Genomic DNA, 56,473 nt, shown 5'->3' on the forward strand with positions numbered 1-56,473 from the left:
AAGCCTACATCCTGACCAAGGAAGAAGGCGGCCGTCACACCCCGTTCTTCACCAACTACCGTCCGCAGTTCTACTTCCGCACGACGGACGTGACGGGCATCATCAAGCTGCGCGAAGGCGTGGAAATGATCATGCCGGGCGACAACGCCGAGCTGGACGTCGAGCTGATCACCCCGATCGCCATGGAAGAGAAGCTGCGCTTCGCTATCCGTGAAGGCGGCCGCACCGTCGGCGCCGGCGTCGTCGCCAAGATCGTCGAGTAATCTCGACTTTTTAGCCACGGCTGAAGACTGCGAAGGCCCCGGAGAGCAATCTCCGGGGCCTTTTGCTTGGCCTGTGTCATGGTGCCTCAAGTCGGCTACCCGCTTGACGCCTATTCGGCTATCGCTCACCACAGAGCGCTTGGGGGGAAAGCTTGCCCATCAGCGCGCGCATTCGTGGAAAAGTCGGCGGCTATCTGTTCGCCATCTTGGCGACCCTGGTCGCCTGGGCGCTGCGCTATGCGCTGGACGACTGGTTCCCGCCCGGCTTCCCCTATCTGACCTTCTTCCCGGCGGTCGTCGTCACCGCCTATTTCGCCGGCCTGCGGCCGTCGATCCTGTGCGCCGTGCTGTCCGGGCTGATGGCTTGGTACTTCTTCATTCCTCCGTTCCACAGCCTGAGCCTCAATTTCCCTACGGCCGTGGCCTTGGTGTTCTACGCCTTTGTGGTGGCGGTCGACGTGTTCTTCATCGACGGCATGCGCAAAGCCTTGCGGCAGTTGGAGGAGGAGCGCACCCGCTACGCCGCGCTCGCCGAGAGCCGCGACCTGCTCTATCGCGAACTGCACCACCGGGTGAGCAACAACCTCCATGTCGTGGGCGCGCTGCTGCGGCTGCAAGGCGCGGGTGTTCAGGATGAGGACGCGCGCCACGCCCTGGCGGAGGCGGGCGGCCGTATCGAGCTGATCGCCAAGATCCAGCGCGAGCTCCACAACGCCGTGGGCCAGCCGGCGCCGTTCCGAAGTTTTGCTGAGGTTGTGCTGGCGGGCGCGGCCGCCGCGGCCGGCGCCAAGGTCTCCCTCGCGATCCACGGCGGCGGGCAACCGCTCCATCCGGACCAGGCGATGCCCGTGACGTTGGTGATGCTGGAGAGCTTCAACAACGCGCTTGAGCACGGGTTCGGCGAGGGAGGCTCCGGGCGTGTAGAGGTCCATCTGGACCAGTCAGGGCTGACCCACGTTCTGACCGTTCGTGACGACGGCGCCGGACCGCCAGCTGACTTCGACCCGGCCCAGTCCAAGAGCCTTGGCCTGCGTATAGTCCGCGCCATGGCCCAGCAACTGGGTGGACAGTTCGAGATGGCCAGCGAGGGCGGCTGGACGATCTGTAGGCTGAGCTACGCGCCCAAGCAGGACTAGGCCCTGGGGGGCGGCCGCCCTCGCGTGGGGCGGCCGCGCTCTTCCATAAGCCGGCTAGATGATGGACGCGCCTTTGGGCGCCTCGCGCGGCGTGATGATCCGCGCCAGCTTCGGCTTCAGCCACATCTCGAAGTCATCCACGATCTCGTAGACGACCGGCACCAGCACCAGCGACAGCACGGTTGAGGTGATCAGGCCGCCGATCACCGCCACGGCCATCGGCTGGCGGAACTCCGCGCCCGTGCCGATCCCCAAAGCGGTCGGCAGCATGCCGGCCATCATCGCCAGGGTGGTCATCACGATCGGGCGCGCCCGCTCGTGACAGGCGTCGAGAATGGCCTCGCGCTGGCTCATGCCGGCGCGCTCCTGCTCGATGGCGTACTCGACCAGCAGGATCGAGTTCTTCGCCGCCAGGCCCATCAGCATCAGGAAACCGATCAACGACGGCATCGACAGCGACTGGCCCATGACCAGCAGGCCAAAGAACGCGCCGCCGATCGCCAGCGGCAGGGCGGACAGAATGGTGATCGGCTTGAAGAAGCTGCGGAACAGCAGCACCAGCACGCCGAACACCAGGCCCACCGCCGACAGCAGGGCCACCGCAAACCCGGTGAAGAGCTCGACGAACGCCTCCTGGTCACCGGCCGAGGCGGGGGCGACGCCCGCGGGCAGGTTCTTCATGGTGGGCAGGCTGTCGACATCCGCCATGGCCTCGCCCAGCTGGGCGCCGTTGTTCAGGTCCGCCTCGACGGTCACCTGACGCTTGCGGCCAAAGCGATCGATCTTGGCCGGGCCGGCCTGGAAGGAGAGTTCCGCGACCGTGTCGAGGCGGGTGCTGCCGCCGTTGGCCGTCGGCACCCGCAGGGCGCCCAGCGCCTCCAGGTCCTGGCGGCTTTCTGCGGGCAGGCGTACGCGGATCGGGATCCGACGCTCGCCCTGGGTCATCTTGGCGACGTTGGCGTCGATGTCGCCGACCGTAGCCACGCGGGCGATGGCGGCGATGTCCGCCGAGCTGACGCCGAGGCGTGCGGCTTCGTCAGCCTTCGGACGGATCAGGATTTCCGGGCCGCTGGGCGGCGAGGATGGACGCGGGTCGGCCACGGTGGACAGGCCCTGCATCTCGCGCTCGATCTTCGCCGCCGTGCGCTCCAGCAGCGGACCGTCCTCGGAGACGAGGATGGTCTGCACCTCAGAGGAGCCCCAGTCGCCCTGCAGGTTGACCCGAGCGTCGGGGATGTCGCGGAGGCTGGCGCGGACCTCCTGCTTGATCTCGGTGACGCTCAGTTCGCGGTCGCCGCGGAGCACGATCGTGATCGTGGCGTCGCGGATGTCGGCGCTGCTCTGTCCGCCCCAGCCGCTGCCGATGTTGGAGCCGACCTGGGCGAAGACATTGGTCACCTCGGGGCGCTTGCGCATCAGGGTGGTCACCTGCTGCACCGTGCGGTCCATGTCGGCGACGGTCGCGCCCGGCGGCCCCTGGACCTTGAGATAGTAGTAGTTGTTGTTGGCGGGCGGCTGGAACGCGGTCGGCAGCAAGCCGGCCAGCATGATCGAGCCGACAAAGATCAGGCCGCCGATGATGCAGGCCAGGATCCGGTGATCCAGCGACCAGTCCAGGATGTTGCGATAGAAGCCCTCGAAGGGCTTGCGCGGATGCGGGGCCTTGGCCGGCTTGAGGAAATAGGCGGCCAGCAGCGGCGTCAGCAGGCGGGCCACGACCAGCGAGAACAGCACGGCGACGGCGACCGTCAGGCCGAACTCCTTGAAGAACTGGCCAGGCATGCCGGGCATGAAAGACACCGGGACGAACACGGCCACGATCGTGAAGGTGGTCGCCACCACGGCCAGGCCGATCGCGTCCGCGCCCTCCATCGCCGCCTGGAAGGGCCTCTGTCCGCGTGCGACGCGTTTTTCGATGTTCTCGATCTCGACGACCGCGTCGTCGACGAGGATGCCGATGACCAGAGTCAGGGCCAGCAGCGTCACGACGTTCAGCGAGAAGCCCATGAACGCCATGAAGGCGAAGGTCGGCACCAGCGAAACGGGCATGGCGAGGGCGGTGATCAGGGTCGCTCGCCATTCCCGCAGGAACAGGAACACCACCAGCGACGCCAGCAGCATGCCTTCCAGCAGGGTGTGTTCTGTGGCCTTGAAGCTGGCGCGGGTCTCGTCGACGGTCGAGAAGATCTTCACGAACGTCACGCCGGGGGTCTTTTCCGCCAGCTTGTCGATCGCCACCTTCACGCGATCTTCGACGGCGACATCGCTGGAATCCCGGGTCTTCATCACCTGGAAGGCCACGACGGGCTTGCCGTCCAGCCGCGCAAAGCCGCGCTCCTCTTCAGAGCCCTGGCCCACCTGGGCGACATCGGTCAGCTTCACATAGCGACCGCCGGCGACCGGGATGGTGATCTGACGCAGTTGCTCGATCGTCGTCGCCGCGCCCAGCACGCGCAGGGTCTGTTCGCGCCCCCCGATGCTGGCGCGTCCGCCCGGCGCATCGACGCTGAAGCTGGCCAGGGCCTGGTTCAGCTGCGGCGCGGTGACGCCGAACGAGGCCATGCGGTCGGGATCGATAATGACGTTGATCTCGCGATCGACGCCGCCGACGCGGGCCACCTGCGCCACGCCCTTCTCGCCTTGCAGGGCGCGGGTCACGGTGTCGTCGATGAACCACGACAGGTCCGTGGCGCTCATGCTCGGCGCCGAGACGGCGTAGGTGATGATCGGCGCGCTGGTGATCTCCAGGCGCTGGACGAGCGGCTCGTCCACCTCGCGGGGCAGGACGGCGCGAGCCTGGTCGACCTTGGAGCGGACCTCGTCGGTGACCTTCTGCAGGTCTTCGCCGAGGTTGAACTCGATCGTCGTGGTCGAGGCGCCCTGCACGACCGAGGAGCGGATGGTCTTGACGTTGGAGATGCTGGCCACCGCATCCTCGATCGGACGGGTGACCTGGGTCTCCATCTCGCCGGGCGCAGCGCCGCTCTGGGTGACCGTCACAGTGACGGCCGGGAACTCGACGTTGGGGAACTGCTTGATCGGCAGGCCAAGATAGGCGCCGACGCCGGCGATCATCAGGGCGATGAACACCACCGCCACCGGGATCGGGTTGCGGATCGCCCAGGCCGAGACCCGCAGCTGTCCGGTCGAGTGCTCGGCCGTGTTGTTCTGCTCGCTCATCAGCGCGCCGCCTGCTGGGCCGGACGAATGACGTCGCCGTCGGTGACGAACGCCGCGCCGCCGAGGACGATACGCGTGCCGGCGGACGGGCCTTGCACCACCTGCGCCCAGCCGCCGCCCTTCTGGCCGATCTTCACCGGGACCTGCTTGGCGCGGTTGTTGCTGTCGACGGTCATCAGGAACAGGCCATCGGCCTCATAGCGGATGGCGGATTCCGGAACCGCCGTCACGGGCGCGCCCGACGCGCCGAAGGTGGCGCGGCCAAAACCGCCGGGACGCAGGTCGGGGCGGACGGGCAGGCGAATGCGAACCTTGCCCAGGCGGCTGGTGCTGTCGACGCGCGGGCTGACCAGGCGCACAACGCCGGACAGAGCCTGACCGGCGGGCAGCGACACCGCCACCGACTGACCGGCGCGGATGCCGCCCAGGTCGGCTTCATTGACCTCCGCGTCCAGCTCCACAAGGCCGTCGCGGGCGATGGTGAACCATGGCGCGGTCCCGCCGCCGGCGATCTGCCCGGGTTGGACGCCGCGCGAGAGGACGCGGCCGCTGACCGGCGCGGTGATGGTCATGCGCGAGGCGCGCGTCCGCAGCTCCTTCAGCGCCGCCTCCTGGGCCTTGGCCTGGTAGCGGCGGGTCTCGATCTGTTCCTGGCTGAGCACGCCCTGGCCGTCGAGGCCGGACACCCGAGCGGCCTCGGCCTGGGCCTGGGCGGTCACCGCCGCCTGCTGCTCGATCTGGGCGCGCAGCAGGGTGTCGTCCAGCTGGACCAGCGGCTGACCGGCGCGGACCCAGTCACCCTCGTCGGCGTAGAGCCGTGCGACGCGATAGCCGGTCAGCTCCGAGCCGACGGCGGCCTCCTCGCGGGAGACCAGAAGGCCCGACGCCTCGATGCCGCCGCCCAGCGGGCGGGTCTCGACGCTGCCGACGCTGACCGCGCGCGCCGAAGCGCTGGCGGGCGCGGTTTCGGCGGGAGCGTCCTTCTTGCCGCCACAGGCGGTCAGGCCCACGCCGGCGCAGACCAGGGCGGTGGCGATCAGATAGCGGGTCGTCATCGGAGCGGGTCTCATTGCGCGGAAGCCTTGGTCGGGACGGCCTCGGGCGACCAACCGCCGCCAAGAGCCTTGTAGGTTTGCACGGCGCGCTGCAGCGCCTGGGTCTGAGCGGCCGTTGAGGCCGAGCGAACGGCGCGCCAGGCCTGTTCGGCCTGCAGGGCCGTCGTCAGGTCGGTGAGCCCGGCCGCAAAGCTCTTGCGGCTTGCTTCATAGGCCACGGCGGCGCGGCGTTCGCCCGCCGTCAACAGCGCCACGCGCCGCTCGTCTGCGGCCAGCTGGACAAGGGCGTTGTCAGCTTCGCCGAACGCGGTCTGGACCGTCTTTTCATAGGTGATCGCGGCCTGTTCGACCCTGGCGTTGCTGGCCTTGATGTCGGTCATCAGCTTGGGAATGTTCAGAACCGGGATCGAAAGATTGGCTCCGATCGTCCAGGCCGAACTGGTCGTCGAGGTTTGCGCGCCGGCGTCCAGGAAGCTGGGCGTGATGGCCTTGGAGATCCCGCCCCCCGGCGTCAGCGTCAGGGTAGGGAACAGCGCCAGTTCGCTGATGTTGAGATTGCCCGAGGCCGAGGCCAGGCGAGCGGCCGCCTCGCGCACATCGGGACGCCGCGCCAGCAGTTGGCCGGGCGTTGCAGCGGGAACCGGCGGCGGCTTGGCCAGCGACGCCGTGACGGGCAGGGTTTCGAGCGGATCGACGCCCTTGCCGACCAGGATCAGAAGCGTGCGGCGCGCGGCGCGGAGCTCCGCTTCCAAAGCCGCGGCCTGGGCTTCGGCCTGGGCAAGATCGGCGGCGGCGCGTTCGCCTTCGGAGGTGGCGATCAGGCCACGCCGACCCCGCTCAGCAGCGACATCGGCCAGCGACCTGGCGATCCGCACGCTTTCGCGGGCGTCATCCAGCTGGACCGCCAGTCCCCGCGCCTCGAAATAGGACTGGGCGACATTGGCGGCCAGGGCCGCACGCGCGCCCTCATAGGCGAAGCGCGCCGCGGCCATATCGTTCTTCACCACCCGCAGCGCAGCGAGGCGGCGGCCGATCAGGTCCAGCTCCCAGGAGACGTCGAAATTGGCGGAGTAGGTCTTGCTGACCCCGCCCTGGGTGAAGGCGCCGACGCCGCTTTGCTCGTTGATGTCGGTGTCGGTGCGTTGGGCCGAACCGACGAGCGGCGTCTGTGGAATGAAGATCTGGCGGATCTGGCCCTGGCGGATGGCGCGCGCTTCTTCAAGACGCGCCGCCGCAAGCCGCGCATCGGGGCTCTGAGCCAGCGCCGTAGTGACAAGCGCGTTCAGGGCGGGGTCGTTGAACTGCGTCCACCATTGATCCAGGGCCTGGGGCGCGAGGGCAGGACCGGCCGGGGCCTCATAGGCGCTCGGCAGCTGGACCTCCGCCTTGCGCGCCGGGGTCGTGCAGGCCGCCAGTCCCAGGCCGAGAACCATGAGCGTCATGATGGGAGCGGCGCGCGACAAGCCTACAGGCTGCTCTGGTCGCAATAGGGCGCCGGTCGTGGCGAGACGCATGAAATTCAACCCAGTTGTTGTGACGCGCGGCGCGCCCAGGCGACCAATGGTCTCCCACTTAGGGGGCCGGCCCCGGGAGGGAAACCCCCGTTCGAGAGGTTTAACGAAGCCATCCGCCGACTGGACGCAGTCTTGAGGGCTCTTGATCCCATACCTGTCAGCAGTGTGGTCGATTGACGCGGCGAGCAACCGTCTCTTCTGGCGAAGGTTGACGCGACGGCAGAACATACCGCATCATCGAAACAGGTGTTCGACATTGTTTGTCGAGGGCTTGGCTCGTCGCAGTTGGCGGGCCTGTAGCGTGGCTTTTCAAGCGTCCGGCCCCGGGGGACCACGGCTTGTCGGCTCTGTACGGCGCATCTCAAGGTTTCGAAAAAGAACCTGCCTATCGGCGCGGCTGCATCCGCGCCGGCGGGGTGGCGCGCGCCCGAGCTCTGTCAGGAACGCCGCCGCCCAGCTGAACGTGATTTGGCCCCGCGAAAAGACGATCGGCCAATCAAGAACGAACCGAGGGAGGGAATACGGATGAACAGAAGCAGCTTCCTGCGCGGGGGGTCATGCTTGGCGCTGGCCTTGGCGATGGCGGGCGCGGCTCAGGCCCAAGAGGCTCAGAAGCCGGACGCGTCGACCCAGGTCGAAGAAGTCGTGGTCACGGGCTCCTTCATCAGGGGCACGCCGGAGGACGCAGCCCTGCCGGTCGAGGTCATCGGCGCCGAGGAGCTGCAAAAGCGAGGGTCCCCTTCCACCGTCGAACTGCTGAAGGCCCTGTCGGTCTCCAACGGTGTGCTCGGCGACACCAATCAGTTCGACAGCCGCGCCCAGGGCTCCGAAGGCTCCGGCTCGGTCAATCTGCGGGGTCTGGGCTCGCAGCGCACCCTGGTGCTGCTGAACGGTCGGCGTCTGGCCATCAACCCGTTCGGCCAGGCGGGCGCGGGTATCGTCGACACCAACATCCTTCCCGCAGCGGCCATCGGCCGTCTGGAAGTGCTGAAGGACGGCGCGGCCGCCACCTATGGCTCGGACGCCATCGCCGGCGTCGTCAACTTCATCACCAAGAAGAGCTTCGAGGGGCTCGAGGTCGGCGCCGACTATCGTCACATCAACGGTTCCGACGGCGACTACGGCCTGAACTTCACCTGGGGCAAGGTCTGGGAGAACGGCAACGTCCTGGCCAGCCTGGGCTGGCAGCATCGCTCCAAACTGTCGGTCTCCGAGCGGGACTGGGCCAGTCGGTCCTATCTCAGCAATCCCGAGGCCGGCTGGTCGGCGGCGGGGAACCCGTCCACCTTCATCCCGCTGGCCAGCTCCACCAACGGCATGCGCGATCCGGCTTGCGCCGGTCTTGGCGGTTTCCCCGGCTTCAGCGGGCTGACGCCGGTCTGCTACTGGCAGTACACGCCATTCGACAACCTCGTGGAAAAGTCCAACGCCATTCAGGCCTATGCCGAGGCCAACGCCGATCTGTCGGCGACGACCAAGTTCCACGTCGAGGTGCTGTACGCCCATACCGACGTGCCGGACTGGAACACCTCGCCGTCCTACGCCGCCCTGGCGGTGCCGACCGCCGAAGCCTCGCCTATTCCAGGGCGGTACGTCGTGCCTGCGACGAACCCGGGCCTGATCGCCTTCATGGCGGCGAACCCGACGGTTCAACTGTCCAGCCTGGCGACCGGCGCGGTCAGCACGGTCCCCAGCTCGATCTTCGCGTTCGGCGCGCTCAATGTCGCCGCCCGGCCGTTCGGCATCGGCGGCAATCCCAAGTTCGGCTACGGCCCGTCGATCGGGGCCCGATCGTTCGACGCCTTCCGGGTGTCGGCGGACCTGTCGGGCGAGTTCGAGAACGGCATCGGCTGGGATATGGCGCTGACCTACTCCCAGGAGATCGGCATCCGCACCGGCTATGACACGCTGGTCAATCGCTTCGCCCTGGCGCTTCAGGGTCTTGGCGGTCCGCTCTGCGACAGCAATCCGTCGCTGCCGGGCGTCCAGGGCACGGCGGGCGTTGGCCAGTGCATGTATTTCAATCCCTTCGCCAGCGCGATTCCGGGCAACGCGATCACCGGCCAGGCCAACGCCGGCTACAATCCGGCCCTGGCCAACAACAAGGACCTGATCGACTGGTTCTTCAAGAAGCTCTCGACCAAGCAGGCCTCGCGGCTGTTCGTCGGCGAGGCGGTGCTGAACGGTAAGACCAACATCACGCTGCAGGGCGGCGACGTCGCCTGGGCTGCGGGTGTCCAGTATCGCCGCAGCTACTTCACGGCCGACTACAACGACATCAGCAACGCGGCGGTCAATCCGTGCGTGAACACGCCGGACTTCGGCGTCACCACCTGCACGGGCTCGGTCCGCAACGGCCCCTTCATGTTCCTGGGCGTCGGCAACGAAGCCGACAATCAGAGCGATGTCATGGCGGCCTTCGGCGAGCTGTCGGTGCCGATTACTGACGACTTCCAGGCTCAGCTCGCGGCGCGCTATGAGAAGTACGGTGGCGCGGTCGGCTCGACCTTCAATCCGAAGGTTTCGCTGCGCTGGCAGGCGATGCCCTGGCTGGCCCTGCGCGCCTCGGCCGGTTCGACCTTCCGGGGGCCGCCGGATCCGCTGACCACGACCACCTCGGTGACCTCGCTGCAGGGCATTCTCGGCGTGTTCCGCGCCGTCGACATCTACGGCAATCCGAACCTGAAGCCTGAAAAGGCCCAGACCTACAATTTCGGTCTGCTGTTCAATGCGGGCGGGTTCAAGGCCAGCGTCGACTACTTCTATTTCGACTTCAAGGATCCGATCGTCGCCGAGCCGGTGGCGGGCATGGTGGCCTCGCTGTATCCGAATGGCGCTGCGGGAGCCAACAACTGCGCCGATCCGGCCTATGCCGGCCTGGTGTCGCGCTTCACCTTCACCGGGGCGTGCGCCACGCCGACGACCAGCATCGCGCGCCTGCGCACCAACTACATCAACGGCGCGCCGGTGAAGAACGCCGGCTTCGACTTCTCGGCCGACTACCGGTTCCGGGACGTGATGGGCGGCGACATCTCGCTGGGCGGTTCGGCGACCTACATCCAGAAGTACGAGGTCGGCGCCACTCAGGTGGAGGGCATCACCGTCGAGAAGGCCTTCGACGCGGTGGGGCTGCTCAACTACCAGACCACCGTCGTGCCGATCCCCAAGTGGAAGGGTGACGTGCACGCCGAATGGAACTCGGGCCCGCACAACCTGCGTCTGTCGATCCACTATATCGGTTCCTACACCGACCAGCGCACCGCGCCGTTTGCGGCCAACGCCTACAAGGACACCACGGGCGCCGGCGTGACGGTCAGCGCGGGCAAGAAGATCGAAAAGCAGGTCCTGACCAACCTCGCCTATCGCGTCTTCCTGCCGTGGGACACGACCGCCACCCTGGCGATCACCAACCTGTTCGACAAGGATCCGTCCTACGCCCGCCTCGACCTGGGCTACGACCCGTTCACCGGCGATCCGCTGGGTCGCACCTACAAGGTGGGCCTGCGCAAGAAGTTCTAGTTCCTCGGAGCGTGTGGGAACTTGCGGCGCGTCCTTCCCCCAAAGGACGCGCCGTTTTCTTGTCCGGCGAGCGAGGAGGTTACAGCCAGTCCAGCAGGCTGGGCGGGCTCGCGAGCGAGCCGTCGGCGTTGAACATCTGCGCCAGCTTTTCGCGTGAAGCCTGGAGGTCGGTCATCCGGGCATAGATCTCGGGCGTCCAGCCGCCGGCTTGCCGTTCCTCAACAGTCATGGCCGCATAGCGGGTGATCATCGCCTTGCCAAAGCCGCCCGCCTCCTCGGCGGTGGACTGGTAGCTGGCCTTGATGGCGGCGCTGTCGCGGGCGCGGATCTCGGCCTTGGCCTCCGCGATCTCGTGGGTCGAGAACTGGTCGTCCTTGTTGAGCGCGATGGCCGATAGCGAGCGATCGTCGAACCGCCGGAAATCGATCTCGCCGCTGTCCCGATCCTTGGCCGCCTCAGGCGCGAAGGCCAGCTCGTACTGCTTGTCCAGGGCCACGCGGACGTCGCCGGCGACCTTGCCGAAGTCGCGGGTCTTGGCGCCGGCGACGGCGCTGCCGATCTCTTTCATATAGGCCGCGACGCTGTCGTTCTCGATCCCCGCAGGCGCCAGGCCCGGGCGGGCGAGGGCCTGTTTGCGCCCTTCGATCAGCGCGTCGTGCTCGCGGCTCCAGGCGGCCGAGCTCTTTTCCTCGGGGCCCGCCGTATCCAGGTGATCCAGCGCCGCCTGATAGAGGCCCGCATAGTCGCCGGTCAGCCGCGCCTGGGCAGCGGGACCCGCAAGGACGGTGTCCTGCCGGGACTTCAGAGCGAGCGCCGCGACGACCTGCTGGTCGATCGGAAACTGGTCGCCCTTGTTGCTGGCCACGGCGTGCAGTGTGCGCCGGTCCAGGGCCGACAGATCGATGGTGGCGTTTCCGTCCTTCAAGGCGCCGGTCGCCCCCGCCGCCTTGAGCCGCGCCGTGATCTGGGTCTTGGCCTCGGCGACCACGGCTTCGATCGCGCGGGAGTCGGTTTGCGCCTTCAGCGCGGCTTGCGCGGCGGGTGACAGGGTGACGTTCACCGCCGGGGTGTTGATCGTCTCGCTCTGGTCGCGGGTCTTGGCCTGGGCCGCCGCCTGACTGGCGCGCTGGGCCGCCGTCTGGCCTGCGGTGAGGCCTGGCGCATAGGTCGACGCATACGGATTGATCGTCGTCATGTCGCGCGACTTCTAGCGAATCAAGGACTTAAGGGTAGCAGTCCTCGCCTGGCTTGGGCGCCCTATGGTTAATGGGTCGCACGCGGCGCTTGAAAAGTCCTTAGCTCAGGACGCCGGTCAGCAGCGGCCGAGCGAACAGGTCCGCAGCCTCCTCCCGCTGCAAGCCAGGAACCCAGGCCTCCAGAGAGGCGGCGGCGTTCAGCATCGAGTTGATCATGTGCGCGGCGATGCTGGCGTCGATCGCGCGGATCGATCCGTCCGCGACGCCATCGGAGATGATCGACGCAAAGCGTTGCCAGCCGCGCATGTAGCCGTCCGCCATGTCGCTGCGCAGCGGTTCGGGCAGGGCGCCCAGCGATGAGGCGCGCAGCAATGGGCCGTGTTCGGACAATTGGTAGCTGGTCAGGCCGGCGGCCGTCGAGACAAGCTGGGTCCAGCTGTCGGTCGGCAGGGCGCGGGCGTCGAGCTGGGAGCGACGCGTGACGGTGAAGGTGCGCTCGAAGCACTCGGCGACCAGGGCGTCCTTGTCGTCGTGGTGATGGTAGAACGAGCCCTTGGTCACGTTGAGCGCCGCCGAGATGTCCTCGACCGAGGCCCCGCGATAGCCGCGCTGATTGATCAGGCGGGTCGCCGCCACCAGGAAGGTTTCGCGCCACTCCAGACCTTCGGGCGACAGCGGCGTCGGATCGGGCAGAGCGTGGGGATTCCAGTCGCGCTCCGCCGTCGGCAAGCCGTTCAGCAGGATGTCGCTCATCCGCTCGAGCACCCGCCCATAGTCCTCGACGTCATAGCGGCGCAGCCAGCGGCCGGACCAGAACACCTGCTCCATCAACAGATGGGTGCGCGCGTTGCGCTGACGCTTGTCGAGATGCGCCAGGGCGGGGTCGTCGAAGAAGCTGCGGACCCGCCGGAAGAGATCGTTGAACGCGCCGATGACCGAGCCCCGCAGAGGCTCCTTCAGCGCCTTGATCTCGGCGAAGCTGGTCAGCGGCGTAGCCTCGCCCAGCCGTACACGGCGGTTCAGGTCGAGATACAGATCCAGGAACTTGATGATCCGCGCGGCGGGCGTCGCCTCGCCGGCGGCCTGCTCCACCATCGCTTCGAAGCGCTCAAGACCGCGCATGAAGCAGGCGGCGGCCAGATCGTCCTTCTTGCGATAGTAGTAGGTGACGCTGGTGGTGTTGAGGCCAACACTGGCGGCGACATCGGCCAGGGTCATGCCGCGTACGCCCTGACGGTTCAGGATCGCCGTGGCCGCCGCCAGGATCGTCTCCTTCTTCCGTGCGTAGCGCGCCGTGGCCGCTCCCGCGATCCGACCGTCGTCCATCGCCTTCAAATCCCTGGGGTCCCATCATGACCGACGGTCGCGCCGGTCATCAGACTCTCGTGTCCAATCTAGGCGTCCATCGGGCCGGCTTAAAGGCCGATGACGTCCGTTGCAGGACGATAGCGCCTGCCTACAGCCCCGTTTTGTCAGGATTGTTGCAAGCCCGGCGTCTTTTGGGCGGGCTTAGGAGGCCTTGCGCTGGCGCGAAGGGTCCAGGGTCAGGGCGGCGGCGATGGCCTGGGTCAGGGCCAAGGGCGAAAGCGGCTTGGCGATCGCGCCATCCATCCCCGCGGCGAGGTAGCTCGCCTGCTGATGCGCCATGGCGTTGGCGGTCATGGCCAGGATCGGCGCGGCGCCTGCGGGGTTGTTGAACGCACGGATGCGATGGGTGGCCTCGACGCCGTCCATGACCGGCATCTGGATGTCCATGAGGATCAGGTCGAAGCCCTGTCGCGCCGCCGTAACGCCCTGTGCGCCATCCTCGGCGGTGGTCACGCGGGCGCCCAAGGCCTCGAGCATGCGTGTGGCGATCAGCCGGTTGGTCGCGTTGTCCTCGACCAGCAGGACGTGCAGCCCGTCGAACAGAGGGCCGTCGGCCAGCGTCTCCTGCGTGTCCGGGCGCGCACAGGCCTGGGTCTCAACCTCCAGCCAGAAGGTCGAACCCTTGCCCAGTTGGCTCTCGAAGCCGACCTCGCCGCCCATCAACTCGGCGAGCCGCCGGCAGATGGCCAGGCCCAGACCCGAGCCGCCGAAGCGGCGGGTCGTCGAACCGTCGCCCTGACGGAAGCGCTCGAACAGGCGCGCTCCGGCTTCCTCGCCGATGCCCACGCCGGTGTCGTCGATCTCGAAGCGCAGGCGCAAGCGCGCGCCATCAGGGCTGTCGATCCGTCGCCCCGAAAGCCGCGCGACGACGCCGCCCTCCAGGGTGAACTTCACCGCATTGCCGATCAGATTGAACAGCGCCTGGCGCAGCCGCAGCGGGTCGGTCGCCACCCAGCCGAGGTCGTCCGAGGCCTCCACCCGCAGATAAAGCCCCTTGGCCTCGGCCTGGGCGCGCAGCATGTCGGCCACGCCCCGAAGCAGCTCGGCGGGACAGATGGGCTCGGCGGACAGCTCGAGCTTGCCGGCCTCGATCTTGGAAAAGTCGATGATGTCGTTGAGAAGCTCGGACAACATCTCGCCGCAGCCCAGCGCCTCTGTCAGCAGGCGTCGTCCGTCGTCCGAGAGCTTCTCGGTCTTCAGCAGGTGCAGCACGCCCAGCACGCCGTTCATGGGCGTCCGGATCTCGTGGCTCATATTGGCCAGGAACTGGGACTTGGTCTCGGCGGCGGCCAGGGCGGCGTCGCGTGCGGCGACCAGCTCGGTGACGTTCTGCGTGATGCCGATGACGTCATAGGTGTCGGGGCTGGATCCGCGCACGCCGCGCCAGGCCACGTGCAGGTGGATCCAGTCGTCGGCGCCGGGGTCGAGATAGCGGTAGTCGATCTCCACATGCTCGCCGGTCTGCAGGGTTCGCGAGAACGCCTGCCAAACCCGGGCGCTGTCCTCGGGATGGATCGACTGGGTCATCTCGGCGACGGTCATGGTCCGCGCGCCGCCCTCCGGGGCGCTGGGCGTCGGGATGTCCTGATCGAACGCATAGACGCCCCTGCGGGGATTGAACCGCCAGACATAGACGCCGGCGGCGTTGCGCAGAAGTTCGTTTGAACGCTCGGCCTGCAGGCGGGCGGCCTCGCGGGCCCGGTCCTCGCTGATGTCCTGAAAGACGATCAACTGGCCGCCGCCTTCCAGGATGGTCGACTGGGTGCGAACCCACAGCCAGCCGCCGCCCTTTCGCGCCAGCCGATTTTCGCTGTGGGCGTGACCCACGGTCTTCAGCGTGTGACCGGCGGCGGTCAGAACCTCGGTGTCATGCAGATGAAAGAAGTCGCGGATTTCGCGGCCCAGCGTGTCCTCGGCGGCCCAGCCTGTCAGTTGGCTCCAGGCGGGATTGGCGCGGATGATCCGGCTGTCGCGCAGCACAACGAACATGTCGAGGCTGTTCTGGAAGAACCAGTCAGCCGCAGCGGCTTCGATTCTGGCGCCGGCCTTTGTATCCAAGCGCTTGCCCATCCCGCTTCGCTCGTCTTCAATCGATGATGCGCAGGGTTGGGTAAAGTTTACGTTGCGGCATATCGCCTCGGCGCGAGTCCTGGTCCGAGCCAATCAAGACGTCAATAAAGGGGAGAGCAGGACAATGAGCACGCCGGAAGCCGTAGGACTATCGTCCGAGCGCCTGAAGCGCATCGATAGCTTCATCCAGGCCAAGTACATCGATACCGGAAAACTGCCCTGCGCCCTGACCCAAGTCTGGCGGCGTGGACAGCTGGCCCATACCTCGGTGCTGGGCAGCGCCGATGTCGAGCGCGGCAAGCCGCTGAAGGCCGACAGCCTGTTCCGCATCTATTCGATGACCAAGCCTATCACCAGCGTCGCCTTCATGATGCTGGTCGAGGAGGGGCTGGCTTCGCTGGACGACCCGGTGCACCGCTTCATCCCGGCGTGGCGGGATATCGGCGTGTTTCAGGCCGGGGTGGCCGGTGCGTTCCAGACGACCCGCACCAAGGAGCCGATGCGCACCATCGACCTGCTGCGCCACACCTCGGGCCTGACCTACGGCTTCCAGCAGCGGACCAATGTCGACGCGGCCTATCGCAAGCTGAAGCTGGACGGCGTCGACAGCGAGGGCGGCTTGAAGACCTTCGTCGAGACCCTCGGGACGGTGCCGCTGGAGTTCTCGCCCGGCGAGGCCTGGAACTACTCGGTCGCGACGGATGTGCTCGGCTATCTGGTCGAGGTGATCTCGGGCATGCCGTTCGACGTGTTCCTGAAGACCCGGATCTTCGATCCGCTGAAGATGGTCGATACCGGCTTCTTCGTGCCGGAAGGCCAGCGTGAGCGCTTTACCGCCTGTTACGCCCTAACGCCCTCGGGCAAGGTGGTGTTGCAGGACGATCCCGAGAAGAGCCGGTACCTGTCCGACCCCTCGGTGAAGTCGGGCGGCGGCGGTCTGGTCTCGACGGCCGACGACTACATGCGCTTCTGCCGCATGCTGCTGAACGGCGGCGAGCTGGACGGCGTGCGCCTGCTCAGCCCCAAGACGATCAAGCTGATGACCATGAACCACATCCCGGGCGGTCAGGAACTGGTTCAGGCGTCCAAGTCGCTGTTCAGCGAGGCGGTGTTCGAGGGGCTGGGCTTTGGCCTGGGCTTCGCCATGACCATCGATCAGGCGCGGACCAAGAACCTGGGGTCTCTGGGAGAGTACTTCTGGGGTGGCATGGCCTCGACGGCGTTCTGGATCGATCCGGTCGAGGATCTGGCGGTGGTCTTCATGACCCAACTGATGCCCTCGACCTCGTACCCGATCCGCCGGGAGCTGCGGACGCTGGTCTATTCGAGCTTCACCGAAAGCGCTGGATAGGCGCTTTATCACGGATAAGAAAACGGCGCGGGAGAGGCTCCCGCGCCGAGTTGCGCTTTACCAAAGTCCGACGCATTGCGAGCAATACGTCACGCTCGCGAAATCCACCGACTTCGAAACGTCAGGACGCGTGCAAGGCGCATCCAAAGCCCATGAATTCCCGCGAACGTCCTCCCCGGCGCGGATCATTTTCTCTGCATTTCAGGTAGCTGCAGTGTCGGTCAGCCCACCGACGCCCCCTCCACCTCGCAGATGATCTCGGCCGAACTTCTGATTTCGAATTTGGAGTATGGCTTTGTGGCCGTCAACTGGCGGCGCCCGCGAAATGGGCGCCGTCGCGTAGGTCTGGACATCCGCGACGGAGCATGCACGCTGCTGTCAAACAACCGTTCAAACCAAGAAAACAAGGGTGGAAGCCGCCATGGCCGCGATCAACGCCGTCACCGATTTCTCTGTCGAAGGCGACATCGGCGTCGTCACGCTCAACTCGCCGCCGGTCAATGCGCTGTCGGCCGCTGTCCGCGAGGGTCTGCAGGGCGCGTTCGACGCCGCGATCGCCGACGCCGCCGTCAAGGCCATCGTGCTGATCTGCGACGGCAAGACCTTCATCGCCGGCGCCGACATCACTGAGTTCGGCAAGGCGATGACCGGACCCTCGCTGCAGGACGTCCAGAACACCATTGAGAACTCGCCCAAGCCGGTGATCGCCGCGATCCACGGCACGGCACTGGGCGGCGGCCTGGAAGTGGCGCTGGTCGCCAACTACCGCGTCGCCGTTCCCTCGGCCAAGGCCGGCCTGCCGGAAGTGAACATCGGCCTCTTGCCCGGCGCCGGCGGCACCCAGCGCCTGCCGCGCATCGTCGGCGTCGAGAAGGCGCTGGAGATGGTCACCACCGGCCAGCATGTGCCGGCCAAGGCCGCACACGCCATGGGCCTGTTCGACGAGCTGGTCGAGGAGGGCAAGCTGCGCGAGGGCGCCATCGCTTTCGCCAAGGCCGTCGTCGCCGAGAACCGTCCGCTCAAGAAGGTCCGTGACCTGAACGAGAAGGTCGAGGCCGCGCGTGGCAAGCCCGAGATCTTCGAAGCCTTCCGCAAAGCCAACGCCAAGAAGTTCCGCGGCTTTATGGCGCCGGAGAACAACATCAAGTGCATCGAGGCGGCGGTGAACCTGCCCTTCGACGAGGGCCTGAAGGCCGAGCGCAAACTGTTCATGGAGCTGATGACCGGCAGCCAGTCGGCCGCCCAGCGCTATGTGTTCTTCGCCGAGCGCCAGGCCGCCAAGATCCCGGACGTGCCGGACGACACCCCGACGATCCCCGTCAAGAAGGTCGGCGTCATCGGCGCCGGCACCATGGGCGGCGGTATCGCCATGAACTTCCTCAACGCCGGCATCCCGGTGACGATCATCGAGGCCAAGCAGGAGAACCTCGAACGCGGCGTCGGCATCATCCGCAAGAACTATGAGAACACCGCCAAGAAGGGCCGTCTGACCCAGGACGACGTCGAAAAGCGCATGGCGCTGCTGACCCCCTCCATGGAGATGGAGGCCCTGGCCGACTGCGACATGATCATCGAGGCCGTGTTCGAGCTGATGGAGATCAAGAAGGAGGTCTTCACCAAGCTGGACAAGATCGCCAAGCCCGGCGCGATCCTGGCCACCAACACCTCCTATCTCGACGTTGATGCGATCGCGGCCGTGACCAGCCGTCCCGAGAGCGTGATCGGCACCCACTTCTTCTCGCCGGCCAATGTCATGCGCCTCTTGGAACTGGTGCGCGGCGACAAGACCAGTAAGGACGTCATCGCCACCTGCATGAAGCTGTCCAAGACCATCGGTAAGGTCCCGGTGCTGGTCGGTGTCTGCTACGGCTTTGTCGGTAACCGCATGCTGGCCCAGCGCCAGCGCGAGGCCCAGAAGCTGATCCTGGAAGGCGCGATGCCCTGGGACGTCGACCGGGTGCTGTACGACTTCGGCCTGCCGATGGGACCGTTCGCGATGAGCGACCTGGCCGGCCTCGACATCGGCTGGGATCCAGCCAAGACCAGCTCCTCGACCGTGCGCGAGGTGCTCTGCGAGATGGACCGTCGCGGCCAGAAGAACGGAAAGGGCTTCTACGACTACGACGAGAACCGCAACGCCAAGCCTTCGCCGGTCGTCGAGGAAGTGATCCGCGACTTCGCCGAGAAGCGTCAGATCCAGCGCCGCGAGATCACCGACCAGGAGATCCTGGAGCGCTGCCTCTATCCGATGGTCAACGAGGGCGCGAAGATCCTCGAGGAAGGCAAGGCCATCCGGGCCTCGGACATCGATATCGTCTGGATCAACGGCTACGGCTGGCCGGTCTATAGCGGCGGCCCGATGTTCTGGGGCGAGCTGGTGGGCCTCGACAAGGTCCTGGCCAAGATGAAGCAGTTCCACGCCGAGCTCGGCGACGACTTCAAGCCCTCGGCCCTGCTCGAGCGCCTGGTCGCCGAAGGCAAGGGCTTCAAGGACGCTTGATCGCGGTCTTCTAGCTTCAAAATAAGCGTGTCATCCCGGCCGCAGCGTAGCGGAGAGCCGGGACCCAGGGGCCGCCGCATCGCGCTTGGCCCCTGGGTCCCGGGTCGGCTTCGTCGCCCGGGATGACGCGGGTTTTTGCGTTTTTGAGGAAGAGTGCATGACCCTCGCCGCCATGATCGCCGCCGACTACGGGACCATCGGTGACATCCTGCGCGAGCGGGCCCGGGAAAATCCCGATCGTCTGGCGGTGGTCATGGAGACGGGCGAGGGCGTCACCTACGCCCAGTTCGACGCGCTGGTCGACCGGGTGGCAGCCGCCCTTCAACGCGATGGCGTGGCGCCGGGCGAGGCCGTTGCGGTCTGCGCCCTGTCGTCCATTCCCTATGCGGCGCTGTTCCTGGGCGCCCTGCGGGCCGGGGTCGCGGTGGCCCCAATAGCGCCGTCATCGACGCCGGAGTCGATCGCCGGCATGGTCGCCGACTGCGGCGCCAAGCTGTTCTTTCTGGACGCCGGCGTCGCCGAGGCCCAGAAGCCCGCGCCGGTTCCCGTCCGCCCGATCGCCCTGGACGGCTCTTCCGCCGGCCAAGCCTTCGACGCCTGGCTGGCGCCCGAGGACGCGACGCCCGCACCCATCGAGATCGGCCCCAAGCACCCGTTCAACATCATCTATTCCAGCGGCACGACCGGCACGCCCAAGGGCATCATCCAGTCGCACGGCATGCGCTGGAAGCACATCTTTGTGGGCGACGCGATCGGCTATGGCCACACGCCGGTCAGCCTGTTGTCGACGCCGCTCTATTCGAACACCACGCTGGTCTGCTTCTTCCCGACCCTGGCGGGCGGCGGCACCGTGGTGCTGATGAAGAAGTTCGACGTGGTGCGTTATCTGGAGTTGGCCGCCAAGCACCGCATCACCCACACCATGCTGGTGCCGGTGCAGTACCGCCGGCTGATGGAGCACCCGGACTTCGACCGCTACGATCTTTCGTCCACGCGGATGAAGTTCTGCACCAGCGCCCCGTTCGCCGCCGACCTCAAGGCTCAGGTTCTCAAGCGCTGGCCCGGCGGCCTGGTCGAGTATTTCGGCATGACCGAAGGCGGCGGCACCTGCATCCTGATGGCCCACGAGCATCCGGACAAACTGCACACGGTCGGCCGTCCGGCGCCCGGCCACGACATCCGGCTGGTGGACGAGGACGGCCGGCAGGTCGGGCCCGGTGTGGTCGGCGAGATCGTCGGCCGGTCGGCCAGCATGATGAACGGCTACCACGGCCGTCCCGACAAGACCGCCGAGGCGACCTGGGTCTCGCCCGAGGGCTGGACCTTCATCCGCACCGGCGATGTCGGCCGGTTCGACGAGGAAGGCTTCCTCACCCTGATGGATCGCAAGAAGGACATGATCATCAGCGGCGGGTTCAACATCTATCCGTCCGACCTGGAGGCCGTGCTGGTCCAGCACCCGGCGGTGGTTGAGGCGGCGGTGGTCGGCGTGCCCTCCGACGCGTGGGGCGAGACGCCGGTGGCCTTTGTCGCGCTGAAGAGCAGCCAGGTCGCCGAGGCCGACGCCATCAAGACCTTCGTCAACGGTCAGGTCGGCAAGACCCAGAGACTCGCCGAGGTCGTCGTCGTGGACAGTTTGCCGCGCAGCCACATCGGTAAGGTCCTGAAGCGCGAACTGCGCGACTCATGGCAAAACTCGCCCAGTCAGTAAGCTTGTGCGGCGCTTCTTGCCGCGACCGCGCGCCGCATTAGGGCGAGCGGAATCGATGAATACGGTTGCTTAACCAAATGGTGCGGCCATCAGGTCGCCCGGTTCGTCGTGGATTGCGTTCAAGCTCATGCGCCCGAAGCCCGTCGCCGCTCCGATCAATGCCCTCGCCGACCTAGCGCGTGAGGCCAAAAGCCTTGTCCGCGCGCCAGGGGCGCCGATCGATTTCGATGCGGTCGCTGCGGCGCTCGGGGCCGCCGGTCACACGTCTGATCTCGAGCAGCGCCTGGCTGCCCGTTTCGTCCGTCCGGTCGCCGCGCGCGCCTTCGCCGCACGGGTCGAGGCCACCGCCGCGACCTTGAAGGCCCTGGGCGTGCGCGAGGGCGGTGTCTGCGTCGTCTCGGCCCTGGCCGATCCGGAGACCCTGGCCGGCGTCGCCGCGGCGGGTCTGAAGGCGTGGCTCGTCGATGTCGACCCGTTCAGCGCCATGTTCGACACCGACCATCTGCGCGAGCGCCTGCCCGAGGCGCCGGGACCGCTGGAGGCCATCGTACCCGCCGCCGCCCATGGCCGCGCGCCCGACATGCGCGCCTGGGCCGCCTTCCGCGACGAGACGGGGCTGCCGATCCTGGTCGACGCTCACGGCGCGTTCGACGTGATCATCGAAGCCCCGGTGCCGGTGCTGGTGGGTCTGCCCAGCGGGCAGGGCGTGTTCCTGGTCTGCGAGGACGCTGTTCCCGTCAACGCCGTCGAGGCCGCCCCCTTCGCGGGCGAAGACGGTCTCGCCGCCTGGCCGGGTCTGCGTCAGCGCCTTTGCGGCACGGCCCAACAGCTGCGCGTTCTGCTGCTCGACAGCGGCGTCGGCTTCCAGCCCGGCTGGGGCATGAGCTGGATTTCGCCGGTTTGCGCGCTCAGCCTGCCGACCGACGACGCCGGCGCTATGGCCTGGAAGCTCCAGGCGGCCGGCGTGCCCGCCAGCTGCTCGGTCCGAGACCGCACGCTCGCCGCCGATGAAACCCCCAACGCCGATCACTTGGCGGCGTCGACCGTGGTGGTGACCCTGGACCCGAACCTCGACATCGAGGGCCTCGACCGCCTCTGCGACGCGCTGCGCGCGGCGTTGGGGTAGAGGCTGTCGCCGACTTGGCCTAAGCATCGGCGCGTCGTTTTCACGCCGAGAGATCCGATGGCCAAGGCCTCCTCTGAGCCGCTTTCCCTGGACTGGGGCTTTGGCCTCCCCGACGAAGTCTTCGCCTTGCCGGAGGCTGAGCTGGATGCGCAGGTCCGCTACGACGACGACCTCTGCCAGTGGGGCGATCGCTACTTCATCCGCTGCATTCTACCGGTGCCGCTGAAGGGCCAGGACGACTACTTCGGCTGGGGCGCCTGGGCCGAGGTCGAGGCCGAGGTGTTCCAGCGCTATCTCGACCTCTATGAAGAAGACGGCCGCGAGGAGCCGCTGCATCCGGCCAAGCTGGCCAACCGGCTCGCGCCCTATCCGGGCACGACCCTGGGCACGCGCCTGCTGATCCAGTTCCAGACCCCCGACGAGCGCCCGACCCTCACGCTGCTGGAAGGCGACAAGAGCCGCCTGGCGGAAGAGCAGCGCGAAGGGATCGACGCCGCGCGGCATCATGAGATCCTGGCTGTGCTGGAGGGATAGAGGCGGGCTTAAGCAGCGTCGATCATCTGCTTGGCGGCGCGGGCCAGCAGACCCGAACGCGTGTAGCCATAGGTTTCGGCGAAGGCGTCGATCTCGCGCAGTGTGGTCTCGGGTAAGGTGATATTGACCCGCACCGTCCGAGGCTGGACGGTCTTCAGCGGCACAAGGATCACCACACCGTCGCGGTTGCCGGGGGCTGCCATGACTTCGTCCAGGGCGGACGGCGCCGGCAGGGTTTCGCCATCCTCGATCATGCCCTCGACATGCAGCGCCAGGGCCTCCTCGGCGTTGGCGCGGGCTTCTTCCAGCGTCTCGCCGACGCTGATACAGCCGGGCAGGTCGGGAAAAGATACGCCGAAGGCGCTGTCGGCGTCCTTGTGGATCAGGGCGATATAGTCGGCCATCGCTCTACCTCAGTTTCAGGTCGGCCTGACGCTCGATCGAGCGCAGGGTTCCCAGCGGCAAGTCGCGCTTGGGGTGCGGCACGGTCACGCGCCCGGACTTGGTCGGGTGCTTGAACTGCGCATGAGAACCGCGCCGTGCGACTTCGACCCAGCCATCGGCTTCCAGCGCCGCGATCACCTCACGACTGTTCATGGTGTGTATTAGTGCGTATTCTCAAGTCGTGAGTCAAGGTGCTTGATCTAGAATACGATATATGTAGAGTTATTGCATGAAGCGACTTCGCAAACCCTCGCCGCAAGCCGTGTCCCTCTTTGCGGCCCTGGTGCTCTCGCCGTCTGAATGGCGTCATGGCTATGATCTTTCGCGGGAGACGGGACTGTCGTCGGGCACGCTGTACCCCTTGCTGGCGCGATGGAAGTCGGCAGGTTTTCTTGACGCGGAATGGCGGGCTTCCGCCGAAGCGGGTCGCCCGCCGCGACAAGTCTATCGCCTGACCGCCGAGGGTCTGGCGGCGGCGCGGGCGGCAACGCGCGCGAGGCTCCCGACAACGACTTTCAAGGAGGTGACCGCATGAGCTGGGCCGAACGATTGGCGACGCTCGCGATCTGGATCGCACCGCCAGCGCGCCGGGAGTGGGCGCAGGCCGCCCATGCCGAGCTGGGCGACATGCCGGCGACGCGGACTTTGGATTTTGCGGTCGGCGGGCTCTTTGCGGCGATCGGCTGGCGATTGGGCGATCCGAGGACGATCGCGCTGTCCGCGCGCGGGCTGGTCGTCGTGGGGGCGGGTGTCTGGGCGGTTCTGCTGGGGCGGTTGGCTTTGAGCCTGAACGCCGATGCTCCCAGCTTTGCAATCGCCTTGACGCTGTTGGCGCTCGGCGCGGCGAGCTTCTCGTTCCTGGCGCTACGACGCGGTTTGGGCTTCATAGTGATTTGTGCCAGTCTGCTGACGGCGCCTGCGGCCGGCTACTGGCTCTTCGCGGAGCAGGTTTGGCCAAGCTATCGTCTTTTGGACTTCTCGCGCGCCCTCAGTCTGGAGATCGCTGGCCTGCTGCTCTTTGCGGTCCTGACCGCAGGCGTTGGTCTTCGCGTGAGCCGCCCTAAAGCCAGCCCGCCTTCTTGAAGCGCCGGTACAGCAGGCCGCAGACCACGGCGATGGCGCCGATCACGCCGTAGTAGCCGTACTGCCACTTCAGCTCGGGCATGTGCTCGAAGTTCATGCCGTAGATCCCGGCGATCGCCGTGGGCACCGCCAGGATCGCGGCCCAGGCGGCCAACTGGCGGGTGATCACGCCCTGGCGCTGCTGTTCCAGCAGGCTGGCGATTTCGAACACTGAGGTCAGCACCTCGCGCAGGCCGTCGACCAGGATCTCGGTGCGCTGCACGTGGTCATGGACATCGCGGAAGTACATCCGCACCTCGCTGTCGATGCAGGGCAGGTCGTGATGCTCCAAGGCGCCGGCCATCTGGGCCATCGGGCCCAGCATCTTCTTGAACCGCATCAGCGAGCGGCGCAGGGCGAAGATGCGGGTGATCTCGGCCCGGCTGAGGAAGGCGTCCAGCGCGCGCTGCTCGATGCCCTGAAGCTCTTCCTCGATCTGGTCGACGATCGGCATGTAGCCGTCGACGATGAAGTCCAGCACCGCGTGCAGCACATAGTCGACCCCGTGGGCCAGTTGGACCGGCGCCGCCTCCAGCTGGGCGCGCAGCTCGGTATGGGCCCGGGCGCTGCCGTGGCGGACGGTGATCAGGTGCTGGCGTCCGACGAAGAAGTCGGTTTCGCCATAGGCGATACGGTCACCCTCCAGGTGGGCGGTCTTGGCCACCACGAACAGCTGGTCGCCATAGACCTCGACCTTGGGGGTCTGGCGGGCGTGCAGCGCGTCCTCGACCGCCAGCGGGTGCAGGCCAAACGCCGTCTGCAGGCGGCGCAGTTCGGCCTCGTCGGGCTCGGCCAGGCCGATCCAGACAAATTCGCCCTCGCGCGGAACTAGGTCTTCGGGCGAGGACAGGTCCAGCACGCGGACCGGCTGTCCGGCCTTGTAGGCGGTGGCGGCGATCAGGCTCATGGCGCGCGGCTCAGTGAGCGGCCGCGTAGGCCTCGACCGCCGCGATCCGCTGGGCCTTCTCGGCGTCGGTCAGGAACGAGCCGGCGAAGCTGTTCTTGGCCAGGGTGACGATGTCGTCGCGGGTCAGGCCCACGGCGCCGGCGGTGGCCAGGTAGTTCTCCAGCAGATAGCCGCCGAAATAGGCCGGGTCGTCGGAGTTGACGGTCGCCTTCAGGCCCAGCTCCAGCATCCGCTTGAGCGGGTGAGCGTCCAGGCTGGGCACGCCGCACAGCTTCAGGTTCGACAGCGGGCAGACCGTCAGGGTTATGCCGTCTTTCACGAGGCGCGCGGTCAGGGCCTCGTCCTCCAGCGCCCGGTTGCCGTGGTCGATGCGGTCGACCTTTACGAGGTCGATGGCCTCCCAGACATAGGCCGGCGGGCCTTCCTCACCGGCGTGGGCGACGACCTTCAGGCCCAGGTCCCGCGAGGCCTGAAGAACGCGGGCGAACTTGGCCGGCGGGTGGCCGACCTCGGAGCTGTCCAGGCCCACGCCCGCCAGCTTGGCGAGCCAGGGCTTAGCCTGTTCCAGCGTTTCGAACGCGGCCTCTTCGGAGAGGTGTCGCAGGAAGCACAGGATCAGCTTGGAGGTGACGCCCAGCGTCTTCTCGGCCTCGTCCATGCCGGCCAGCAGGCCGTTCATCACCGTGTCGAAGGCGATCCCGCGATCGGTGTGGGTCTGCGGATCAAAGAAGATCTCGGCGTGGGCGCCGCCATCGGCCGCCAGGCGCTGGAAGTAGGCGAGCGCCAGGTCCTTGAAGTCGGCTTCGGTGATCAGCACGCCCGCGCCCTGGTAATAGATGTCCAGGAAGTCCTGCAGGTTCGAGAAGTCGTAGGCCGCGCGGATCTCTTCGACCGAGGCGAAGGGCAGGGTGATCCCGTTGCGCTGGGCGAGCTCGAACATCAGCTCAGGTTCGAGGCTGCCCTCGATATGCATGTGCAGCTCGGCCTTGGGCAGGCCCCTGACAAACTCGGCGGAGGCGGATGGGGCGAAGGAAGCGTCGGTCATGGGGGAGTTATGGGCCTTCGCCCACAACGGTTTCAATCAAGATCGACTTTGCGCACCGTCAGGCAGCCTCTTGAGACAGAATTTCTTTGATCGCCGCCAGAATTGCCTGAACGTCGTCAGCCGTCGGCTCAGCCTCCACATCGCCATGCACGATCCGGTTCCGGAGATCGATTAGTTTTCTCAGGCGGCGCTCGGTATCGCCGCTGATATGGCCGTTCATGGTCAGAATCTGCAGCACTGTGCCGGGGGTGCGGGGCTTGTCGCCGGCGTTCTCGTCCACGCGCAGCAGCGCCGCTTCGAGGAGCGACCAGGCCATCACGAAGGCTGCTTGTCGATAACCAGCGCTGGCGAGCGATCGCAGCGAATCTCCACGATCCAGAATAGCTTCTTCGGAGGCGACTGGGATTGCCACCGATCGTGGCTGGCTGTCGCCCGAGAAGAAGACGTGAAACCGCCATTCCGTCTGGCCGTCGAAAATCCGTCGAGTATCCTGCAACCGTCGCTCGGTCGCGGGCGATTGGCGGTGTTTGATCTCGATGGCCACGTTCTGGCCTGGCTTGTGCGCCACCGCGTCCGGCCGATAACCGGCCATGAAGTCAGGGAGTTGATCCGCCCGGGGCTCGGCGATGAAAGCGAAGCCCTCGGACTCGTAGCGCGTTCGCAGAGCGTCCAGCGCTTCCCGCTCGGTGTGAGAAGACCAAGCTTGAGCAGGCGAACCCATTAAAGCTTCCTCCAGCGAAGGTCGTCGTCCACACGAATATATATGAGCGGCGGTGCGGTATCCAAAGCTATCGCTAACTGGCCGGTCGGCGAAGCGAACTCCCACGGAGTATCAGGCTCGAATTTCTGAACGACAACCTGTTCAATCACCTGGTCGTTTGGGTAGGCCACGCCAATCATGGCGTCGAGAATAGGCTTTACGATGTTGTCGATGTCCCCGACCATGGGTTCTGGAGAAAAATAGTAAATTCTCACGCCGAGAGCGCGCTGGTCGAGCCAACAGAATTCGCTGAGCTCCTGCCGGCGCTCAAGCGCCGCGCCCCGGACGATCTGCTTCCAAGTCTCGCGATTCTTAGTGTTTTTGCTCTGCAATGATACGGGAGTCCCCTCAATCACGAATTCCAGTGGATAGGGCAGTTCCCCATCAATCATCGCGTAAATTCTCGCCTAAGTCGCGCTTTCGATTATTTAGCCCTTATAGATTGTTTAGCAAGATGGGTCCTCTAACGACATCGATTGGCGGGTGAAGGCCCCTTCCGGCAATAAGATAACCTGTCGCCGTCTGGATCGGGCGGCTTCATGGGGCTGGCCTTCCAGCCTCCGCACCTCCTAACCTGTTTCCGCCCACCAGGCGTTTACAGGCGCTCAGCGGTGGTCTCCACTACAGAGCGAGGGGTTCGCGCGGGGGGCGTCATGCGACAGGTGATCTTTGGGGCGGCCCTGGCGGGGCTGCTGACTCTGGCTGCGCCGGCTTGGGCGAGTGATCCGATCATCGACATGCACCTGCACGCCTCGGCCGCCGACGAGCAGGGGCCGCCGCCGCTGGCCATGTGCGCGCCGATCAATCCGATGCCGACCTGGGATCAGCGCCAGCCCTGGACCGCCGGCCTGACCGCCATGTTCAAGGCGCCCAAATGCGCCGACCCGATCTGGTCGCCCACCACCGACGACGAGATCCGCGACAAGACCCTGGCGATCATGGCCAAGCGCAACATCATCGGTGTGGTCAGCGGACCCTATAAGCGGGTGATGGACTGGCGGGCCCTGGCTCCTGACCGGGTGCTGCCGGGGCTGATGCCGACCATGTCCGATCTCTCCAAGCCCAAGGTGCTGCTGGACGATTTCGGCAAGGCCAAGGCCGCCGGCCAGCTGGCGGTGATCGGCGAGCTGGGCTTCCAGTACGAGGGGATCGCGCCCAACGATCCGCGGCTGGAGAACCTGTGGGCGGCCGCCGAGGCTGCCGACGTGCCCGTCGCGATCCATATCGGCCCCGGCCCGCCCGGCGTGGCCTATCTGCCGGGGGGCGGCTATCGCGCCCGGATGAGCAGCCCGCTCTTGCTGGAGGACGTGCTGGTCAAGCATCCCAAGCTGCGGATCAATGTGATGCACGCAGGCTATCCGATGCTGGATGACACCCTGGCGCTGCTTTACGCCCATCCGCAGGTCTATGTGGACACCGGCGTCATCGTCTATTCGCAGCCGCGCCCGGCCTTCTACCGCTACCTGCAGGCGCTGGTTGATGCGGGCTTCGGCGAGCGGGTGATGTTCGGCTCCGACCAGATGGTCTGGCCCGAGACGATCGAGCGGTCGATCGCCGTGATCGACGAGGCGCCGTTCCTCTCCGCCCAGCAAAAGCGCAACATTCTCTACAACAACGCCGCCAGGTTCCTGCGCCTGGATGAGGCGACCCAGGCTAAACATCGAGCGATGTAGGAGGGGCAGGGGGCGGCGAATGCGGCGGGGCCCCTAGGCCGGCAGCGGGATGAACTCGTCGTGGTCGAGGTCGGGCAGCTTCATGCGGCCGGCCTTCCAGTCGGCCTTGGCCTGCTCGATGCGGTCCTTGGACGAGGAGACGAAGTTCCACTCGATGAAGCGCGGGCCGACGGGCTCGCCGCCCAGCAGCATGACGGTCGAGCGTTCGAGGGCCTTGAACACCACCGTCTCGCCGGGCGCGAACACGGCCATCTGGGCTTCGACCAGCTCGCGGCCGTCTACCTCGACGCGGCCGGCAGCGATGTAGGCGGCGCGTTCGGGATACTCGGCCGGCAGGGCGGCGGTGACGCCGGGCTCCAGTTCCCAGTGCACATAAAAGAGCGGCGAATAGACCGGCACGCTCGATTTCGCCCCGAACGCCTCGCCGGCGATCAGTCGCGCCTTCAGCCCTCCGTTCTCGTAGTAGGGCAGTTCGGCGGGACCTTCGTGGTGGGTGAAGCTGGGGTCGATCTCCTCGAACTCGGTCGGTAGCGCCACCCAGGCCTGCATGCCGTCCATGCGCCCGCCATGCTCGCGCAGGCCTTCGAAGCGTTCGGAATGGGTGATGCCCGAGCCGGCGGTCATCCAGTTGACCTCGTGCGGCTTGATCACCGCCAGCGAGCCGACGCTGTCGCGGTGGGTGATCTCGCCCTCGAACAGATAGGTCAGTGTCGACAGGCCGATGTGCGGGTGCGGGCGCACGTCGGCGCTCTTGGGAAAGCCGGGCTGGAAGGCGGCAGGACCCATGTGATCGAGAAATGTGAAGGGGCCGACCATGCGATGCGCGTGGAACGGCAGCACCCGCCCGACCTCGAAATTGCCGAGATCCTTGCGGCGGGCGTCGAAGACGAGATCGATCATGGAAAGCTCCGGCGGCTATGCGACCGGGAGCTTAGCGGGGAGTTGTGTGGGGCGTCTTGAATAAATCCTCCCCCTAGTGGGGGAGGTGGCCGAAGGCCGGAGGGGGAAGTGCTGCGGAGCCGGCTTCTTCCCTCTCCGTCGGCTTCGCCGACACCTCTCCCGTTAGGGAGAGGATTTAGAGATCCTCAGCTCAGCGGGCTGACATACGGGCTGACCAGTCCCAGCGGCACGGCGGTGGAGTTCTTGACGCCCCGGATGACGATCCGGCTCTCGATATTGCTGACTAGGCCCAGCGACAGCAGCTTGTCGCGCAGGAACTCGTCAAAGGCGCGCATGTCGCGGGTGACGATGCGCATCTCATAGTCGGCCGCGCCGGTCACGGTGGCGCACTGGACGACCTCGGCCCACTTGCCGACGGCCTGTTCGAAGGTGTCGAGGTTTTCCTTGGTCGGCAGCGACAGCTTCACGGTGCAATACACCTCAAAGCCCAGGCCCAGCTTTTCGCGGTCAAGGATGGTCACGCGGCGCTGGATGACGCCGGCGTCTTCCAGGCGCTTGATCCGGCGCCAGCACGGGCTGGACGACAGACCCACACGTTCGGCGATCTCCGCGACGGACAGTCCGGCGTCGTGTTGGATGAGATCCAGAATCTTGGCATCCACGGCGTCGAGTTGTTCGGACAAGAAATTCCTCCCCCCAGAGGGCGTTGGCGCTTTGATTTTGCGCAAAGCGGCCACGACTCGGGCACGCCTTGGGCAAACATTTTCCGCGCTTCTATAAGATATTGCGTGGCGGGCGAGAAGACCCGGGAGGAAGATTTTTGCTATGCGGCACTCAGAAGTCACTCTCGACGACAAATATGTGCTCGAAGATGGTCGCGCCTTCATCACTGGGGTGCAGGCCCTGCTTCGCGTTCTGCTGGATCGCAAGCGTCTCGACCGCAAGGCCGGGTTGAACACCGGCGGCTATCTGTCGGGCTATCGCGGGTCGCCCCTGGGCGGGCTCGACCAGCAGGCCGCGCGCATCAAGAAGCTGCTGACCGCGCATGATGTCGTCTTCCAGGAAGGTCTGAACGAAGACCTGGCCGCCACCGCCGTGTGGGGCAGCCAGCAGGCCAATCTGTTCCCCGGCGCGCTTTATGATGGCGTGTTCGGCATGTGGTACGGCAAGGCGCCGGGCGTTGACCGCACCGGCGACGTCTTCAAGCACGCCAACTTCGCCGGGACCTTCCCGACCGGCGGGGTGCTGGCGGTGGCGGGCGATGACCACGGCTGCAAGAGCTCGACCCTCCCGTCGCAATCAGAATTCGCCTTCCAGGACTTCGAGATGCCGGTGTTGTCGCCGGCCGACGTCCAGGAGGTGCTCGACTACGGTCTGCTCGGCATCTCGATGTCGCGGTTCTCGGGCCTGTGGACGGGCATGATCGCCCTGGCCGACACCATGGACTCGGGCGTGACCATCGACGTCTCGCTGGACCGCCACCAGATCGTGGTCCCGGAGTTCGCATTCCCGCCGGGCGGCCTCGGCATCCGCCAGAAGGACCAGCCGATGGAGAAGGAGCGGCGCATGCGGCTCCACAAGATCCCGGCGGCCCTGGCCTTCGCGCGCGCCAACAATATCGACCGCGTGGTGCTGGGCGCCTCGCACGTCAAGGTCGGCAAGGCGCGCCTGGGCATCGTCTGCCAGGGCCAAGCCTATAAGGATGTGCTGGAAGCCTTCACGGCCATGGGCATGACCCTGCAGGAAGCCGCTGACCTGGGCGTCTCGATCTACAAGGTCGGCATGCCCTGGCCGCTGGAGCCCTTGGGCCTGCGCGCCTTCGCCGCCGGCCTTGAGACCCTGATGGTCATCGAGCACAAGCGCGCCCTGATCGAACCGCAAGCGCGCGCCGCGCTCTACGATCTTCCCGCCCAGGCGCGCCCGCGCGTCATCGGCAAGACCGACGAGAAGGGCGGTCCGCTGCTGTCGGAGCTGGGCTCGCTGTCGGTCGCCGAGATCGCGCTGGCCATCTATGACCGCCTGCCCCAGGGGCCGCACATGGAGCGGGCCCAGGCCTATCTGAACCGGGTGAGCGCCGCCGGCGTCGCCGCCGTGAGCCTCGCCGCTGACCAGGCCCGCAAGCCGTTCTTCTGCTCGGGCTGCCCGCACAACACCTCCACCAAGCTGCCCGAGGGCTCGCGCGCCCTGGCCGGCATCGGCTGTCACTACATGGCCGGGTTCAACGACCCGATGACCGACCTCAACACCCATATGGGCGGCGAGGGGCTGACCTGGGTGGGCGCCGCGCCGTTCACCAGCGAAAAGCACGTCTTCCAGAACCTGGGCGACGGCACCTACAATCACTCGGGCTCGCTGGCCATCCGTGGCGCGGTCGCGGCCGGGACCAACATCACCTACAAGCTGCTTTATAATGACGCCGTCGCCATGACCGGCGGCCAGCGCGCCGAGAGCGGCTTCACCCCCGCCCAGATCACCCGCCAGCTGGCGGCCGAAGGCGTCAAGAAGACCGTCATCGTCGTCGACGAGCTGGAGCGCTACCAGGGCGTCAACGACCTGGCCCCGGGCGTCGAGATCTTCCCGCGCTCGGACCTGATGCGCGTGCAGGAGATGCTGCGCGAGACGCCTGGCACGACGGTGCTGCTCTACGATCAAACCTGCGCCACCGAAAAGCGCCGCCGTCGAAAGCGGGGCGCCATGCCCAAGGCCACCCAGCGCGTCTTCATCAATCCGCTGGTCTGCGAAGGCTGCGGCGACTGTTCGGTGAAGTCCAACTGCGTCTCGGTCGAGCCTCTGGCCACCGAGTTTGGCCGCAAGCGCAAGATCAACCAGTCGTCCTGTAATCAGGACTATTCCTGCGTCGAGGGCTTCTGCCCCTCGTTCATCACCCTGGAAGGGGCGCAAAGCGCCCAGTCCAAGAAGACCCCGGCGGCCCTGACCGCCGAGTCGACGCCGCTGCCCGAGTTCGAGCCGCTGACCGGCGTGCGCAAGATCCTGTTCACGGGCGTGGGCGGCACGGGTGTCACCACGGTCGCCTCGATCATGGCCATGGCCGCCCATATCGACGGCCGCGCCGGCAGCGTGGTCGACATGACGGGTCTGGCCCAAAAGGGCGGTTCGGTGTTCAGCCACGTCAAGATCGGCGAGACCGAGGAGACGATCGTCGGCGGTCGCGTGCCGGCGGCCAGCACCGATGTGCTGATCGCGTGTGATCTTCTCGTGGCGGCCAGCCCCGAAGGACTGTCGCTCTACGCCAAGGACCGCACGCGCGCCTTCGGCAACAGCGACTTCGCCCCCACGGCCGACTTCGTCACCAGCCGCGACGTGCGCTTCGACAGCGGGGCCATGGCGCGCCGCGTCAAGGGCGCGACCAAGACCTTCGACGCGTGCCCGGCCCAGCGCCTGGCCGAGACCGAGTTCGGCGACGCCATCTACGCCAACATGATCATGGTCGGCTTCGCCTGGCAGCGCGGGGTGATCCCGCTCTCCAGCCGAGCGGTCTATCGCGCGATCAAGCTGAACGGCGTCGACGCCGAGGCCAACCTGCAGGCCTTCGAGCTGGGCCGTCGCGTGGCCCATGACCCGTCCACCCTGACGGTCAAGGAAGACACCACCCCGACGCCGGAAACCATGCCGCTGAACGCCCTGATCACCCATCGCGTGGAGCAGCTGACGGCCTATCAGAACGCCGCCTACGCGCAGCGCTATGCGGACAAGGTGGCCAAGGTCCGCAGCGCCGAAACCGCCGTGTCGGGCGAGGACGGCGCCCTGCCGCTGACCCGCGCGGCGGCGGTCAACCTCTACAAGCTGATGGCCTATAAGGACGAGTACGAGGTTGCTCGTCTGTATACGGACGGTCGTTTCGCGGCCGAGCTGGCGGGGACCTTCAAGGGCGGCAAGGCCAAGGTGTGGCTGGCCCCGCCGCTGCTGGCGCCGAAGGGCGCCGACGGCAAGCCCAAGAAGATCGCCTTCGGCGGCTGGATGCTGGATCTGGCCTTCCCGATGATGGCCAAGATGAAGGGCCTGCGCGGCACGGCGCTCGACATCTTCGGCAAGACCGAGGAGCGCCGCATGGAGCGCGGCCTGATCACGGCCTACGAGACCGGCCTTGATCGCCTGGCGGCCGGGCTGTCCACGGAGAGCCTGTCGCTGGCGGTGAAGATCGCCGAGATCCCCCAACAGATCCGCGGCTTCGGCCACGTGAAGGAGGCTTCGGTCGTCACGGCCAAGGCGGCGGAGGAGAAGCTCTGGGCGCAGTGGGCGGGGTGAGGGCGGATCACCCTCACCCTGTTCTCCCGGCGGCGCCGATGGGCGTCGCGGGGGCGGCGTCTTTTGGCTCTTGCGGTCTGAACGACTGGTTTCCGGCAAGGGGCTCCGACGAGGCGTCGGACGCCTGCGGCCAGGCAGGGTTCAGAGTGGGCGCCAACACCGCTTTACCCTCGCCTGGGACCTCTCTAGGTTGCTCGAAATCCTAGACCTGCGTCCGCCGCAAGGGCGCGCAAGCAACCAGCGGAACGACAGGGCGATGGCGAAAAATCCTTTTCGGGGCAAGGTTTGTATCGTGACGGGCGCTGCGTCGGGCCTGGGCCGTGCGCTGAGCGCGCAGCTTGCGGAAGCCGGCGCCACCCTGATCATCGCGGACATCAATTTCCCGGCCGCCGAAGACCTGACGCATCGCATGAACAAGCTGGGCGTCACAGCCAAGCCGGTCCGCACCGACGTGTCGCAAAGCGAATCTGTCCGGCAACTGATCGAAGGAACGGCGGCGGAGTTCGGCCGCATCGACTACCTATTCAACAATGCCGGCATCGCCGTGTTCGGGGAGATCCGCGATCTCAGCCTCGACCATTGGCGGCGGGTCATTGACATCAATCTGATGGGTGAGATCTACGGGATCCACTACGCGTATCCGCAGATGATCAAGCAGGGCTTCGGTCATATCGTGAATGTGGCCTCGGGTTTCGGCATGGCGCCCGGACCGGCGAACAGCCCCTATGTCGCCTCGAAATTTGCCGTGTTTGGCCTGTCACATGCGCTGGCCACCGAGGCTCGGGCCTTTGGCGTCCATGTCACCGTCGCCTGCCCGGGTTTCATCAAGACTCCACTGGTCGACAACATCCATTGCGTCAATGCGGCGCCGGCCGACGTCCTCGCCAATATTCCCGTCGCCATGGTGCCGGTGGACCGTGCGGCGAACATCATCCTGACCGGCGTCGCCAAGCGTAAGATGGTCATCGCCTTCCCCGGTTATGTCGGTGTTCTGGCCTTCATCCATCGCTTCCTGCCGGCCGTTTGGGACAGCATGGGCAAGGGTGAAATCGCCCGCTTCCGGAAGATCCGAAAGGACCCTGCCGTCAGCTGAGGGGACAGAGCGCCGGGTTCGGCGCACACCGGCAGCCGTCGATGGCGCCGACGCTGATAGGCTGCGCGCCCGTCCGACCGGGGGGCAGTTATGCACCTTGGCAGTCGCGGCTGGAAGATCGAGCGCGGTCGGCTAAGGTGGCCGCATGAGTGAATTTGATTTCGACGTCGTTGTCGTCGGCGCCGGCGCCGTGGGGCTGGCCTGCGGCTACGCCCTGTCGCGGCGCGGGCTGGTGGTCGCCGTCCTGGAGGAGCAGGGGCGCATCGGGGAGGGCGTGTCGTCCCGCAATTCCGAGGTGATCCACGGCGGGCTCTACTATCCGACCGGGTCCTTGAAGGCCAAGCTGTGCGTCCAGGGTCGGCGGGCGCTGTACGCCTTCTGCGACGCGCACAAGGTGCCCTACAAGAAGTGCGGCAAGCTGGTGGTGGCGACCTCGGAGGACGAGATCGCGCGGCTCGACATCATCTGGGAGCAGGCCCTGGCCAATGATGTCGAGGGCATGGAGCGCTTGACCGGGGCGCAGGCGCGGGCGCTGGAGCCGGGCCTCAACGCCCACGCCGCGCTGCTGTCGCCCGAAAGCGGCGTGTTCGCCAGCCACGACTACATGCTGGCCTTGCAAGGGGAGATCGAAGCCGCCGGCGGGGCGGTGGTGCTGTCGACGCCGTTCGAGGGCGCCGAGCCCCTGGCCGGCGGCGGCTTCCGGGTCCGCGCCGGCGGCGCTGAGCCCACCGACCTGACCTGCCGTCTGCTGGTCACCGCGCCGGGCCTGTCCTCTCAGGCGGTGGCGAGCCGGATCGAGGGCTTTCCCGCCGAACAGATTCCCAAGGCCCACTTCGGCAAGGGGATCTATTTCCGGCTCAGCGGCAAGGCGCCGTTCCAGCGGCTGATCTATCCGCCGCCGATCCATGGGGCGCTGGGCACCCACTATCGCAATGACATGGGCGGCCAGGCGGTGTTCGGACCCGACCTGGAGTACGTAGCTGCGCCGGACTATTCGGTCGATCCGGCCAAGGCGGAGGCCTTCGCCGCCTATATCCGCAAGTTCTGGCCCGACCTGCCGGCGGACAGGCTGGTCCCCGACTATGCGGGCGTGCGGCCCAAGCTGCACGGTCCTGGTGAACCGCAGCCGGACTTCCAGCTCCGGGGCGTCGAGGATCACGGCCTTGCGGGGCTGATGGCTCTGTTCGGCATCGAGAGCCCCGGCCTGACCAGTTCGCTGGCGATCGGCGAGACGGTGGCCGAGCGGCTCTGCGGCGCGTCCTGATCGCAGTCGTCACGGGGGGCGGATCACAAGCCCAAGCTCCCGCGTTGACACCAGGGCCGCGCGCCACGATGGTCGCGCCCCGAAACGCCTCCCCTGGAGTCCGCCTTGACCACCATCCTGCACGCCATGCTGGGCAAGGGCCTCGGCGGTCTTGAGCAGGTGTTCCTCGACTACCAGCCGATCCTCGAGGCCTGGGCCGCGCGCCGGGGCGGGCGATGCGTCGGCGTGGTGCGCAAGGGGGGCAAGATGGCGGTCGCTCAGGCCAATCGGACGCCGCCGCTCAGCGCCATGCCGGCCCTGACCGACTGGGATCCGATCACGGTCGGCGCGGCGCGCGCGCTGGTGAAGACCTATCGCCCCGCCCTGATCTTCAGCCACGGCCAGCGCCCGGCGCGTGTGTTCGACAAGGCCGCGCCCGCGGACGTGGTGCGCGCGGTCTGCCTGCACAAACCCTCTTTCGACGTAACGCCGGGCACGCACTATGTGTGCGTCGGTCAGCACCTGGCGGCGCTGGCGATCGAGCGGGGCGCGCCCGCTGACCACGTCTGGTTCGTGCCCAACGCCGTCAAGCCGCCCGGCGTCGAGGCTCAGCCCTTTGCTGAGGCGGGACGCCCGATCCGGATCGTCGCCGCAGGACGCCTGCATCCGAAGAAGGGCTTTGACGTTCTCATCCACGCCGTCGGCAAGCTGCGGGCCTGGGACTACGAGGTCACGTGCGAGATCGCCGGCGAAGGCGATGAGCGAGGCGCGCTGGAGGGGCTGATCCGCGACCTGGATCTTGAGGCCAGCGTCACCCTGAAGGGTTGGACCGGGGACGTCGCCGGCTTCCTCGCGACGGGAGATCTCTTCGCGTTTCCGTCCCACCAGGAAGGCTTTCCCCTGACCTTGCTGGAGGCGATGGCGGTGGGCTTGCCCGTGGTGGCCAGCGAGATCGACGGACCGCTCGAGATCCTGACCGATGGGCGCGATGGTCGCCTGGTCCCGGACAATGATCCCGATCGCCTTGCCGAGGCTCTGGCCGAGCTGATCAGCGATCGCGAGACGGCTGTGCGCCTCGGCGCGGCCGCTCGCCAACAGGTGCTGACCGAGTACAGCCCCCAGGAACTGGCGCGTCGCTTGGAAGCCGCGCTCGATGGAATGACATCCCGGGCTTGATGCGAAGCGCGCTTGGGCGTATGACCCCCGTCCGTCCTGGCTATGGCTGGGTAGCTCAGATGGTTAGAGCGGTGGATTCATAACCCACAGGTCGGCGGTTCGATCCCGCCCCCCGCCACCAGGACGGACAGATTTCCCTGAAAAAGCCAAGTCGAGACCGCCGCTTCTGTGCGAGCGCGCGCGTCTAGGGCTTGTGGGGTGTCGGGTAAGCGCTCCCCGCCTACCGCGTCCCGGCCAGAGCGGCGTGCGTGGTCGAGGACGGGGAGGCTTCGCCGATCGTGGCGATGGTCACGCCGTCCCGAAGGCGACGGCTTTTCAGATAGCCCAAGAGCCGCGCCGGGTGGTCGGTCTGGATGATGCTGACGCCCTGGTCGATCAGGCGGCCCCAGGAGGTGTCCGGATCGCGCAGCGCGCGGCGGTCGCCCGAGACGCCGAAGAAGCTTTTCCAGCTGCTCATGCCCAGGGTGTTGGCCCAGACGCGAACCCGGGCGGCTTCGGCGGCGTCGCGCACCGAGGCGAAGCCTTGCGCGCCCATGCGGCGCGTCTCCACAGCCGGAATAGGACGAATGCCGGAGGCCTGGCGGGTGATGACCTGGCCCAACTGCCCCGCGTCCCGCGCAGCGCCTTCGCCGACCATCGGCATGAAGGCGACATCGCGATAGAGCGGCTGATCGGCGATCGGAGACATGTCTGTCTTCGCCCGGGCCTTGAACAGCACCCAGTCGCTCGCGTCGGCGCGGCGCGCGACTTCCGCCGCCTGGGCCGCGAAGGGGCCCTTCAGATGAAGGTTCACCAGAACGCGGCCACGCGCGGCGCGGAGGAAGGCTTCCAGCGTCGGCGGCGCCTCATCGCCGCCGTCGAGCCGAAGCGCCTGGATCTGGGCGAGCGTCAGCTTGGCGACCAGGCCGCCGCCATCGGTGGTTCGGTCGACACTGGGGTCGTGCATGATCACCAGGACGCCGTCCTGGGTGCGGCGCACATCGGTCTCGACCATGTCGACGCCGATGTCGATGCAACGCTGCAGGGCTTCCAGAGAGTTCTCGGGGGCGCTCGACGCCAGGCCGTGATCCGGCGCCGCAGCGTGGCAGCCGCGATGGGCCACGACCATGACCCCGGCGGCGGGATCATAGAGGCGTTCCCGGAACGTGTTGGCCCCCGCCGGCGTGGCGGCGATGAGCAGCAAGGCGAGGGAGGTCGTCAGGAGGCGCATGGTCGGGAAGGTCTCCGAACCGCGCTATGAGCGATTCATGCGACAGCCACGCGGCGGTTCGGCCTCAGTTGCATGACGCCAGTATCGACGATGCGCTCTCGGGCCTAGCCGGGATCATCCGTCCCCGCGCAAAGTTTCCCTGAAGGCTAGAGTGTTGAGCCCTTGTCTTGGGCCGTCTCCGGAATGTGCGCGCGTAACACGCAGCGCAAACCGTCGGGGTGGTAGTCCATGGTCGCCTCGCCCTTGAGCTCTCCGCGCAGGCTGCGTTCGATCAGGCGCGAGCCGAAGCCCTTGCGGGTGGGCGCGACCACGGGCGGACCGCCCGCTTCGATCCACTGACAGTCGAGGGTTCGGCTGTCCGCGTCGTAGCCCCAGAACAGGCGCACGCGGCCTTCGGCGCAGGACAGAGCGCCATACTTCAGAGCATTGGTGGCCAGTTCGTGAAGGATCAGCGCCATGGTAAGGGCGCCGCCGGGCTGCAGGCGGATCGGCGGGCCGGCGATTTCGATCCGTGTTCCCCCCTCGTCGAAGGGGCGCAGGGCCCGCTCGGCCACCTCGCGCAGCGGCGCACCATCCCAGCTTTCGCGGGTCAGGATGTCGTGCACCCCCGACAGGCCCATCAGGCGGGCCTCGAACTTCTCGAACGCCGCCGCCGGGCTGGGTTCGTTGCGCAGGGTCTGGGCGGCCATGGACTGCACCGTGGCCAGGGTGTTCTTCACCCGGTGGTTCAGCTCGTTGATCAGTAGACGGAGTTGCGCCTGGTGATGTTGTTGCGCGCTCTCGGCGAGTTTGCGGTGGCTGATGTCGGAGAGGATCACGACCAGATAGGGCGGTTCCTCGGCCGGGCTGACCTTGGACACTGTCAGGTTCAGCCAGAGGATCTCGTCCGGCTGCTCGCCCCGGAAGCGACGGTCCGCCGTATAGGTGTCGATCGCCCCCCTCGTCAGGGCTTCACCGTCCGCCAGCGCCTGGGCCAGATCGTGCTCATGCACCAGGGTGGTTATGCGGCTTCCCAGAAGCTGCTCCCGGGGGCGGCGCAGAATGGCGCAGAAGCTGTCATTGGCTTCGAGGATCGCGCCGTCCTGGGCCAGGCGCGCCACGCCCATGGCGGTCTGGTCGAAAACAGCGCGGTAGCGCGCCTCGGCCGCCTCCAGCGCGCGGCGGGCCAGAATGCCGGCGGTGACCACCTCGGTGTAGAGCACAAGGCCCCCGATCTCTCCCCCGTCGGTGCGCCAGGGGGCCATGGACCAGCGGATCCATTGCGTGCGCCCTTCGCGATCGACATAGGGATCGCCCTCGTGGCGCAGCTCGACCCCCTCGGCCAGGACCCGGGCATGGAGATCCCGCCACTTCTGCGGCACCTCGGGGAAGGCGTCGTAGTGAAGGCGGCCGATCAAGGGCAGGTCAGGCGGCAGGTGCTGATCGGTCAGATACTGCCGCGACGCCGCCAGATAACGCATCTGGTTGTCGAAGATGGCGATGCCCAACGGCGCGTGCTTCAGCGCCGTCGTGACGCTGGGGGACGCGGCCATGGGGGCGCTGGGATGGGGCGGCGCTTCTTCGATCATCGCGCCGTCATCGTATCGCCTGAAGGTAAGGCTTGGATTGACGTTCCCGTGAGGCGAGCTTGTCAGCCCGCCAGCGGAAACACGCGGGTCTGTTTCACCACCCCGTAGGCGAAGCTGGTGTCGATCGAGGCGATGCCCGGGATGGCGTGCAGTCTGCGGCGCATGAAGTCCTCATAGGCCTCCAGGCTGTCGACAATCACGCGCAGCAGATAGTCGTCGCCGCCCGCCAAAAGGAAGCAGTCGAGGATCTGGTCGATCCGCGCCACCGCGTCCTCGAAGCCCTTGATCAGGTCCTGGCCATGGCGATCCAGACGCACCCGGACAAACACCGTGATCGGCAGGCCGTAGGCCTTCTGGTCCACCAGCGCGGTATAGCCGGTGATCACCCCCTCGGCCTCGAGATTGCGCACTCGGCGCAGGCAGGGGGAGGGCGAGAGGTTCACCCGCTCGGCCAGCTCCTGGTTGGTGAGGCGTCCGTCCTTCTGCAGTTCGCGGATGATCTGGCGATCCTTGGCGTCCATAGGCGCCTCCTGAGCAGAATCTGCTAAAATGAGCTTGTCTTGTAGCAGACTTAGCAATCTCGCGCGCCTCGTTCCACGCCACAGTAGCGGCAAAGGGAGCAGGACATGCGCGACGACCAGAGCGGCTTTTCCACGCGGGCGATCCATGCGGGCTACGATCCCGCCGACGAGCACGGCGCCCTGACCCCGCCGCTGCACCTGACCTCGACCTTCGCGTTCGAGAGCGCCGAGGCGGGTGGCGAGATGTTCGCCGGAACCCGCGAGGGGCACTTCTACTCGCGCATTTCCAACCCCACGACCGACCTGCTGGAGCGTCGTCTGGCCAGCCTGGAGGGCGCCGAGGCGGCGGTCGCCACGGCCTCGGGCATGGGCGCGATCACGGCCACCCTGTGGAGCTTCCTGCGGGCCGGCGACGAGGTGATCACCGACCAGACCCTGTATGGCTGCACCTTTGCGTTCCTGCGCGATGGCCTGACCCGGTTCGGCGTGACGGTGAAGCAGGTCGACATGACCCGGCCCGAAACCCTGGCGGCCGCCATCTCGGACCAGACGCGGATCGTCTATTTCGAGACCCCGGCCAATCCGAACATGCGTCTGGTCGACATCGCCGCGATCACCCGGATCGCGCACGCTGCGGGCGCCAAGGTGGTGGTCGACAACACCTACGCCACGCCCTGCCTGACCCGGCCTCTGGCCCTGGGCGCCGACATCGTCGTGCACTCGGCGACCAAGTATCTGGGCGGCCACGGCGACCTGGTGGGCGGGATCGCCGCCGGCGGGATCGAAGACATGGCGCGCGTGCGCCTGTGCGGGGTAAAGGACATGACCGGTGCGGTGATGTCGCCCTTCACGGCCTTTCTCGTCCTGCGCGGGCTCAAGACCCTGTCGCTGCGCATGGCCCGCCACAGCCAGAGCGCCCAGGCGGTGGCCCGCTGGCTGGAGGATCACCCCGCCGTCGAGCAGGTGTTCTATCCTGGCCTGCAGAGCTTCCCGCAGCGCGATCTGGCGGCGCGCCAGATGGCGGCGGGCGGCGGCATGATGGCGTTCGAGCTGAAGGGCGGCCACGCCGCTGGCGTGGCGATGATGAACCGGCTGGCGCTGATCCGCCGCGCCGTGTCGCTGGGCGACGCCGAGACCCTGATCCAGCATCCGGCCAGCATGACCCATTCGCCCTACACGCCTGAGGAGCGGGCCGCCGCCGGAATCGGCGAGGGCATGGTGCGCCTCTCCGTGGGTCTGGAGGACGTGGCCGATATCCTGGCTGATCTGGCGATGGCGCTGGAGCCTCTCAAGGTCGCGCAACCGGCTTGAGCCGGGCTCAGCAGTCGAGGACCTTCACCTCGGCGGCTTCGTATCGCAGGTCGCTGGCGGTGAAGAGCGCGGACAAGCCCAGCAGCGTGCACCGCCCGACGGCGAGATAGACCGGGATGTCCTTGAGATAGGCGCTCATCCGGCCCTTGTCCTCAAAGCGCCGGCTGAAGGCGGCCTGATCGAGCAGACCATCGATGCGTTCCATCAGGGGGCTGTTGATATAGACGCCTCCCCGGGCCGCGAAGCTGAGGGCGGCGTCTCCCGCGAAGGCCCCCAAGAGGGCGCTGAAGATCGACAGGGCTTCCCGCGCCGTCTCGTCGCCGTCCCGGACTCTGGCGAGGATGACCTCGTCGCTATCGTCCAGCCCGCCGCCCAGGGCCGCATAGATATCGGCGAGGCCCTGCTGTGACAGGAAATGCTCCGCCGAGACCCGGCCGTGCCGGGCTTGCAGCGCCTCGAACACCGGGACTTCGCGGGGCTCGCCGGGGGTGAAGTCGATATGCCCACCCTCGCTGACCACGGGCGTCCACCCGTCGGTTCGGTGGGGCGTCAGGGCGGCGACGCCGAGACCGAGATTAGGACCGATCACGGCGATCTGGGCGTTGCGGCCGGGCTTGCCCTCGTGGATCAGGCGCATGGCCGACGGGGCCAGGCGGGGCGCGCCCAGGGCGCAGGCGGCGAAGTCGTTCAACAGCGAGACGCGCGGCGTTTTCAGCACCGCGCGCAACCAGGCCTGGGTCAGCGTGAAGTCGCCGGCCGTCAGCGCGATCGCGCCGTCGATTTCGGGGCCGGCGCCGCAGACAGCGGCTCCGATCAGGCCGTCAGCCGAATGTTCGGACACGGCGTCGATCAGGTGCTCTTCAAGCGCTTTGAGCGACGCGCAGGCTAGATCGCGATGTCCGCGCGGCGCGTCGCCCGGACTGACCAGCGCCAGGGCCAGATCGCGACCATTCACGTCGGCGAGCAGGACCGATCCCTTGGCCATGGTGTTTCCTCCGCGCCGACGTCTTCGGCCGGCTTGCGCGCCGATCGATAACGATGGTCGCTGAAGAAGGTTGGCCTGATCCCCTGGTCATTGACAAGGCTGTCATCGGCGGCCGCGACACAAAACCTCATTCTGGGTGCGGACCATCATTAACCTTCACTACAAAAATCTTACTTCTGCACCGCCAATTAACCGCGTCGTGCGTTTATCGACCCATGTCGAAGCACGCGTCTGGCGCGGAACACGATCGAAGAGCGGCTGTCCGCATCCAGACGCAGAGATCAGGCAAGGTTCTCTGCGGCGCCTTCGCTTGGGACTGCGTGATCCGCGATCTTTCCAGCCAGGGCGCGCGCGTTCAGATGCTGACGGGAGGCGCGCCGGCGGGACAGATCCAACTGATCGATCTCGACGCCGGACTGGCCCATGACGTGACCGTCGCCTGGCAGCGCGAGCGCGAGATCGGCCTGCGCATCGTCAGGACCTACGACCTGCGCGGGCTCGCGCCGGCGGTCGCCGGAACAGCCAAGCGCATCTGGCGGGCGTCACGGGCGGACGTCTCCACAGGCTGACGCCCAAGAAAAAGGACCTTGGCCCGCCGACCAAGGTCCCCCTTCATTTCAGCCGGCGGGCGTTGAGCTCAGGCCCCGTCGCGCGACGCCTCGTCCGCCATGGCCCGGACCAGGTCGAGGACTTGGCGGCGGACGCGACCACGCGCGATGCGCGGGAAAACTTCCGCCAGTTCCAGGCCTTCTGGCGTGGTCAGGAACTCCTGGACCACCTTCTCGGCGTGCAGGCCAGCGTCATCCGCCTCAGCCCCGTTCATCGGGTCGGCCAGGCCGTCGAAGAAGAATGACACGGGGACCTGGAGGGTCTTGGCGATCTCGTAGAGCTTGCTGGCGCTGACGCGATTGGCGCCGCGCTCATACTTTTGAACCTGCTGGAAGGTCAGTCCCAGCGAGTCGGCCAGTTGTTCCTGGCTCACGCCCAGCAGTTTACGGCGCATGCGGACACGGCCGCCGACGTGCAAGTCGACGGGGTTGGGGCGCCGGCCTTCGGTTTCTTCGCTCATATTTTTTCGCCTCCAACGGTTGTCCCGGGAAAATGACACGACCGTTACGTTGGTGGAAGCGAGCCTGCCCTGGCGCGGCGTTACGTCGCGATGTCAACGCTTTCCCTCCCCCGAGTCTGGCGAAGCTATCGGCGGTGTTCACGATTCGCCGCCAACCAGAGCTTGATCGACGCCCGCAAGGCGCGAGTGCGGGCGGCGCCGTTCAGGCGCTGATCGCGGCCTTGCCCTTTGCGCTCCGGCCATCGCGCCTGAGCCGACAGGCCAAGCGGCCTTGGACCCGCGCGTGCAGGAGGCGCTTGCCAGCGACCGTCGGTGCGGGCAGCCTCGCAGCCATGGACAGCGCCCAGCCCAACACGGCCGCCGAACGGTACAAGAGCTTTGCGGCCTTCTATCCGTTCTACATGACCGAGCACGCCAACCCCGTCAGCCGACGGCTGCACGTGGTGGGCACAAGCCTCGTGATCCTCTGCCTGGTGCTGGGCGTTTTCCGGGATTGGCGCTTCTTCATCGCCGCGCCTGTGATCGGCTACGGTTTCGCCTGGATCGGCCACTTCGTCTTCGAGAAGAACCGGCCGGCGACGTTCAAGTATCCCGTCTACAGCCTGATGGGCGATTTCCGCCTGTGGTTCGAGACGGTGACGGGGCGGCGCAAGTTCTAGCCTGCAGCCTGCTGAACCGGCGCAACTGGTCGGTATTGAGCTAGGCGTCCTGGCGCTTGACCCCGCTGCGTCCCAGGGCCCCTTAGCCTGAGACGAGATCCTCTGAGCGTGACAAGGGGCGCTATTTCAAACGTTTGGAGCGCTCTTCGCCCCGATCACCGTTTCACACTGATCGGCGAACGCTCTAGGCGGCGGCTTCGGCGCTGTCGCCGTCTGCGCCGGCCAGCAGGCTGTTGAGCACCAGGGCGAGACGCTCGGGCTTGATAGGCTTTTCGACCACGTCCTGCATACCCGCCGCGAGGTAGGTGTGGACGTCGGCCGGATCGGCGTTGGCGGTCAGGGCCACGATCGGGGCGGCGCTCGAACGGCCGCTCAGCTCGCGGATCGCGCGCGTGGCCGCGACGCCGTCCATACGCGGCATCTTGATGTCCATGAGGATGAGGTCAAAGCGGCCGCTCCGGGCCATCTCGACGGCCTCGACACCGTCGACGGCCTGTTCGGAGGTGCACTCGAACATGTCGCAAAGCGCCTCGGCCACCATGCGGTTGGTGGCGTTGTCATCGACGATGAGGATGTGGGCCGAACGTCCGCCGACGGGCTCTGGGGCGTCTTGGGCCGCCGCTTCGGCGGCCGCCGGGATCAGGGACAGCGAGAACCCGACGGTCAGCCCCGCCCCGCGATTGGCTTCGGCGATCAGTCGGCCGCCCATCTTGCGAACGACGCTTTGGGCCAGCGCGAGACCGACGCCCAGGGCCATCTCGCTGCGATCCTGGCCGCCGACGCCGCCGAGCGGATCATTGACGCGGCGCAGTCGATCTTCGGCGTGTCCGCCGGCGTTGTCGCGCAGTTGGCAGTCCAGAGTGATCCGATCGCCCTCGGCGCGCGCGGAGAGGCGAACCTCGATCATGCCCCGTCCGGCGGACAGGGCGTTCTCGACCAGAATGTCGATCACCTGCAGCAGGCGCTCGCCATCAATCTCGACGCCGCATTCGGGATCGCCGTCATAAGAGACGAGAAGCGTGGAGCCGCCTTCGCTCGCCCGGTTGGCCCACCGGGCTTCGACGAGGTCGGCGAAATCGCGTAGTCGCGTGGGCGCGGCGTCCATCTGGAGGTCGCCGTTGACCGAGCGATGGAGGTCCACCGCGCGGCCGACGGTCTCGCCCATGTCGCGGCTGGTGTCGCCGATGGCTCGGACGAAGGCTGCGGCGTCTGGCGTCAGGCGTTGTTGCTCAAGCCGTTCGGTGATGGCCAGAACGCCGTCGAGATGCGCGCCGATGTCGACGGCCATCCGTTCGACAATGGCCATGGCGTCGCGCGCTTCGTGCTGGCGGCGTCGGTGCGAGGCCAGCAGGGAGGCAAGCCCGCCCACGCCGGCGTAGCGCCCGTCGGCGTCGACCGCGACATAGGCGGTGCGGAAGATGGGTGTCGGGCTGTCGGCGAGGGCGTTGACGAAGGTGTTGGGATCGGTTCCGACGGGCACCATACGGGGCTTGGCGTCCATGATCTCGGCGACCGGACGCGTGGCGAGCGCAGGCCCCGCGACACGCATCATGCCTTGCAGAACGTCCCGGTAGACCAGACCCACAGGCGCGCCGTCATCGACCACGGCCAGCGCGGCGAAGGTCGGATTGGCGTCAAACATCGCCGCCACGGTCGCGCTGGGCGTGCCCGGCGCGATGGGAGCGAGCGGTTCGATCAGACGGGACAGCGTTTCCATACGGCGCTTCGTCAACGGCTTGGGGTTTGCAACTTGCCTCGGCCGCCCTTGCAGAGTCGTTAAGGTGGTACCGCTCTCATTGTCGCGGCCCGAGGCGGCGGGGCTTCAAGATTGAGAACTGGCGCGAAAAGGGGCGGCGGATGACCCGCCGCCCCTTGAGGCGCTCGTCCTGGGGTTTACCAGGACTTGGTGATCGCGATGCCGTACAGGCGAGGCTCGGCGGTGATCACGTTGGTGAACAGGCCCGAGCTGTCGTCGGTGGTGTAGGCGTCGACGATCGGCGTCTTGTTGCCGATGTTCTTGACGTAGGCGTCGATGGCCACGCCCCACTCGGGCTTCTCGACCTTCAGGGTGATGTTGCCGTTATCCCAGGACTTCAGCTGATCGTAGGCGGTGTTGTAGACGCGGGCGTACTGCTTGCTCTGGCGGTAGTAGTCGCCGCGCAGGGTCGCAGACCAGCCGTTCGACAGCTCGAAGGTGTACTGGGCGCCCACCGAAGTGGTCCAGTGCGGCGAGTTCGGGAGTTCGTTGCCCGACAGGTTCGCCGCCGTGCCCTCGATCGAATAGCCAGCGCCGTAGGTGTAGAGGCCCGTCGCGTTGGCGAGGAACGCCGCCGTGGGCGCCGGAAGGCCTGCGCCGCCGGCCGCGGCCGGGGCCGCCAGGAAGCCTTGATAGGCGGCCGCGCCCGAGCACGCGAAGGGCAGGGTCGCCCCCGCGCCGGCGCCCAGGATCGTAGCGACGCCTACGGTGCTGAGCACGCAGTTGGCGCCGACCGACGAGGCGTTCGGACCGACCTTGACCACCGTATAGGCCGGGTTCGACTGGGTGCGGTTCATGGTGTCGATCGAGCTGACGCCATCGCCGATCTTGGTCTTGAGGTAACCGATATTGGCGTTCAGGCGCAGGTTGCGCACCGGCGACCAGATGGACTCCAGCTCGAAGCCATGGACCTTGGCGTCGACGTTCTCGTTCACCGAGGTGCGGTTCACGATCTTGGAGATCTGGTAGCCCTGGTAGTCATACGAGAAGGCGGTCGCGTTCAGCAGCAGGCTGCCGCCCAGCAGGGTGTTCTTGGTGCCGACTTCGATCGCGTTGACGAACTCCGGATCGAAGGTCTGCTGGATGCCGACCGAGTTGGCCGGGACGCCCGGGTTGATGCCGCCGCCCTTGTAGCCCTTGGAGTAGAAGGCATAGAGCAGGGTGTCGTCGGTGAAGCCCAGGCGCGCCTTGTAGTCGACGCCCACCCGGCCCGTGGTCTCGTTGAAGCGCGCCCGCTGATCGGGGTTGGTCGGGTTCAGCGTCAGGCCGTAGCCCGGGGCGAGCAGAACGGTCGAGTAGTTCTTGACCGCCTTCTTGTCGCGCGTCTGGCGTACGCCCAGGGTGAACTTCAGATCGTCGTTGACCTGATAGTACACCTCGCCCAGCAGCGCGTCCGAGACCAGATTATAGGGCGTGCGGTTCAGATAGTAGTTGTGGCCGTCGCCGGTCGGATCGGCCGAGGTGTCAATCCCGATGCAGCGGGCAGTGGTCGCCGGATTGCAGTTGGGATTGCCGGTGTTCGAGAAGTTCAGCGCCAGCGACGAAAGCGTCAGCGAGTTGCCGATCACATAGTAGTCGGTCAGCGTCCGGTAGGTGAAGTGGATGCCGCCGACCGTGAAGTTCAGCGGGCCGTCGAACGCCGACTGCAGGCGGAACTCCTGGCTGAACTGCTCGGAGCGGCCCGACGAGACGTCGATGGTGGTGAACTTGTTGGTCCGCCCGACTTGCGGGTCGGTGAAGAAGCCCCCTGGCGTGAACGGCGTGTTGTTGAACGGCACCGTCGCGACGTTGCGGTTGTAGTCCTGTTTGGTCCAGACATCGCCCTTGCCGTACGAGGTCATCGACGTGAAGGTCAGTTCGTCGGTGATGTCGTAGTTCAGGGTGAACTGGTAGGTGTTGGACTTCGACTGGTAGATCGGATCCAGAGCGGTCTCGATCTCGCGCAGGTTCGTCGAGGTGGTGTCGCCGGCGTTCACGTCACCCGAGGTGAAGCCGAAGATGTTGCCGAGCAGACCCGTCAGCGATCCCGAGGTGTTCACCGTGCCGTAGGCCGCTGGCGTATAGAGCGAGGCCGAAAGGCAGCCCTGGGTCAGGAAAACGCGAGACGCCCCGGTTGGCACGCCGCCGACCGTGGCCGGACCGTTGTCCTTGGTGCAGAGCTGCTTGCCGGTGCGGGCGCGGCTGTCGTTCTCGTGGAAGCGTTCCCACAGGAAGTTGGTGCGCAGCTTCTCGGTCGGATTGAACATCACCTGGACCCGGGTCGAATACAGATCCCGGTCGTCGACCTTGTTGCCATTGAAGGTGTTGGTCACGAAGCCGTCGCGCTTCAGCGAGGTTCCGGACAGGCGCACGGCCAGCTTGTCGCCGAAGATCGGCACGTTCAGCATGCCGCGCAGCTTCATCGAATTGTAGTTGCCGTACTCGGCGCGAAGGTTGGCCTCGAACATGTCGGTCGGCTTGGCCGTGATCACATTGACCACGCCGCCGGTGGCGTTGCGGCCATACAGCGTGCCTTGCGGGCCGCGCAGCACTTCGACGCGCTCGACATCGTAGAACTCGGCTTCGAACAGATTGCCCGACTGCTGCGGGGCGTTGTTCATGTGCACACCGACGCCCTGGTCGGCGGACGCGCCCACGGCCTTGGCGCCGATGCCGCGGATCTGGAAGTTGAAGCTGTTGGTGAAGTTGCTCTTGGCGAAGGTGACGTTCGGAATCGCCAACTGCAGGTTGGGACCGCCGTCGATCTTCTGCGCTTCCAGGCTGTCCTGGCTGAAGGCCGACACCGCGATCGGCACGTCCTGCAGCGCTTCTTCCTTTTTCTGAGCTGTAACGACCAGCTCTTCGATGACGGTCGTGTTCTGTTGAGCGAACGCGGGGACAGCGAAGCCGGAGATCGCGACCGCCGAAGCGCCCATGACCAATAGGCTCCGCATACGCAGAGTTTGCGACATTGAATTCCCTCCCTGAACGCAAGCGGCGCCTTATGGATGGAGCCTGCGAGCGTCGATGTTTCCTCGGCGCCGTACTGTTTTCACCGCGTGGGCGTACGGCGAGCCCCTCGCAGCATTGGGAGATTGCATACTTGCGTTTGAAGGCTGTCAACTGGCCTGAACGTAAGTGAACAGCGATAGGTTACGCCTTTTCACTTTCCAAGAGCCCTTGTTCTCCTGGCGCGGGTAAGTTTCCGCACGATTAGAAGAATGGGTTTGTGATTTCCCTTGCGGAACTCAAGGGATGATATCGCTCATATGGTCAATAATGTCTCGCAAAAGCGTTAGTTCGTGGACGAAAGAGTTCAGATCGCTTCGTGACCCGAGTATCGCCCGAGTCGCGGGTCGACGCGCCGGGCTGTTCCGACGGCGGCGCGGCTCGTGTAGAGGAGCAGGGATGTCCCCCCTTTTCACGAACATCGAGAGGCCGTCATGAGCCCCCGTGAGCGCCAGGCGGCCCTGGTTCTGTTTTCCGGCGGCCAGGACAGCAGCGTCTGCCTGGCCTGGGCGCTTGAACGCTATGACCGCGTGGAGACCGTGGGCTTCGACTATGGTCAGCGTCACGCCATCGAGATGCAGGCGCGCCAGGCGGTGCGTCGCGAAGTCGCCGCGCGCTTTCCCCAGTGGGCCGAACGCCTGGGCGAAGACCATGTGCTGGATATCCGCAGCTTCGGCGCCGTGGCCCAGTCGGCGCTGACCGCCGACCGCGCCATCGAGATGACCGAGCGCGGTTTGCCCTCGACCTTCGTGCCGGGGCGCAATCTGGTGTTCCTGACCTATGCGGCGGCCCTGGCCGACCGGCGCGGCATCGACGCCCTGGTCGGCGGCATGTGCGAGACCGACTTCTCAGGCTATCCCGACTGTCGGCGCGACACCCTGGACGCGATGCAGGCGGCGCTGAACCTGGGCATGGATCGCAACTTCCGGATCGAGACGCCGCTGATGTGGCTTACGAAGGCGCAGACCTGGGGACTGTCCAAACAGTTGGGCGGCGAGGCGCTGGTCAGCCTGATCGTCGAGGAAAGCCACACCTGTTACCAGGGCGAGCGCGGCCAGCTGCATGCCTGGGGGCACGGCTGCGGGACCTGCCCTGCGTGCGAGCTGCGTGAGAAGGGCTATGTCGAATGGGACATGGCGGGGCGTGAGGCGCTGGCGCAATGACCTATTCCGTCAAGGAGATCTTCCTGACCCTCCAGGGAGAGGGCGGTCAGGCCGGCAAGGCCGCCGTGTTCTGCCGGTTCTCCGGCTGCAATCTCTGGAGCGGCCGCGAGCAGGACCGCGCCAAGGCGGTCTGTACGTTCTGCGACACCGACTTTGTCGGGACCGACGGCGAGAACGGCGGCAAGTTCGCAACGGCTGAGGATCTGGCCGCGGCGGTCGAGGCGCAGTGGACGGGCGGTCCTGATGACCGGCTCGTCGTGTGTACGGGCGGCGAGCCGTTCCTGCAGCTGGACGACGCGGCCATCGCCGCGCTGCACGCGCGGGGCTTTCAGATCGCCGTAGAGACCAACGGCACGATCGCCTCGCCGGCGGGCGTTGACTGGATCTGTGTCAGCCCCAAGGCCGACGCGCCGGTGGTGCAGACGTCCGGCCAGGAGCTGAAGCTGGTCTTCCCGCAGGAAAAGGCGATGCCCGAGCGCTTTGCGGCCTTGGATTTCGAGCGCTTCTACCTGCAGCCGATGGACGGCCCGGACCGCGACGCGAACACGCAATTGGCCGTCGCCTATTGCCTTTCGCACCCACAATGGCGTTTAAGCGTCCAAACGCACAAATATCTCGGCCTGCCCTGACGGATAAGGCGCGCGACTTGGTGACAGGGTCGTTGCGCTAGAGCCTCCCAGGCCTAGTCAAAGAAGCAACAGATGAAGCCCGTCTTCGAGATCACGAAGGCCGCGTATTTCGACGCGGCCCACTATATCGAGCAAGGTCCGTCGGACCATCGCTATCGCCGCCTGCACGGCCATTCGTTCAAGGTCGAGGTCAGCGTGCGCGGCGAGATGCTGGACGCCGGCTGGGTGGCTGACCTCGACACGCTGGATGTCGCGCTGAAGGCTGTCGCCGTCGAGCTGGATCACGGCCTGCTGAATGACAAGCCGGGTCTTGAAGTGCCGACGCTGGAACGGCTGTGCCTCTATTTCGCTGAGCGCCTGCGCAGCCAGTTCCCGGGCCTGTCGCGCGTGGCGCTGTCGCGGCCGACGATCGGCGAGACCTGCGTGCTGAGCCTCTAGGATTAGGGGCGGGTCGTTCTGGCGACCCGAGCGCGCATCGTGGGCGGCCGGCGACCCCAAAGGGCTTCACGCGGCTTTGGACAGTTCAGGAGGGTCTATGTTCATCAATCTGACCGAAGAAGCCTCAAGCCTGCCGCAAGCCTGGCGCTCGAAGATCCTGGGGCGCACGGGCGGCGCCAATATCAAGATCATCCGCATGGACGAGGCCGGGATCCCCACCGAAAGCCATGCCGATTTCGATGAGGGCTTCCTGGTCGTCGAGGGCCACATGACGCTCGAGATCGAGGGGCGTCATATCGCGATGAAGGCGGGCGACTTCTACCTGGTCCCCGCCGGCCAGCCGCATAGCGTTCTGCCGGGCGCGCGAGGGGTCCTGTTCCTGATCGACGCCGAGTAGGCGGCGTTCGCCTACTCTTCCTCGCGACGGTCGGCGAGGTCGTTCTTGTCGCTGTCGCCCGGGATGATCGCCTTGCCGGTGGCCACCACAGCCTTGCCGCCGACCTTGGCTGCGCCGCCGACGACGGCGCCGGTCACGCCGATCGCGGTGCCGGCGACTGTGCCCACGGCGGCTGCGGCCATGCAGCCGGTCTGTGTCAGGGAAAGGCCACCCAGGATCAGGGCGAGCGGAGCGAGGCGACGGAGGGTCATGGCGAGGCTCGTAAAGCGTTGTTCACCATCTTGTAGACCCCGAAAGGTTTACATTCTCCGCGTCGGATGGACGAGTTCGGTGTCCAGGTCGTCCAGATAGAAGGCCTCCGCATCCTCGGCGCGTCGCCGGGGTCCCTGATAGCGGGGATCGTCGCGCCGACGGCGGTCGGGGCCGAAATAGTCGCCCGCCCGGATGAAGGGGCGCGGGTTCTCGATCAACAGGGTCAGGCGGTGCACCAGGCCGCGCGCCGTGATCGGCTTGGCCAGAAACTCATTGACCCCGGCGTCGCGGGCTTCGCGCACCCGCCGCTCGGTCGAATGGCCGGTGATCATGACAATCGGGCAGAACGGATTGGGACTGTCGGGCGAGCGGCGCAGGAGGTGGACGAACTCGACCCCGTCGAGGCCGCTCATCGTAAGGTCGGTCAGCACCACGTCGATATAGGTCGAGCGCATGGTCGCCAACGCCTCGGCGCCGTCGCTCGCTTCGTGGATGTGACGCACACCGATCGCACGAAGCATTTCGATCAACAGGATGCGCATGTGCTGGTTGTCTTCGACCAGCAGGATCTTCAGGAGGTCGAACCGCATGCTGAGCCTCCCCCCGCTGCGAAGAAATCACAACCCATGCGGGCGCTCTGGCCCAGACATCGTTTGCACGTCGGGAGGGATACGCGCGGCCTCGCCCATGGGTCAAGACGGGAGCCCAATCAAAAAAGGGGGCAGGGCCAAATCTGGCGGGGTTTTGCCCTAAGGTCGCGCTGATTACGCGCTCGCGCCAAGCGGGAAGTGCTCCCGGCCGGTTTGCCCGCGATGGCGCAGGAAGGCGTCGGCCAGCACGCACGCGGTCATGGCCTCAACCACTGGTACGCCCCGGATGCCGACGCACGGGTCATGGCGACCCTTGGTGCGAAGCTCGATCTCCTCGCCGGCCTCATTGACCGTCTCGCGCGGGATCAGGATCGACGAGGTCGGCTTGAACGCCACGCGCGCGACAATCGGCTGGCCCGAGGAGATGCCGCCCAGAATCCCACCCGCGTGATTGGACTGGAACACCGGCTGCCCGTCATCGCCCATGCGCATCGTGTCGGCGTTGTCCTCGCCCGTGAGGGCGGCGCTGTCGAAGCCGTCGCCGATCTCGACCCCCTTGGCCGCATTGATCGACATCAGGGCGGCGGCCAACTCGGCGTCCAGCTTGGCATAGAGCGGCGCGCCCCAGCCGGCTGGAACACCGGTGGCCTCGACCTCGACGACGGCGCCGGTGGACGATCCGGCCTTGCGGATCTTTTCGAGGTGCTCCTCCCAGACCGGCACAATGGCCGCATCGGGAGACCAGTAGGGGTTCTGCTCGGTCTGGGCCCAGTCCCAGTTGGACCGGTCGATCTTATGCGGGCCGATCTGCACGAGGGCGGCGCGCACCGTCACGCCCGGAATGATCAGGCGCGCGACGGCGCCGGCGGCCACCCGCGCGGCGGTTTCGCGGGCCGAGCTGCGCCCGCCGCCGCGATAGTCGCGCACGCCATACTTGGCGAAATAGGCGTAGTCGGCGTGGCCGGGCCGGAAGGCCTGGGCGATCTCCGAATAGTCCTTGCTGCGCTGGTCGGTGTTCTCGATCATCAGGCTGATCGGCGTGCCGGTGGTGCGCTGGCCGTTCGAGCGCGCGTCCTCGAATACGCCCGACAGGATGCGCACGGCGTCCGGCTCCTGGCGCTGGGTGACGAACTTGCCGTTGCCCGGGCGGCGCTTGTCGAGGAACACCTGGATCATCTCCGCCGTCAGGGCGATCCCGGGAGGGCAGCCGTCGACGACGCAGCCGAGCGCCGGGCCGTGGCTCTCGCCCCAGGTGGTGACGCGGAACAGGTGACCAAAGGTGTTGTGCGACATGGGGCGGCTTCTAGCGGAAAGCGCGTGGTGGAGCAAAAGCCGCAAAGATCCTCCCCCTGGCGGGGCAGGTGGCGCGAAGCGCCGGTGGGGTAAGGCGTAAGGTCGGCAGAACTTCCCCCTCCGTCGGCGCTAGCCCCGAACCTTCGCCGCGTCCGCCAGATAGAGCTCCAGGTTGGTCCAGCCCGAGCCGTCCTTGGCCAGGATCGCGCCGTCCGGGCTCTTCGGATTGAGGCCGCGGGTCTTCTCCCAGGCGTCCGGCATGCCGTCGCCATCGGTGTCGGGCAGCGCCTTGCCGACGGGCAGTTCCGGCCAGCCGCCGACATCGGCCTGGGTGTTGATCACCTTGCCCTGGCGAGACCGTACGCCCTCGACAATCCGGCGGTCGACGGGGTCGCGCCACACTGAAGCGCCGGCGTCGGCCAGGACGCGCTCATAGGCCTTGTCAGCGCTCTCTGGCGTGACGGGCGCGACGTCGAGCGGCGCGGCCAGGCGATAGCCGGCGGGCTCGGTAATCGTGAAGGTCACCAGGCTCCAGGGATCGGCCGGGACCACCCCGTCCATGCTGTTGCCGGCGAAGTAGCCCTTGGCCTCCAGATTGCTCTCCTGGAAGATCACGCGCTTGCCGGTGTCGGGACCGGGCACATAGGCGTTGTCCACGAAATTGTAGGTCGCCCGCGTGGCCTTGTCGGCGTTGTAGCCGGCATAGCCCTTGCCCCAGTTGTAGAAGACGTTGGAGCGGAAATCGAACAGCGGGCCGATGGGGTCCTTGTCGGGCCCGTCATAGTTGCCCGGGCGCGGCATGCGGGCGATGTGGTTGGCCCACAGATTGTGATGGAAGCTGATCTTGCTGCCCTGGCCGCCACGGATCAGGCTGCCATAGCCGTGGTCGCCCTTGACGTGGATCGAGCGCGCCAGGCTCTCGGCGATGATCGACCACTGGACCGTCAGGTCGTGAAAGCCTTGCCCTGCTTCGGTATAGCGGGCCGAGGCCGACAGGGTTTCATCCACCGACCAGCTGGCCGACACGTGGTCGAGGATGATCCGGCGACCGCCACTGATCCAGATCGCATCGCCCTCGACCTTGCTCTCAGCGCCCAGGCGCGAGCGGATGAAGCGGATCACCACGTCGTCAGCTCCGATCACCAGGGTCTGGTCGCGCAGCGTGATCCCGCCGCCCGGCGCAGTCTGGCCGGCGATGGTGATGCGGGGGTTGCTGATCTTCAGCGGCGACTTCAGCGGGATCGTGCCGGCGACGTCGAAGACGACCGTGCGCGGCCCCTTGGCCTCGACCGCGGCGCGCAGGGAGCCCGGGCCGGAGTCGTTCAGATTGGTGACGCGCAGCACCGCGCCGCTACGCCCGCCAAGGCTGAGGCGTCCCGCGCCCTCGGCGCCGGGGAAGGCGGTGACGTCGCCGGCCAGGGCGGGGGCGGCGGCGAGCGTCAGGGCGAGAGCGCCCGCGGCGGCGCGAAGGTGGCGGCTGAACATGTTCCATCCCCGACAGGCGTGAGCGGCGTTATGGGCGCCACCCTTTAGGTCAGGGGTGAAAATGACGGTCGAACCGGGCTTTGTCCACCGGTGTCATTGCGTGCTTTGCGGCATCAGCAGGTTGATCTGGAAGTGATGCTGGCCATCCCTCAACCAGTTGGTGACCTCGGCGGCTGGGATCGCGTCTTGCGGCAGCTTGGTTGGGTCGAAGCCTGCAGGCGGGGCGCGGCCGTTCAGAAGCACTGTGGTGTTATCGCCCAAGCGACCACGGATCGTGACGCCCCCGCGATAGATCACCGACTTCCCGCTCGGAACGGTCATGCGATCATCGGCCAGCTTGGCGTCCTTCAGCTGAATGATATCGGCCATGATCGTGATGGTCTGACTCGGATCGGTCGTGCTGATCCGCGATTGGCTGCGGTTCGGCGCAGGGCCCCCCTGCTGCGCCAGGGCGATCGACCCCGCGCCGGTGGCGGCGACGACGAGGGCGGTCGTCGCACCCAGAAGGGCCTTGCGACCCCAGCCGGCGGCGGGGTGCGGATCGGTGATGGCTTTCAGGCGCATGGCGGTGGGTTTCCTTCCTTTGCCGGTGAAGGCGGGGTGCAGGGTTGGAGCGGCGTGGGCGCGCAGCACCGCGATCAGGCTCTCAGCGTAGCCGCGACGGACTTCGGGCGTTGCGCCGGTCAGGGCCAAGGCGTCGCAGAGTTCCTCGCGGGCGGCGGCGGCTCGGGCGCGCAGCATGGCGAACGGCGGGACCATCCAGAACAGGCCGCCCACCAGGTGCTCGAACAGCAGCCGCCAGTTGTCGCCGCGCTTCAGGTGGCCCAACTCGTGGGCGCAGATCGGAACCAGCCGCTCAATCGGCAGGCGCTCGACCAGGTCGTGGGGCAGCAGGATGACCGGCCTCGTCAGGCCCGCCAGCAGCGGCTGGTCGATCCGATCGCTGATCCGCACCTCGGGGTGGCCCGTGTCCAGGCGGCGGGCGGCCGCGCCAACGGCCAGGGCCA

48 protein-coding genes, 1 tRNA gene and 3 pseudogenes (1 of these 52 cut by a window edge) are annotated in these 56,473 nt (G+C 66.8%); 26 read left to right on the forward strand and 26 right to left on the reverse strand.

From position 1 onward, the window contains the following. Nucleotides 1-263 (forward strand): annotated as a pseudogene (gene tuf / locus CVUC_RS00150) (elongation factor Tu); the annotation flags it as partial. A gap of 152 nt (nucleotides 264-415) precedes the next feature. Continuing rightward, a complete protein-coding gene (locus CVUC_RS00155; protein WP_096034310.1) occupies nucleotides 416-1,399 on the forward strand; it encodes a sensor histidine kinase in 984 nt (327 codons plus the stop codon). Nucleotides 1,400-1,453: 54 nt separating this feature from the next. Here CVUC_RS00155 and CVUC_RS00160 read toward each other — a convergent pair whose 3' ends face one another. From CVUC_RS00160 to CVUC_RS00170, 3 genes are read right to left on the reverse strand one after another with little or no spacing between them, the layout of a single operon-like run. Continuing rightward, a complete protein-coding gene (locus tag CVUC_RS00160) occupies nucleotides 1,454-4,579 on the reverse strand; it encodes an efflux RND transporter permease subunit (protein ID WP_096034309.1) in 3,126 nt (1,041 codons plus the stop codon). Further along, entirely contained in the window at nucleotides 4,579-5,688 is a 1,110-nt protein-coding gene (locus CVUC_RS00165; protein ID WP_096034308.1) for an efflux RND transporter periplasmic adaptor subunit, read from the reverse strand. The genes CVUC_RS00160 and CVUC_RS00165 overlap by 1 nt, the downstream gene beginning before the upstream one ends. Beyond that, nucleotides 5,646-7,157 (reverse strand): efflux transporter outer membrane subunit, encoded by a 1,512-nt coding sequence (locus tag CVUC_RS00170; RefSeq protein WP_024265924.1) that lies wholly within the window; start codon nucleotides 7,155-7,157, stop codon nucleotides 5,646-5,648. The genes CVUC_RS00165 and CVUC_RS00170 overlap by 43 nt, the downstream gene beginning before the upstream one ends. Nucleotides 7,158-7,290: 133 nt before the next feature. Between CVUC_RS00170 and CVUC_RS00175 the strand changes: the two are divergent. Continuing rightward, a pseudogene (locus CVUC_RS00175) lies at nucleotides 7,291-10,667 on the forward strand (TonB-dependent receptor). Between the two features lie 79 nt (nucleotides 10,668-10,746). Here the strand turns inward: CVUC_RS00175 and CVUC_RS00180 are convergent. The 3 genes from CVUC_RS00180 to CVUC_RS00190 form a co-directional block, all read right to left on the reverse strand. Next, nucleotides 10,747-11,862 carry a hypothetical protein gene (locus tag CVUC_RS00180; RefSeq protein ID WP_096034307.1) on the reverse strand — a complete coding sequence of 372 codons (1,116 nt, stop codon included), beginning with the start codon at nucleotides 11,860-11,862 and terminating at the stop codon, nucleotides 10,747-10,749. Between the two features lie 100 nt (nucleotides 11,863-11,962). Further along, complete coding sequence (locus CVUC_RS00185) at nucleotides 11,963-13,198, reverse strand: TetR/AcrR family transcriptional regulator (protein WP_096034306.1); 1,236 nt, start codon at nucleotides 13,196-13,198, stop codon at nucleotides 11,963-11,965. Nucleotides 13,199-13,372: 174 nt separating this feature from the next. Beyond that, entirely contained in the window at nucleotides 13,373-15,301 is a 1,929-nt protein-coding gene (locus CVUC_RS00190) for an ATP-binding protein (protein ID WP_096034305.1), read from the reverse strand. A gap of 124 nt (nucleotides 15,302-15,425) precedes the next feature. Between CVUC_RS00190 and CVUC_RS00195 the strand changes: the two genes are divergently transcribed. The 5 genes from CVUC_RS00195 (at nucleotide 15,426) to CVUC_RS00215 (ending at nucleotide 22,523) form a co-directional block, all read left to right on the forward strand. Further along, nucleotides 15,426-16,652: a serine hydrolase domain-containing protein gene (locus tag CVUC_RS00195; RefSeq protein ID WP_096034304.1), complete on the forward strand. Its 1,227-nt coding sequence runs from the start codon at nucleotides 15,426-15,428 to the stop codon at nucleotides 16,650-16,652. Nucleotides 16,653-17,061: 409 nt separating this feature from the next. Then, complete coding sequence (locus tag CVUC_RS00200; RefSeq protein ID WP_164468225.1) at nucleotides 17,062-19,152, forward strand: 3-hydroxyacyl-CoA dehydrogenase NAD-binding domain-containing protein; 2,091 nt, start codon at nucleotides 17,062-17,064, stop codon at nucleotides 19,150-19,152. A gap of 157 nt (nucleotides 19,153-19,309) precedes the next feature. Further along, on the forward strand, nucleotides 19,310-20,863 hold the full coding sequence (locus CVUC_RS00205) for a class I adenylate-forming enzyme family protein (RefSeq protein WP_096034303.1): 1,554 nt from the start codon (nucleotides 19,310-19,312) through the stop codon (nucleotides 20,861-20,863). A 127-nt stretch (nucleotides 20,864-20,990) separates the two neighbouring features. Further along, nucleotides 20,991-21,989 carry a DegT/DnrJ/EryC1/StrS family aminotransferase gene (locus tag CVUC_RS00210; protein ID WP_096034302.1) on the forward strand — a complete coding sequence of 333 codons (999 nt, stop codon included), beginning with the start codon at nucleotides 20,991-20,993 and terminating at the stop codon, nucleotides 21,987-21,989. Between the two features lie 57 nt (nucleotides 21,990-22,046). Next, nucleotides 22,047-22,523 carry a DUF2199 domain-containing protein gene (locus CVUC_RS00215; protein ID WP_096034301.1) on the forward strand — a complete coding sequence of 159 codons (477 nt, stop codon included), beginning with the start codon at nucleotides 22,047-22,049 and terminating at the stop codon, nucleotides 22,521-22,523. Nucleotides 22,524-22,531: 8 nt separating this feature from the next. Here CVUC_RS00215 and CVUC_RS00220 read toward each other — a convergent pair whose 3' ends face one another. After that, nucleotides 22,532-22,927, reverse strand: a complete 396-nt coding sequence (locus CVUC_RS00220) for a type II toxin-antitoxin system HicB family antitoxin (RefSeq protein WP_010921021.1) — start codon at nucleotides 22,925-22,927, stop codon at nucleotides 22,532-22,534. A 4-nt stretch (nucleotides 22,928-22,931) separates the two neighbouring features. Continuing rightward, complete coding sequence (locus CVUC_RS00225) at nucleotides 22,932-23,120, reverse strand: type II toxin-antitoxin system HicA family toxin (protein ID WP_010921020.1); 189 nt, start codon at nucleotides 23,118-23,120, stop codon at nucleotides 22,932-22,934. A gap of 76 nt (nucleotides 23,121-23,196) precedes the next feature. On the opposite strand from CVUC_RS00225, the gene CVUC_RS00230 reads away from it, so the two are divergent. Both CVUC_RS00230 and CVUC_RS00235 read left to right on the forward strand, forming a co-directional pair. Then, complete coding sequence (locus CVUC_RS00230; protein WP_010921019.1) at nucleotides 23,197-23,502, forward strand: PadR family transcriptional regulator; 306 nt, start codon at nucleotides 23,197-23,199, stop codon at nucleotides 23,500-23,502. Next, nucleotides 23,499-24,050: a transporter gene (locus CVUC_RS00235; protein WP_096034300.1), complete on the forward strand. Its 552-nt coding sequence runs from the start codon at nucleotides 23,499-23,501 to the stop codon at nucleotides 24,048-24,050. The genes CVUC_RS00230 and CVUC_RS00235 overlap by 4 nt, the downstream gene beginning before the upstream one ends. On the opposite strand, the gene CVUC_RS00240 is transcribed toward CVUC_RS00235, so the two are convergent. From CVUC_RS00240 to CVUC_RS00255, 4 genes are read right to left on the reverse strand one after another with little or no spacing between them, the layout of a single operon-like run. Next, on the reverse strand, nucleotides 24,028-24,996 hold the full coding sequence (locus CVUC_RS00240) for a magnesium and cobalt transport protein CorA (protein ID WP_096034299.1): 969 nt from the start codon (nucleotides 24,994-24,996) through the stop codon (nucleotides 24,028-24,030). The genes CVUC_RS00235 and CVUC_RS00240 overlap by 23 nt on opposite strands. A 10-nt stretch (nucleotides 24,997-25,006) precedes the next feature. After that, complete coding sequence (locus tag CVUC_RS00245) at nucleotides 25,007-26,041, reverse strand: adenosine deaminase (protein ID WP_096034298.1); 1,035 nt, start codon at nucleotides 26,039-26,041, stop codon at nucleotides 25,007-25,009. A gap of 58 nt (nucleotides 26,042-26,099) precedes the next feature. Continuing rightward, complete coding sequence (locus CVUC_RS00250; RefSeq protein ID WP_096034297.1) at nucleotides 26,100-26,762, reverse strand: HepT-like ribonuclease domain-containing protein; 663 nt, start codon at nucleotides 26,760-26,762, stop codon at nucleotides 26,100-26,102. Then, entirely contained in the window at nucleotides 26,762-27,193 is a 432-nt protein-coding gene (locus CVUC_RS00255; RefSeq protein WP_096034296.1) for a RusA family crossover junction endodeoxyribonuclease, read from the reverse strand. The genes CVUC_RS00250 and CVUC_RS00255 overlap by 1 nt, the downstream gene beginning before the upstream one ends. A 261-nt stretch (nucleotides 27,194-27,454) precedes the next feature. On the opposite strand from CVUC_RS00255, the gene CVUC_RS00260 reads away from it, so the two are divergent. Further along, nucleotides 27,455-28,474, forward strand: a complete 1,020-nt coding sequence (locus tag CVUC_RS00260) for an amidohydrolase family protein (protein WP_096034295.1) — start codon at nucleotides 27,455-27,457, stop codon at nucleotides 28,472-28,474. 33 nt (nucleotides 28,475-28,507) lie between these two features. Here CVUC_RS00260 and CVUC_RS00265 read toward each other — a convergent pair whose 3' ends face one another. After that, on the reverse strand, nucleotides 28,508-29,374 hold the full coding sequence (locus tag CVUC_RS00265; RefSeq protein WP_096034294.1) for a pirin family protein: 867 nt from the start codon (nucleotides 29,372-29,374) through the stop codon (nucleotides 28,508-28,510). A gap of 63 nt (nucleotides 29,375-29,437) precedes the next feature. On the opposite strand from CVUC_RS00265, the pseudogene CVUC_RS20105 reads away from it, so the two are divergent. Continuing rightward, nucleotides 29,438-29,550 (forward strand): annotated as a pseudogene (locus CVUC_RS20105) (hypothetical protein); the annotation flags it as partial. A gap of 9 nt (nucleotides 29,551-29,559) precedes the next feature. On the opposite strand, the gene CVUC_RS00270 reads toward CVUC_RS20105, so the two are convergent. After that, a complete protein-coding gene (locus tag CVUC_RS00270; RefSeq protein ID WP_024265921.1) occupies nucleotides 29,560-30,057 on the reverse strand; it encodes an Lrp/AsnC family transcriptional regulator in 498 nt (165 codons plus the stop codon). Nucleotides 30,058-30,199: 142 nt separating this feature from the next. On the opposite strand from CVUC_RS00270, the gene CVUC_RS00275 reads away from it, so the two are divergent. The 5 genes from CVUC_RS00275 (at nucleotide 30,200) to CVUC_RS00295 (ending at nucleotide 37,273) form a co-directional block, all read left to right on the forward strand. After that, entirely contained in the window at nucleotides 30,200-33,640 is a 3,441-nt protein-coding gene (locus CVUC_RS00275) for an indolepyruvate ferredoxin oxidoreductase family protein (protein WP_096034293.1), read from the forward strand. A 256-nt stretch (nucleotides 33,641-33,896) separates the two neighbouring features. After that, nucleotides 33,897-34,733: an SDR family NAD(P)-dependent oxidoreductase gene (locus CVUC_RS00280; protein WP_096034292.1), complete on the forward strand. Its 837-nt coding sequence runs from the start codon at nucleotides 33,897-33,899 to the stop codon at nucleotides 34,731-34,733. A gap of 145 nt (nucleotides 34,734-34,878) precedes the next feature. After that, nucleotides 34,879-35,997 carry an NAD(P)/FAD-dependent oxidoreductase gene (locus CVUC_RS00285; protein WP_096034291.1) on the forward strand — a complete coding sequence of 373 codons (1,119 nt, stop codon included), beginning with the start codon at nucleotides 34,879-34,881 and terminating at the stop codon, nucleotides 35,995-35,997. 105 nt (nucleotides 35,998-36,102) lie between these two features. Next, complete coding sequence (locus CVUC_RS00290) at nucleotides 36,103-37,152, forward strand: glycosyltransferase (protein ID WP_096034290.1); 1,050 nt, start codon at nucleotides 36,103-36,105, stop codon at nucleotides 37,150-37,152. A 44-nt stretch (nucleotides 37,153-37,196) separates the two neighbouring features. Further along, nucleotides 37,197-37,273, forward strand: a tRNA-Met gene (locus CVUC_RS00295). Between the two features lie 99 nt (nucleotides 37,274-37,372). On the opposite strand, the gene CVUC_RS00300 is transcribed toward CVUC_RS00295, so the two are convergent. Then, nucleotides 37,373-38,362, reverse strand: a complete 990-nt coding sequence (locus CVUC_RS00300) for a glycerophosphodiester phosphodiesterase family protein (RefSeq protein WP_012640688.1) — start codon at nucleotides 38,360-38,362, stop codon at nucleotides 37,373-37,375. Between CVUC_RS00300 and CVUC_RS00305 the strand changes: the two genes are divergently transcribed. Together CVUC_RS00305 and CVUC_RS00310 are read left to right on the forward strand one after the other, a co-directional pair. Next, nucleotides 38,298-38,438, forward strand: coding sequence for a hypothetical protein (locus CVUC_RS00305; protein ID WP_096034289.1), 141 nt, complete (start codon nucleotides 38,298-38,300; stop codon nucleotides 38,436-38,438). The genes CVUC_RS00300 and CVUC_RS00305 overlap by 65 nt on opposite strands. Next, nucleotides 38,389-38,505 carry a hypothetical protein gene (locus CVUC_RS00310; protein WP_101685766.1) on the forward strand — a complete coding sequence of 39 codons (117 nt, stop codon included), beginning with the start codon at nucleotides 38,389-38,391 and terminating at the stop codon, nucleotides 38,503-38,505. Before CVUC_RS00305 ends, CVUC_RS00310 begins: the two co-directional genes overlap by 50 nt. Before the next feature lie 3 nt (nucleotides 38,506-38,508). Here CVUC_RS00310 and CVUC_RS00315 read toward each other — a convergent pair whose 3' ends face one another. Both CVUC_RS00315 and CVUC_RS00320 read right to left on the reverse strand, forming a co-directional pair. Next, nucleotides 38,509-39,930 (reverse strand): sensor histidine kinase, encoded by a 1,422-nt coding sequence (locus CVUC_RS00315; RefSeq protein WP_096034288.1) that lies wholly within the window; start codon nucleotides 39,928-39,930, stop codon nucleotides 38,509-38,511. A gap of 62 nt (nucleotides 39,931-39,992) precedes the next feature. Further along, complete coding sequence (locus CVUC_RS00320; protein ID WP_024265920.1) at nucleotides 39,993-40,451, reverse strand: Lrp/AsnC family transcriptional regulator; 459 nt, start codon at nucleotides 40,449-40,451, stop codon at nucleotides 39,993-39,995. 105 nt (nucleotides 40,452-40,556) lie between these two features. On the opposite strand from CVUC_RS00320, the gene CVUC_RS00325 reads away from it, so the two are divergent. Beyond that, nucleotides 40,557-41,762: a methionine gamma-lyase gene (locus CVUC_RS00325; RefSeq protein ID WP_096034286.1), complete on the forward strand. Its 1,206-nt coding sequence runs from the start codon at nucleotides 40,557-40,559 to the stop codon at nucleotides 41,760-41,762. 7 nt (nucleotides 41,763-41,769) lie between these two features. Here the strand turns inward: CVUC_RS00325 and CVUC_RS00330 are convergent, their stop codons facing one another. After that, complete coding sequence (locus CVUC_RS00330) at nucleotides 41,770-42,747, reverse strand: glucokinase (RefSeq protein ID WP_012640685.1); 978 nt, start codon at nucleotides 42,745-42,747, stop codon at nucleotides 41,770-41,772. Nucleotides 42,748-42,962: 215 nt separating this feature from the next. Here CVUC_RS00330 and CVUC_RS00340 point away from each other — a divergent pair, with 215 nt between their 5' ends. Beyond that, nucleotides 42,963-43,316: a PilZ domain-containing protein gene (locus CVUC_RS00340; protein WP_010921001.1), complete on the forward strand. Its 354-nt coding sequence runs from the start codon at nucleotides 42,963-42,965 to the stop codon at nucleotides 43,314-43,316. A gap of 68 nt (nucleotides 43,317-43,384) precedes the next feature. Here CVUC_RS00340 and CVUC_RS00345 read toward each other — a convergent pair whose 3' ends face one another. After that, nucleotides 43,385-43,816, reverse strand: a complete 432-nt coding sequence (locus CVUC_RS00345; protein ID WP_024265919.1) for a helix-turn-helix domain-containing protein — start codon at nucleotides 43,814-43,816, stop codon at nucleotides 43,385-43,387. Nucleotides 43,817-44,148: 332 nt separating this feature from the next. Here CVUC_RS00345 and CVUC_RS19770 point away from each other — a divergent pair, with 332 nt between their 5' ends. Beyond that, nucleotides 44,149-44,475, forward strand: coding sequence for an Mpo1-like protein (locus CVUC_RS19770; protein ID WP_164468288.1), 327 nt, complete (start codon nucleotides 44,149-44,151; stop codon nucleotides 44,473-44,475). A gap of 184 nt (nucleotides 44,476-44,659) precedes the next feature. Here CVUC_RS19770 and CVUC_RS00355 read toward each other — a convergent pair whose 3' ends face one another. Both CVUC_RS00355 and CVUC_RS00360 read right to left on the reverse strand, forming a co-directional pair. Further along, a complete protein-coding gene (locus CVUC_RS00355; protein ID WP_096034284.1) occupies nucleotides 44,660-46,192 on the reverse strand; it encodes a response regulator in 1,533 nt (510 codons plus the stop codon). Nucleotides 46,193-46,368: 176 nt separating this feature from the next. Further along, nucleotides 46,369-49,182, reverse strand: a complete 2,814-nt coding sequence (locus CVUC_RS00360; protein WP_096034283.1) for a TonB-dependent receptor — start codon at nucleotides 49,180-49,182, stop codon at nucleotides 46,369-46,371. Nucleotides 49,183-49,653: 471 nt separating this feature from the next. Between CVUC_RS00360 and queC the strand changes: the two genes are divergently transcribed. The 4 genes from queC (at nucleotide 49,654) to CVUC_RS00380 (ending at nucleotide 51,846) form a co-directional block, all read left to right on the forward strand. Further along, nucleotides 49,654-50,382, forward strand: a complete 729-nt coding sequence (gene queC / locus CVUC_RS00365; protein ID WP_010920996.1) for a 7-cyano-7-deazaguanine synthase QueC — start codon at nucleotides 49,654-49,656, stop codon at nucleotides 50,380-50,382. Then, the gene (gene queE / locus CVUC_RS00370; protein WP_096034282.1) at nucleotides 50,379-51,011 is read left to right on the forward strand and encodes a 7-carboxy-7-deazaguanine synthase; all 633 of its coding nucleotides are present in this window, start codon (nucleotides 50,379-50,381) and stop codon (nucleotides 51,009-51,011) included. Before queC ends, queE begins: the two co-directional genes overlap by 4 nt. A gap of 72 nt (nucleotides 51,012-51,083) precedes the next feature. Next, nucleotides 51,084-51,449 (forward strand): 6-carboxytetrahydropterin synthase, encoded by a 366-nt coding sequence (locus tag CVUC_RS00375; protein WP_010920994.1) that lies wholly within the window; start codon nucleotides 51,084-51,086, stop codon nucleotides 51,447-51,449. Nucleotide 51,450: 1 nt separating this feature from the next. Continuing rightward, nucleotides 51,451-51,846, forward strand: a complete 396-nt coding sequence (locus CVUC_RS00380; protein ID WP_096034281.1) for a cupin domain-containing protein — start codon at nucleotides 51,451-51,453, stop codon at nucleotides 51,844-51,846. An 11-nt stretch (nucleotides 51,847-51,857) separates the two neighbouring features. Here the strand turns inward: CVUC_RS00380 and CVUC_RS00385 are convergent, their stop codons facing one another. From CVUC_RS00385 to CVUC_RS00405, 5 genes are all read right to left on the reverse strand, one after another. Further along, entirely contained in the window at nucleotides 51,858-52,097 is a 240-nt protein-coding gene (locus CVUC_RS00385) for a hypothetical protein (RefSeq protein WP_010920992.1), read from the reverse strand. 48 nt (nucleotides 52,098-52,145) lie between these two features. After that, nucleotides 52,146-52,688 (reverse strand): response regulator, encoded by a 543-nt coding sequence (locus CVUC_RS00390; protein WP_096034280.1) that lies wholly within the window; start codon nucleotides 52,686-52,688, stop codon nucleotides 52,146-52,148. Nucleotides 52,689-52,862: 174 nt separating this feature from the next. Continuing rightward, nucleotides 52,863-53,981: a chorismate synthase gene (gene aroC, locus CVUC_RS00395; protein WP_010920990.1), complete on the reverse strand. Its 1,119-nt coding sequence runs from the start codon at nucleotides 53,979-53,981 to the stop codon at nucleotides 52,863-52,865. A 129-nt stretch (nucleotides 53,982-54,110) separates the two neighbouring features. Then, a complete protein-coding gene (locus CVUC_RS00400; protein WP_096034279.1) occupies nucleotides 54,111-55,466 on the reverse strand; it encodes a pectate lyase in 1,356 nt (451 codons plus the stop codon). A 93-nt stretch (nucleotides 55,467-55,559) separates the two neighbouring features. After that, nucleotides 55,560-56,473: the 3' portion of a M56 family metallopeptidase gene (locus CVUC_RS00405; RefSeq protein WP_096034278.1), read on the reverse strand. 436 nt of this gene lie beyond the right edge of the window; 914 of the gene's 1,350 nt are visible here — the last part of the coding sequence; its start codon lies off the right edge, out of view; the stop codon is at nucleotides 55,560-55,562.

This window comes from Caulobacter vibrioides, from assembly GCF_002858865.1.
In the GTDB taxonomy this organism is placed as follows: domain Bacteria; phylum Pseudomonadota; class Alphaproteobacteria; order Caulobacterales; family Caulobacteraceae; genus Caulobacter; species Caulobacter vibrioides.

Bases quoted from the DNA above. Each gene is read 5' to 3' on its own strand.
- CVUC_RS00160 (WP_096034309.1), bottom strand. From the start codon at position 4,579: ATGAGCGAGCAGAACAACACGGCCGAGCACTCGACCGGACAGCTGCGG.
- CVUC_RS00180 (WP_096034307.1), bottom strand. From the start codon at position 11,862: ATGACGACGATCAATCCGTATGCGTCGACCTATGCGCCAGGCCTCACC.
- CVUC_RS00190 (WP_096034305.1), bottom strand. From the start codon at position 15,301: ATGGGCAAGCGCTTGGATACAAAGGCCGGCGCCAGAATCGAAGCCGCT.
- CVUC_RS00195 (WP_096034304.1), top strand. From the start codon at position 15,426: ATGAGCACGCCGGAAGCCGTAGGACTATCGTCCGAGCGCCTGAAGCGC.
- CVUC_RS00205 (WP_096034303.1), top strand. From the start codon at position 19,310: ATGACCCTCGCCGCCATGATCGCCGCCGACTACGGGACCATCGGTGAC.
- CVUC_RS00210 (WP_096034302.1), top strand. From the start codon at position 20,991: ATGCGCCCGAAGCCCGTCGCCGCTCCGATCAATGCCCTCGCCGACCTA.
- CVUC_RS00215 (WP_096034301.1), top strand. From the start codon at position 22,047: ATGGCCAAGGCCTCCTCTGAGCCGCTTTCCCTGGACTGGGGCTTTGGC.
- CVUC_RS00220 (WP_010921021.1), bottom strand. From the start codon at position 22,927: ATGGCCGACTATATCGCCCTGATCCACAAGGACGCCGACAGCGCCTTC.
- CVUC_RS00225 (WP_010921020.1), bottom strand. From the start codon at position 23,120: ATGAACAGTCGTGAGGTGATCGCGGCGCTGGAAGCCGATGGCTGGGTC.
- CVUC_RS00230 (WP_010921019.1), top strand. From the start codon at position 23,197: ATGAAGCGACTTCGCAAACCCTCGCCGCAAGCCGTGTCCCTCTTTGCG.
- CVUC_RS00235 (WP_096034300.1), top strand. From the start codon at position 23,499: ATGAGCTGGGCCGAACGATTGGCGACGCTCGCGATCTGGATCGCACCG.
- CVUC_RS00240 (WP_096034299.1), bottom strand. From the start codon at position 24,996: ATGAGCCTGATCGCCGCCACCGCCTACAAGGCCGGACAGCCGGTCCGC.
- CVUC_RS00245 (WP_096034298.1), bottom strand. From the start codon at position 26,041: ATGACCGACGCTTCCTTCGCCCCATCCGCCTCCGCCGAGTTTGTCAGG.
- CVUC_RS00250 (WP_096034297.1), bottom strand. From the start codon at position 26,762: ATGGGTTCGCCTGCTCAAGCTTGGTCTTCTCACACCGAGCGGGAAGCG.
- CVUC_RS00255 (WP_096034296.1), bottom strand. From the start codon at position 27,193: ATGATTGATGGGGAACTGCCCTATCCACTGGAATTCGTGATTGAGGGG.
- CVUC_RS00260 (WP_096034295.1), top strand. From the start codon at position 27,455: ATGCGACAGGTGATCTTTGGGGCGGCCCTGGCGGGGCTGCTGACTCTG.
- CVUC_RS00265 (WP_096034294.1), bottom strand. From the start codon at position 29,374: ATGATCGATCTCGTCTTCGACGCCCGCCGCAAGGATCTCGGCAATTTC.
- CVUC_RS00275 (WP_096034293.1), top strand. From the start codon at position 30,200: ATGCGGCACTCAGAAGTCACTCTCGACGACAAATATGTGCTCGAAGAT.
- CVUC_RS00280 (WP_096034292.1), top strand. From the start codon at position 33,897: ATGGCGAAAAATCCTTTTCGGGGCAAGGTTTGTATCGTGACGGGCGCT.
- CVUC_RS00285 (WP_096034291.1), top strand. From the start codon at position 34,879: ATGAGTGAATTTGATTTCGACGTCGTTGTCGTCGGCGCCGGCGCCGTG.
- CVUC_RS00300 (WP_012640688.1), bottom strand. From the start codon at position 38,362: ATGCGCCTCCTGACGACCTCCCTCGCCTTGCTGCTCATCGCCGCCACG.
- CVUC_RS00310 (WP_101685766.1), top strand. From the start codon at position 38,389: ATGAGCGATTCATGCGACAGCCACGCGGCGGTTCGGCCTCAGTTGCAT.
- CVUC_RS00315 (WP_096034288.1), bottom strand. From the start codon at position 39,930: ATGATCGAAGAAGCGCCGCCCCATCCCAGCGCCCCCATGGCCGCGTCC.
- CVUC_RS00320 (WP_024265920.1), bottom strand. From the start codon at position 40,451: ATGGACGCCAAGGATCGCCAGATCATCCGCGAACTGCAGAAGGACGGA.
- CVUC_RS00325 (WP_096034286.1), top strand. From the start codon at position 40,557: ATGCGCGACGACCAGAGCGGCTTTTCCACGCGGGCGATCCATGCGGGC.
- CVUC_RS00330 (WP_012640685.1), bottom strand. From the start codon at position 42,747: ATGGCCAAGGGATCGGTCCTGCTCGCCGACGTGAATGGTCGCGATCTG.
- CVUC_RS00340 (WP_010921001.1), top strand. From the start codon at position 42,963: ATGTCGAAGCACGCGTCTGGCGCGGAACACGATCGAAGAGCGGCTGTC.
- CVUC_RS00345 (WP_024265919.1), bottom strand. From the start codon at position 43,816: ATGAGCGAAGAAACCGAAGGCCGGCGCCCCAACCCCGTCGACTTGCAC.
- CVUC_RS19770 (WP_164468288.1), top strand. From the start codon at position 44,149: ATGGACAGCGCCCAGCCCAACACGGCCGCCGAACGGTACAAGAGCTTT.
- CVUC_RS00355 (WP_096034284.1), bottom strand. From the start codon at position 46,192: ATGGAAACGCTGTCCCGTCTGATCGAACCGCTCGCTCCCATCGCGCCG.
- CVUC_RS00360 (WP_096034283.1), bottom strand. From the start codon at position 49,182: ATGTCGCAAACTCTGCGTATGCGGAGCCTATTGGTCATGGGCGCTTCG.
- queC (WP_010920996.1), top strand. From the start codon at position 49,654: ATGAGCCCCCGTGAGCGCCAGGCGGCCCTGGTTCTGTTTTCCGGCGGC.
- queE (WP_096034282.1), top strand. From the start codon at position 50,379: ATGACCTATTCCGTCAAGGAGATCTTCCTGACCCTCCAGGGAGAGGGC.
- CVUC_RS00375 (WP_010920994.1), top strand. From the start codon at position 51,084: ATGAAGCCCGTCTTCGAGATCACGAAGGCCGCGTATTTCGACGCGGCC.
- CVUC_RS00385 (WP_010920992.1), bottom strand. From the start codon at position 52,097: ATGACCCTCCGTCGCCTCGCTCCGCTCGCCCTGATCCTGGGTGGCCTT.
- CVUC_RS00390 (WP_096034280.1), bottom strand. From the start codon at position 52,688: ATGCGGTTCGACCTCCTGAAGATCCTGCTGGTCGAAGACAACCAGCAC.
- aroC (WP_010920990.1), bottom strand. From the start codon at position 53,981: ATGTCGCACAACACCTTTGGTCACCTGTTCCGCGTCACCACCTGGGGC.
- CVUC_RS00400 (WP_096034279.1), bottom strand. From the start codon at position 55,466: ATGTTCAGCCGCCACCTTCGCGCCGCCGCGGGCGCTCTCGCCCTGACG.